Source organism: Marinilabilia salmonicolor JCM 21150, assembly GCF_000259075.1.
Lineage (GTDB): Bacteria > Bacteroidota > Bacteroidia > Bacteroidales > Marinilabiliaceae > Marinilabilia > Marinilabilia salmonicolor.
In genome coordinates, this window is record NZ_AJKI01000021.1 from 1 (window position 1) to 57,671 (window position 57,671).

At 42.5% G+C, this 57,671-nt stretch carries 43 protein-coding genes and 1 tRNA gene (1 of these 44 running past the window's edge); 6 read left to right on the top strand and 38 right to left on the bottom strand.

What is annotated here, in order from left to right; genetic code table 11:
- Nucleotides 1-56 precede the first annotated feature (56 nt).
- Both W7W_RS0111175 and W7W_RS0111180 read right to left on the bottom strand, forming a co-directional pair.
- The gene (locus W7W_RS0111175; protein WP_010663847.1) at nt 57-1,922 is read right to left on the bottom strand and encodes a [Fe-Fe] hydrogenase large subunit C-terminal domain-containing protein; all 1,866 of its coding nucleotides are present in this window, start codon (nt 1,920-1,922) and stop codon (nt 57-59) included.
- A 17-nt stretch (nt 1,923-1,939) separates the two neighbouring features.
- On the bottom strand, nt 1,940-2,200 hold the full coding sequence (locus tag W7W_RS0111180) for a (2Fe-2S) ferredoxin domain-containing protein (protein ID WP_010663848.1): 261 nt from the start codon (nt 2,198-2,200) through the stop codon (nt 1,940-1,942).
- A gap of 157 nt (nt 2,201-2,357) precedes the next feature.
- On the opposite strand from W7W_RS0111180, the gene W7W_RS0111185 reads away from it, so the two are divergent.
- On the top strand, nt 2,358-3,140 hold the full coding sequence (locus W7W_RS0111185) for a hypothetical protein (protein ID WP_010663849.1): 783 nt from the start codon (nt 2,358-2,360) through the stop codon (nt 3,138-3,140).
- A 4-nt stretch (nt 3,141-3,144) separates the two neighbouring features.
- Here the strand turns inward: W7W_RS0111185 and W7W_RS0111190 are convergent, their stop codons facing one another.
- From W7W_RS0111190 to W7W_RS0111200, 3 genes are all read right to left on the bottom strand, one after another.
- Complete coding sequence (locus W7W_RS0111190; RefSeq protein WP_010663850.1) at nt 3,145-4,935, bottom strand: NADH-dependent [FeFe] hydrogenase, group A6; 1,791 nt, start codon at nt 4,933-4,935, stop codon at nt 3,145-3,147.
- A 43-nt stretch (nt 4,936-4,978) separates the two neighbouring features.
- Nucleotides 4,979-6,157 (bottom strand): NADH-ubiquinone oxidoreductase-F iron-sulfur binding region domain-containing protein, encoded by a 1,179-nt coding sequence (locus W7W_RS0111195; RefSeq protein WP_010663851.1) that lies wholly within the window; start codon nt 6,155-6,157, stop codon nt 4,979-4,981.
- A 240-nt stretch (nt 6,158-6,397) separates the two neighbouring features.
- Nucleotides 6,398-6,880 carry an NADH-quinone oxidoreductase subunit NuoE family protein gene (locus W7W_RS0111200; RefSeq protein ID WP_010663852.1) on the bottom strand — a complete coding sequence of 161 codons (483 nt, stop codon included), beginning with the start codon at nt 6,878-6,880 and terminating at the stop codon, nt 6,398-6,400.
- 207 nt (nt 6,881-7,087) lie between these two features.
- Between W7W_RS0111200 and W7W_RS0111205 the strand changes: the two genes are divergently transcribed.
- Nucleotides 7,088-7,783 carry an AlbA family DNA-binding domain-containing protein gene (locus W7W_RS0111205; RefSeq protein WP_051536196.1) on the top strand — a complete coding sequence of 232 codons (696 nt, stop codon included), beginning with the start codon at nt 7,088-7,090 and terminating at the stop codon, nt 7,781-7,783.
- A 7-nt stretch (nt 7,784-7,790) separates the two neighbouring features.
- Here W7W_RS0111205 and W7W_RS0111210 read toward each other — a convergent pair whose 3' ends face one another.
- From W7W_RS0111210 to tamL, 18 genes are all read right to left on the bottom strand, one after another.
- Entirely contained in the window at nt 7,791-8,120 is a 330-nt protein-coding gene (locus W7W_RS0111210) for a DUF3467 domain-containing protein (protein ID WP_010663854.1), read from the bottom strand.
- A 154-nt stretch (nt 8,121-8,274) separates the two neighbouring features.
- A complete protein-coding gene (rpoC, locus tag W7W_RS0111215) occupies nt 8,275-12,549 on the bottom strand; it encodes a DNA-directed RNA polymerase subunit beta' (RefSeq protein ID WP_010663855.1) in 4,275 nt (1,424 codons plus the stop codon).
- 80 nt (nt 12,550-12,629) lie between these two features.
- On the bottom strand, nt 12,630-16,439 hold the full coding sequence (gene rpoB / locus W7W_RS0111220) for a DNA-directed RNA polymerase subunit beta (protein WP_010663856.1): 3,810 nt from the start codon (nt 16,437-16,439) through the stop codon (nt 12,630-12,632).
- Nucleotides 16,440-16,544: 105 nt separating this feature from the next.
- On the bottom strand, nt 16,545-16,922 hold the full coding sequence (gene rplL / locus W7W_RS0111225; RefSeq protein ID WP_010663857.1) for a 50S ribosomal protein L7/L12: 378 nt from the start codon (nt 16,920-16,922) through the stop codon (nt 16,545-16,547).
- Between the two features lie 42 nt (nt 16,923-16,964).
- Entirely contained in the window at nt 16,965-17,483 is a 519-nt protein-coding gene (rplJ, locus tag W7W_RS0111230) for a 50S ribosomal protein L10 (RefSeq protein ID WP_010663858.1), read from the bottom strand.
- A gap of 31 nt (nt 17,484-17,514) precedes the next feature.
- The gene (rplA, locus tag W7W_RS0111235; RefSeq protein WP_010663859.1) at nt 17,515-18,210 is read right to left on the bottom strand and encodes a 50S ribosomal protein L1; all 696 of its coding nucleotides are present in this window, start codon (nt 18,208-18,210) and stop codon (nt 17,515-17,517) included.
- A 15-nt stretch (nt 18,211-18,225) separates the two neighbouring features.
- Complete coding sequence (rplK, locus tag W7W_RS0111240; RefSeq protein WP_010663860.1) at nt 18,226-18,669, bottom strand: 50S ribosomal protein L11; 444 nt, start codon at nt 18,667-18,669, stop codon at nt 18,226-18,228.
- A gap of 111 nt (nt 18,670-18,780) precedes the next feature.
- Nucleotides 18,781-19,320, bottom strand: a complete 540-nt coding sequence (gene nusG / locus W7W_RS0111245) for a transcription termination/antitermination protein NusG (protein WP_010663861.1) — start codon at nt 19,318-19,320, stop codon at nt 18,781-18,783.
- A 24-nt stretch (nt 19,321-19,344) separates the two neighbouring features.
- Complete coding sequence (gene secE / locus W7W_RS0111250; protein ID WP_010663862.1) at nt 19,345-19,539, bottom strand: preprotein translocase subunit SecE; 195 nt, start codon at nt 19,537-19,539, stop codon at nt 19,345-19,347.
- 49 nt (nt 19,540-19,588) lie between these two features.
- Nucleotides 19,589-19,661: transfer RNA gene (locus W7W_RS0111255), tRNA-Trp, on the bottom strand.
- A 56-nt stretch (nt 19,662-19,717) separates the two neighbouring features.
- A complete protein-coding gene (tuf, locus tag W7W_RS0111260; RefSeq protein WP_010663863.1) occupies nt 19,718-20,905 on the bottom strand; it encodes an elongation factor Tu in 1,188 nt (395 codons plus the stop codon).
- A 356-nt stretch (nt 20,906-21,261) separates the two neighbouring features.
- Nucleotides 21,262-21,561 (bottom strand): ribosome hibernation-promoting factor, HPF/YfiA family, encoded by a 300-nt coding sequence (gene hpf, locus W7W_RS0111270; RefSeq protein WP_010663864.1) that lies wholly within the window; start codon nt 21,559-21,561, stop codon nt 21,262-21,264.
- A 19-nt stretch (nt 21,562-21,580) separates the two neighbouring features.
- The gene (locus tag W7W_RS0111275; protein ID WP_010663865.1) at nt 21,581-22,465 is read right to left on the bottom strand and encodes a tyrosine-type recombinase/integrase; all 885 of its coding nucleotides are present in this window, start codon (nt 22,463-22,465) and stop codon (nt 21,581-21,583) included.
- 89 nt (nt 22,466-22,554) lie between these two features.
- On the bottom strand, nt 22,555-22,746 hold the full coding sequence (gene rpsU, locus W7W_RS0111280) for a 30S ribosomal protein S21 (protein ID WP_010663866.1): 192 nt from the start codon (nt 22,744-22,746) through the stop codon (nt 22,555-22,557).
- Between the two features lie 226 nt (nt 22,747-22,972).
- On the bottom strand, nt 22,973-23,929 hold the full coding sequence (locus tag W7W_RS0111290; RefSeq protein ID WP_010663867.1) for a helix-hairpin-helix domain-containing protein: 957 nt from the start codon (nt 23,927-23,929) through the stop codon (nt 22,973-22,975).
- Nucleotides 23,930-24,002: 73 nt separating this feature from the next.
- Nucleotides 24,003-25,322, bottom strand: a complete 1,320-nt coding sequence (locus W7W_RS0111295; RefSeq protein WP_010663868.1) for a sodium-dependent transporter — start codon at nt 25,320-25,322, stop codon at nt 24,003-24,005.
- An 85-nt stretch (nt 25,323-25,407) separates the two neighbouring features.
- Nucleotides 25,408-26,487 carry a class II fructose-bisphosphate aldolase gene (fbaA, locus tag W7W_RS0111300; RefSeq protein ID WP_010663869.1) on the bottom strand — a complete coding sequence of 360 codons (1,080 nt, stop codon included), beginning with the start codon at nt 26,485-26,487 and terminating at the stop codon, nt 25,408-25,410.
- A 159-nt stretch (nt 26,488-26,646) separates the two neighbouring features.
- Complete coding sequence (gene tamL, locus W7W_RS0111305; RefSeq protein ID WP_238532134.1) at nt 26,647-28,959, bottom strand: translocation and assembly module lipoprotein TamL; 2,313 nt, start codon at nt 28,957-28,959, stop codon at nt 26,647-26,649.
- A 102-nt stretch (nt 28,960-29,061) separates the two neighbouring features.
- Here tamL and W7W_RS0111310 point away from each other — a divergent pair, with 102 nt between their 5' ends.
- Nucleotides 29,062-29,820: a TrmH family RNA methyltransferase gene (locus W7W_RS0111310; RefSeq protein WP_010663871.1), complete on the top strand. Its 759-nt coding sequence runs from the start codon at nt 29,062-29,064 to the stop codon at nt 29,818-29,820.
- Here W7W_RS0111310 and W7W_RS0111315 read toward each other — a convergent pair.
- The 4 genes from W7W_RS0111315 to purL all read right to left on the bottom strand — a co-directional run bounded on the left by W7W_RS0111315 (nt 29,807) and on the right by purL (nt 35,667).
- Complete coding sequence (locus W7W_RS0111315) at nt 29,807-31,372, bottom strand: NAD(P)/FAD-dependent oxidoreductase (RefSeq protein ID WP_010663872.1); 1,566 nt, start codon at nt 31,370-31,372, stop codon at nt 29,807-29,809. The two genes, W7W_RS0111310 and W7W_RS0111315, sit on opposite strands and share 14 nt — an antisense overlap.
- A 189-nt stretch (nt 31,373-31,561) precedes the next feature.
- On the bottom strand, nt 31,562-32,272 hold the full coding sequence (porT, locus tag W7W_RS0111320) for a type IX secretion/gliding motility protein PorT/SprT (RefSeq protein WP_234408737.1): 711 nt from the start codon (nt 32,270-32,272) through the stop codon (nt 31,562-31,564).
- Nucleotides 32,273-32,321: 49 nt separating this feature from the next.
- On the bottom strand, nt 32,322-33,044 hold the full coding sequence (gene ubiE / locus W7W_RS0111325) for a bifunctional demethylmenaquinone methyltransferase/2-methoxy-6-polyprenyl-1,4-benzoquinol methylase UbiE (protein WP_010663874.1): 723 nt from the start codon (nt 33,042-33,044) through the stop codon (nt 32,322-32,324).
- 391 nt (nt 33,045-33,435) lie between these two features.
- Entirely contained in the window at nt 33,436-35,667 is a 2,232-nt protein-coding gene (gene purL, locus W7W_RS0111330) for a phosphoribosylformylglycinamidine synthase subunit PurL (protein ID WP_010663875.1), read from the bottom strand.
- A gap of 443 nt (nt 35,668-36,110) precedes the next feature.
- Between purL and W7W_RS0111335 the strand changes: the two genes are divergently transcribed.
- Nucleotides 36,111-36,869 carry an SDR family NAD(P)-dependent oxidoreductase gene (locus W7W_RS0111335; RefSeq protein ID WP_010663876.1) on the top strand — a complete coding sequence of 253 codons (759 nt, stop codon included), beginning with the start codon at nt 36,111-36,113 and terminating at the stop codon, nt 36,867-36,869.
- A 57-nt stretch (nt 36,870-36,926) separates the two neighbouring features.
- On the opposite strand, the gene W7W_RS0111340 is transcribed toward W7W_RS0111335, so the two are convergent.
- From W7W_RS0111340 to W7W_RS0111390, 10 genes are all read right to left on the bottom strand, one after another.
- Nucleotides 36,927-38,144, bottom strand: coding sequence for a serpin family protein (locus W7W_RS0111340; protein WP_234408736.1), 1,218 nt, complete (start codon nt 38,142-38,144; stop codon nt 36,927-36,929).
- Between the two features lie 160 nt (nt 38,145-38,304).
- Entirely contained in the window at nt 38,305-38,613 is a 309-nt protein-coding gene (locus tag W7W_RS0111345) for a hypothetical protein (protein ID WP_010663878.1), read from the bottom strand.
- Nucleotides 38,614-38,734: 121 nt separating this feature from the next.
- The gene (locus tag W7W_RS0111350) at nt 38,735-41,980 is read right to left on the bottom strand and encodes an efflux RND transporter permease subunit (RefSeq protein ID WP_010663879.1); all 3,246 of its coding nucleotides are present in this window, start codon (nt 41,978-41,980) and stop codon (nt 38,735-38,737) included.
- 418 nt (nt 41,981-42,398) lie between these two features.
- Nucleotides 42,399-43,469: an efflux RND transporter periplasmic adaptor subunit gene (locus W7W_RS22080; RefSeq protein WP_010663880.1), complete on the bottom strand. Its 1,071-nt coding sequence runs from the start codon at nt 43,467-43,469 to the stop codon at nt 42,399-42,401.
- Between the two features lie 75 nt (nt 43,470-43,544).
- The gene (locus W7W_RS0111360) at nt 43,545-44,882 is read right to left on the bottom strand and encodes a TolC family protein (RefSeq protein ID WP_025006984.1); all 1,338 of its coding nucleotides are present in this window, start codon (nt 44,880-44,882) and stop codon (nt 43,545-43,547) included.
- Between the two features lie 416 nt (nt 44,883-45,298).
- Nucleotides 45,299-46,042 carry an NADPH-dependent oxidoreductase gene (locus W7W_RS0111365; RefSeq protein WP_010663882.1) on the bottom strand — a complete coding sequence of 248 codons (744 nt, stop codon included), beginning with the start codon at nt 46,040-46,042 and terminating at the stop codon, nt 45,299-45,301.
- Between the two features lie 49 nt (nt 46,043-46,091).
- Entirely contained in the window at nt 46,092-46,619 is a 528-nt protein-coding gene (locus W7W_RS0111370; protein ID WP_010663883.1) for a TlpA family protein disulfide reductase, read from the bottom strand.
- A gap of 245 nt (nt 46,620-46,864) precedes the next feature.
- On the bottom strand, nt 46,865-47,710 hold the full coding sequence (locus tag W7W_RS0111380; RefSeq protein ID WP_010663884.1) for a hypothetical protein: 846 nt from the start codon (nt 47,708-47,710) through the stop codon (nt 46,865-46,867).
- A gap of 301 nt (nt 47,711-48,011) precedes the next feature.
- Nucleotides 48,012-50,786 carry a putative glycoside hydrolase gene (locus W7W_RS0111385; RefSeq protein ID WP_010663885.1) on the bottom strand — a complete coding sequence of 925 codons (2,775 nt, stop codon included), beginning with the start codon at nt 50,784-50,786 and terminating at the stop codon, nt 48,012-48,014.
- 379 nt (nt 50,787-51,165) lie between these two features.
- A complete protein-coding gene (locus W7W_RS0111390) occupies nt 51,166-53,151 on the bottom strand; it encodes a glycoside hydrolase family 97 protein (protein ID WP_010663886.1) in 1,986 nt (661 codons plus the stop codon).
- A gap of 352 nt (nt 53,152-53,503) precedes the next feature.
- Between W7W_RS0111390 and W7W_RS0111395 the strand changes: the two genes are divergently transcribed.
- Nucleotides 53,504-53,878 carry a BlaI/MecI/CopY family transcriptional regulator gene (locus W7W_RS0111395; protein ID WP_010663887.1) on the top strand — a complete coding sequence of 125 codons (375 nt, stop codon included), beginning with the start codon at nt 53,504-53,506 and terminating at the stop codon, nt 53,876-53,878.
- Nucleotides 53,879-53,886: 8 nt separating this feature from the next.
- Nucleotides 53,887-55,809: a M56 family metallopeptidase gene (locus W7W_RS0111400; protein WP_162097979.1), complete on the top strand. Its 1,923-nt coding sequence runs from the start codon at nt 53,887-53,889 to the stop codon at nt 55,807-55,809.
- Between the two features lie 74 nt (nt 55,810-55,883).
- Here W7W_RS0111400 and W7W_RS0111405 read toward each other — a convergent pair whose 3' ends face one another.
- On the bottom strand, nt 55,884-57,671 hold the 3' portion of the coding sequence (locus tag W7W_RS0111405; protein ID WP_010663889.1) for a glycoside hydrolase family 3 C-terminal domain-containing protein. 426 nt of this gene lie beyond the right edge of the window; only the last 1,788 of its 2,214 coding nucleotides appear in the window; the start codon falls outside the window, past its right edge; its stop codon occupies nt 55,884-55,886.

Consider the following 57,671-nt stretch of genomic DNA (forward strand, 5'->3'; position numbering starts at 1 on the left):
TAAATGACTGTTTTGAAGGCAAGCCCAACGCAGCAATTGGCGTTTTCTTGCAAGCACTATTTATTGCTGATGCCTGAATCGTCAGGACTCCCCAATTTCTGAGCTTCGATAATGGAAGTCAGTATTTTTTCGGTTTTGGAAGCACTCTCTCCCAGCAGAAAGGCAATCTGCTGAACTGTTTCCAGATTTTCACGGATGACCTCCCGCGCACGTGTTACCACCTCCTCCTTTCTAACTTCAGGGGCCGTAAGGTCACGTATAATACCTCCCACAATCCGGTGTTTCTCAATGGTAAAAACAGAGACATTCACCACCGAATCGCCAATGGTAGTATCCCTGTTGAGAAGATCCTGCCCCGATTGCAAAACAGAGACAAACAATTTGGGGAACGGCACCAGTGCCGCCAGTTCAGCCCCTTTAAGTCCCGGAATCGTTTCATTAATTTGCCTGGCATCATCCCCAAGCATCTCCACAAAACTGTTGTTGGATTCAATAATCTTCATGTCTTCATCCACAATAACCACTCCGGCTCTGATTTTATTAAGCATTGCTGTAGTTGTTTCTGCAGCCAGTCGTGCCAGTTTTTCTTCCTCCCGGGCTTTTTCTTCACTCTGCTTAAGAGCTTCTTTCGTCTTTTTAAGTTTTTCATTGGTTGCGTTCAGCTTTCCAATGTATGTATGCATTTTATGAATGGTATAAGTATAACACATCTCATAATTGGTCAGTCCCTGGCAATAAGCGACCGCAAATTCCCGACAAGAAGGATATCCACAAGCTCCGCATCCCAATTGATCCTCCACTTTTTCCTTACCCATTTCATGCAAAACGCGCTGAATTTCACTTTCTGCCGGATAAGGAAGCCGCTGGTCATGCTCTTTAAACGAGCGACTCAGATCCAGGTCCCGGAATGACTCAATCTGCTTTTGCCAGGTTTCATAATCAAAGTCCTTCAGACGTTTATTGACATATTTAATGACCTGGGACCGTCGGTAAAACTTTTTCCCTCCGGGAGATGTTCCCGGCCCCATGATACACCCCTCGCAATAAAAAAGATCAAGATGTTGCTGAAGTCCTATTTCTGTTTTAAACTCCTGAAGAGATTGGAGAAAGTTGTTACGACCTTCCGTCATTATAATGCTTGCACTCAACAAATCCTGATTGATATCCACTGCCTGCAACAACCCCCTGTTAATAGGGAAAAGCCCGCCTTTTCGACCAATTGGAGGGTCAAAATCACTAAATTTAACCGAATTTTCAGTAATATGGTTCTCAACAAACATCTCACGCAACTCCAGAAAAGTAAGCACTGCATCGGTTTTACCATCTCCTTTAAAGAAACGTACATCATCTTTGGCTGCCGCACAGGCTGTTATGTAAACAACTTTTGTATCGGCTCCGTACATTCTGTGGGTGACTTTCGCCATCGCTACATAAGGAGGTACAATGGGGGCCAGATTCTCCACCAGCTCAGGATGGTACTTCTCCACGTGATAAGACACGGGCGGACAATTGGTACTGATGTAATATTTCCCCTGAAAATTGTAAAGAAGTTCCCGATAACGAAAGGAAACCAGGTCCACACCAAAAGCGCCCTCCATTACGTAAGAGAATCCAAGGGCACGAATCATCCCCACAAACTTTCGGTAATCTGAAATATCCACAAACTCAGCAGAAATGGTAGGATCACAAATGGCCGCAACGGGCGTGTCGCCATCAAGAATATTGCGGACACGTTGTTTCTCCTCCCTTATCTCTATGGCATCCTGAGCACACATGGTCACACAATTGCCACAACCAATACAACGTGCAGGCATTATTTCAGCATGTTTCTCCACAATGCGAATGGCCTTGGCGGGGCAAACCCTGATGCAGGTAAGGCTTAAATTACACTTTTCGGGATCCACATGAATTAACTGTCCCATAAACCTCAAATTACAAATTACTCAATATCCTCACGGGAAAAAAAATCACTCAAAATATCATAAACATTGTCCGAAGTAACATTCCGGAATATCTCCCCGTTAATTTTTAATATCGGCCCGTATTCACAGAGTCCGTCACAAAGGTCACCGTGAAAAAATACCCGATCCTGAAGATCATGTTCCTTGAGAAAGCTTTTTATCAAATCCATGGTATAGCGGTTCCCTCTCGAAAAACAAGAACTCCCCAGGCATATGGTCATATCTATTTCATTGCTCATGGCGGTATATTTTGCCTTGGTTACAGTCCGAACCTGAATAATTCATGAATTAATCAGGCCAAAATTGCCATCTCACTAAAATTACATATTTTTAACACATCCCAAACACCAATCCTCTATTTGTAGGGATTAAAAATTAGCAATAAACCAAGCAACCATGGCAAGCCTGTTACTCCCCATATCGCCCGATGATGACATCAACAAATTACTGCCGGCCGTCAAACAAATTGCCGGATATCCTGATTACAAAATAATTCCTTTTACCTACAAGAGTTCAGGAAAAAAGCACCGTCCAGAACTAAATACGGAAGGATGGGAGATACGGGACTCAGAAGATGATTTATTCAAAACCATATATTCCTTTCTCTTTCCCAACAATGAAGACATTGCACTGGTTGTAATCAGTCCGCAGCTGATAAATCTGAACCGCAGAAACAAAGCCACTCGCTTTTTCTCAAAGTTCAGGAGTTTACAGGTACCTTACCTTGTATTACCTGAAATCCCCGAAGAAACATGGCAATTGAATGAAATATTTTTCCCTGTCTGCCTGAAAGACGGCGAAAAAGAAGCCTCGGCCTGGGCAGGTTTTTGGAGCAGAACCTCTGAAGCAAATCTTCATCTTCTTTATCCCGAATTCAGGAATAAAACAACAAGACAATATTTACAAAGAAATATGGCCTTTATACGGAATCTTTTTCACCAGTCCAACGTTACTTTTGACACCATTTCTGCAGGACAAAAAAGAAAAGAGGCCAGACAAAAAGCGATGGAACTGGCCAAAAGTTCAGTGGACACCCTGCTTGTAATGCCCGCTACAAGACTCAATTCTCCGGAATATGTTTTTACGGGACCTCCGGAAATCCGGTTATTAAAAAACCGGGGCAATACCCCGGTTCTTTTTGTCAATCCCCGTCATGATATGTATGTACCCTGCGGGTAAAAATTTAATACCTGTTTCTCGGAGTATAGGTGGTATGAAGCAACTCATGGGATTTATGCCCCAGCGGTTCCACCAGAAACTCCTCATAAATCTGGATGATTTCCGGGTTTTCATGCGATTTACGAATTTTTTTCCCCGCATCTTCACGGTAAATAGCCTCTGCCCTTTTCTTTCGAATCTCAGGCGAAGTTGGCAACGGCTGACCTCCACCTCCCAGGCAACCTCCCGGACAAGCCATAATTTCTATAAAGTGATAATCAGCCTCTCCGTTTTTCACTTTCTCCATCACCTTCTTGGCATTCGACAATCCATGAGCTACGCAGGTTTTCACCTCCACCCCATCCAGAAAATCCCATTCAGGCAAAGGATTCTCAATTTTCAGCGAAGCCTCCCGAACTTCCTCCATTCCTCTGACAGGAAGAATATTCAACCCATCGAATGGCACTTCCCTTCCGGTCACTACTTCGTAAACAGTTCGGAGAGCTGCCTCCATGACTCCTCCCGTTGCTCCGAAAATAACACCGGCTCCAGTACTCTCTCCCATTATGCTGTCGTAATCATCATCGGGGAGGGATTTAAAATCAATACCTGCCTGCTTCACCATCATGGCCAGTTCGCGGGTTGTCACCACAAAGTCCACATCCTGATATCCGCTGGCCCGCATTTCCGGCCTGTTGGCCTCAAACTTTTTGGCAGTGCAGGGCATCACCGAAACACTGACCATATCGGAAGGATCAACCCCTATTTTATTGGCATAAAATGTCTTGGCCAAAGCTCCAAACATCTGCTGGGGAGATTTAGCCGTGGAAAGATGCTCCAGAAAGTCAGGGAACGTATGTTCAATAAACTTGATCCATCCAGGAGAGCAGGAAGTGGTCATTGGAATCTTCACGTCCGACTCTTTATCTTTCAGTACCCTTTTTAATCGTTGAAGCAATTCATTTCCTTCTTCAATAATGGTCAAGTCAGCCGACCAATCAGTATCCAGCACGGCATTAAAGCCAAGCCGTCGTAATGCAGCCACCATCTTTCCGGTAACAATTTCTCCGGGATCCATATCGAGTGCTTCTCCCAGTGCAATTCTCACAGCCGGAGCCGTCTGCACTACCACATATTTATCCGAATTATCAATGGCATTCCAAACCTCATTAATATATGTTTTCTCGGTAAGGGCTCCGGTAGGGCATCTGTTTACGCACTGGCCGCAATTGGTACACACCACTTCGTATATTGGTTTGTCAAAAAAGGTGGAAATCTTCATTTCGCCACCTTTATGAGCCACAGTCAGTGCCCCGATGCTTTGTATCTGGTCGCAGGTCCGCACACATCGCTGGCATCTGATACACTTGGAATCATCTTTTATAATTGAGGGCGAAAATTCGTCTATCGTATAACCTTTCAAAGGCACCAACGGCAGGAATCCACTCTCTCCCACAATATATTCATTGGATAAAGTCTGAAGCTCGCATTTCCCATTTTTATAGCAGGTAGTACACTCAGCGCGATGCTCGGAAATCAGTAATTCAATGATTTGCTTACGCGCATTGCGAACCTTCATGCTGTTGGTAAGAATTTCCATCCCCTCGCTAACCGGGATGGCACAAGAAGGCTGCAAACGATCCACGCCGACCTGCTCTACCACGCAAACCCTGCAGTTTCCTGCCACACATAAGTCCTCATGATGACACAACGTCGGAATCCGAACATTCACTTTACGGGCAGCTTCCAGGATGGTGGCCCCTGCATCAACAGAAACACTGAGATGGTCTATTTTAAGATTCACTTTCTCAACCATAACTATTAAAATTTTATTAACGCAAGCACCAAAACAGGCCTGATTAGTATATCATCTCTTCACGAAAATTTTCAACAATAGAACTAAATGAATTGGCCACCGATTGTCCCAATCCACATTTTGCTGTAACCCTCATTGTTTCGGCCAGTTCCAAAAGCTTTTCAAGATACTGCGATGACTTGTCACCTCTCTTAACAGCCTCTATTCCCAGCAGCAATTGTTGTGTGCCAACTCTGCAGGGCGTGCACTGACCGCAACTCTCCTCCACAAAAAAATCGAGATAATTGTGCAAAACATTGTACATGGAACGTGATGAGTTAAAAATCATCATAGAACCTCCGGTAGGCAAACTGATACCTGTAAGTTTCCCTTTATAGCCAATAACCGTTTTATCGAATTTTTTCCGGGGCACACAAAAGCCGGCAGCCCCTCCCACCTGTACTGCCTTGGCATCACCGTCGCCGAAATCGTCCACAAATTTCTGCAGGGTCATGCCAAATTCCAGTTCATAAATTCCGGGAATTGGTGTATCACCACTTACCGAAAATACCTTACTCCCCCGACTGTCCTTAACTCCCAAATCCCGGAACTTCTCAGGACCATACTTAAAAATAGAATAAGTATGAGCCAGGGTTTCCACATTATTAATTACAGTAGGCCCGTTTCGATAACCTGAATCTGTAGGAAAAGGAGGTTTATTTCGTGGTTCTCCCCGGTGCCCTTCCATGCTTTCAAAAAGCGCCGATTCTTCCCCGCAGATATAAGCACCACAACCCAGAAATATCTCAACCCTGAAAGGAAAACTGAGGCTGTCGGCAAGTTCATGAAACTCATCAATAGCCTTTTGAAGCTTAGGAATTAAAAACTTGTATTCCCCCCTAAGGTAAATAAAACCTTTTTGAGAACCGATAATTCGTCCGCACACAGCCATCCCCGTAAGCACTTTATGCGGAACACTGGAAAGAATCTCCCGATCCTTAAAAGTCCCCGGCTCCCCTTCATCGGCATTGCAGATAACATATTTTTCCTGACCGTTAGCGTCTGCAGTCAGCTTCCACTTCAATCCTGTTGGGAAACCTGCCCCGCCACGCCCCTTTAAACCGGAACTTATCAAATCTTCAATCAATTCCGCATTGGACCGGTTAAGGGATTTCTCAAGAATAGCAGCCGAATCATGCTCATTCTTAAATATTAAGTCGAGACGTTTAAGACCTTTTTTCATAATGCAGGATTTTCTGAAATAAAATTATTCCCATTGAAACGAACATGATATTTTTTAAGCATAAAAATCACAAACCGCGTGTCGCTAAAGCTACAGCGGAGGCACAAGAATATGGTTAAAAAATATTATGTGAGAGCGAAGCAGTTCCATTAGTTCTCAAATTTTTAATTAGTTTTTTATCAGACAATTACAAAGTTTTAAACGATTGAAAGCAATCAGTGCAATTTCAAGTGGAACAGATCAGGAGGCTGATTTTTGTGCATTCAACCTGTATTCGTTGATAATATCTCTTACCTTACCCGGAGTTAATTCTGTATAAGGCACATCATTAATAAGCATGGCCGGCCCTTTATGGCATTGTCCCAGACAATTTGTTTCTTTCAACGTAAAAAGGCCATCAGGAGTGGTTTCTCCCAGTTTTATTTTCAACAACTCTTCAAGTTCTTTTATTACCTGATTCTTCCCATGCATCATACACGTAATGGTTTTACAGACCCGTATCACATATTTCCCACATTTTTCTGTTTCCAGAAATGAGTAAAATGTTGCAGTACCGTAAACCTTAGCCGCGGAAACATCCAGTTCCCGGGCAATCTCAACCATGGCATCTTCAGGAATAATATGATTGTCCTCATAAACATTTTCCAAAATAGGAAGTAAACTTTCAAGTCCCCTGCCATGGCGGTCGGCAAGTTTTTTAATGTAATCAACTGAATGAGGCATAGCGCTGATTATTAAATAAATATCAGAATAAGGATTTTTTTCTTTAATAAATTTCAGTCAATAAAATAGCGATGTCCATGACTTTTGTCATGCACCCCCTCTGATTTGTTAATTTTTATTAATTCTAAACACCAATACCAAATAGCCACATTTTTTTCAGATTCCCCGTATTTTTCCCGAAATTTGTGCAACAAAACAAAAGCTGAAGTGAAGAATTACTTACATAAACTGATAGCCGAAGGAGAGCACGTTCAACAGGATTTCAAATATGCCATCAATGACAGCCGAAAAATAGCCCGGTCACTGGCAGCATTTGCCAATACAAAAGGAGGACGATTGCTTGTGGGAGTGAAAGACAATGGCAGAATTGCCGGTGTTTCTTCAGATGAGGAGTTTTATATGGTCGATGCAGCAGCCACACGATATTGCCGACCACCTGTTCATTTCGAATCACATGAACACGTAATTGATGGCAAAACGGTGGTTGAGATAATTGTTCCTAAAAGTGAAAGAAAACCCCACAAAGCCCCCACTAAAGATGGCAAATACAAGGTTTATGTGCGCGTAGAGGATCAAAACCTGCTCGCTAATCAGATATTATTGAAAGTCTGGCTGCGCCAAAGAAAAAACAAAGGAACCTTCTTTCAGTTGAAGGAGCCGGAACAATTACTGCTAACCCGCCTCAGCAACGAAGATCCATTTATTACCCACACAAAATTTGCCCGTATTGCAGGCATATCACGAAAAAAAGCAGAAAAAATACTGGTCAATCTTATTGTGATGGGAATTATCGATATTAAACTCACGGAAAATGGTGCTTTTTACTTCCTGAAAGAGACTCCTGACAAAAACGAAGAAAAGGAAACAGCTACCACATCACCGGTTTTTAAAACCATTCGCTAAAAGACTATTAAGCCTGTCCTGCAGGGCCAAAGTTCATTGGAGGAAAACCACTGCCATGATCGTTAGGGCCGGCAATATTCTTAATGGGCCCATGAATTTCCTCAAACCTGGAAATATTCTCCTTTAATGCCTGAAGCAACCTTTTGGCATGTTCTGGGGTCAGTATTACCCGGGATTTCACGGAAGCTTTGGGCACCCCCGGCATTACCCTGGCAAAATCAACCACAAACTCCGACGGAGAGTGACTGATAATGGCAAGATTGGAATAAATGCCCTGCGCAACTTCCTGGTTTAACTCAATTTTAACTTGTCCTTTTTTATTGTTCTGTTCTTCCATTTTCTCATTTTTTAATGAAGCATAAAGGTATAAAAACAAGATGATTTTATACCAAAATCACAAGCGAAACACAAACAAAAAAGCGCAACCCCTATAAAAGAGTTGCGCTTTTGTTTATAGATATTTCCTCTTAATCAGGAAATAATTTGCACTATTAGTCCCTGACAGTCTCTGATTCGCGCTTATTGACCAGTTTATCATATTCTTCCTGAGAACCAACGATAATCTTGTCATACTCACGCAATCCGGTACCGGCAGGAATCAGGTGTCCGCAAATAACGTTCTCTTTAAGACCGTCTAGCTTATCTATCTTACCCTGAATTGCAGCTTCATTCAATACTTTGGTTGTTTCCTGGAAAGAAGCAGCCGACATAAAGCTCTTAGTCTGCAACGCAGCACGGGTAATACCCTGAAGTACCTGCCCCGACGTAGCAGGAACAGCATCCCTGGTCTGTACAAGTTTCAAGTCCTTCCGTTTCAGTTGCGAATTTTCGTCTCTCAAACGACGGGCATTCACAATCTGTCCAGCACGCAAGGTATTAGAATCACCGGCATCCACAACTACTTTCTTACCCCAGATCTCATCATTCTCTCCCATGAATTCGATCTTATCAACAATCTGACGCTCCAGGAATCTGGTATCACCGGCATCGGCAATCTCCACCTTACGCATCATTTGACGCACGATAATTTCAAAGTGCTTGTCATTAATTTTCACACCCTGCAAACGATATACATCCTGAACTTCGTTCACAATGTACTCCTGTACAGCAGTAGGTCCTTTAATGGCAAGGATATCAGAAGGCGTTGTAGCACCATCAGAAAGAGGTGTACCGGCACGAACATAATCGTTTTCCTGCACAAGAATCTGTTTGGAAAGAGATACCAGATATTTCTTAACCTCACCATTCTTAGAAGTAACGATAATTTCACGGTTACCCCGCTTAATTTTTCCAAATGCAACCTCACCGTCAATCTCGGAAACAACCGCAGGATTGGATGGGTTACGCGCTTCGAACAACTCGGTAACACGCGGCAGACCACCGGTGATGTCACCGGAACGTCCCATGGCACGAGGAATCTTAGCCAATGTCTCACCCTGCTTAATGTCATCACCTTCATCCACGGAGATGTGAGCACCTACAGGAAGGTTGTATGTTTTAAGCACCTCACCTTTGGAATCAAGTACCCGCAATCCGGGGTTCTTAGTCTTATCACGGGTTTCGATGATTACCTTTTCACGATATCCGGTTTGTTCATCAGACTCTTCTTTGAAGGTAATACCGTCAATCATATTCTCGAAAGAAACCTTACCGGTTTTCTCCGTAATAATCAAGGCATTAAACGGATCCCATTCACAAATCAAATCCCCTTTCTTCAAATCGGTACCATTCTTAATATAAAGTTTGGCACCGTAAGGAATTGGTTGTGTAGTAAGAGAGATATTGGTGTTCTTATCTACAATACGCAACTCAGCCAAACGGCCAATTACCACATCAACATCAGTTCCTTCTTCAGTAGTGAAAGGAACAGTGCGCAACTCATCGAATTCAGCTTTACCCTCATATTTGGCAAGCATACTGTTCTCTGAAGTTACGTTTGAAGCAGTACCACCCACGTGGAACGTACGCAGTGTCAACTGAGTACCAGGCTCACCAATGGACTGGGCAGCGATAACACCGACAGCCTCTCCTTTGTGAACCAGCTTACCGGTAGAAAGGTTACGACCATAACACTTGGTACAGACACCTTTCTTCGACTCACAAGTCAATACTGAACGAATCTCAACCCTTTCAATGGGTGAATCCTCAATAGTGCGTGCTTCAGTCTCGGTAATCTCGTCACCACTCTTCACAATAATCTCGCCGGTATTGGGATGATAAACATCGTGCACCGATACACGTCCAAGAATACGTTCATAAAGAGAAGCAACAACTTCTTCATTGCTCTTAATAGCCATTGCCGTAAGACCCCGAAGCGTTCCACAATCTTCCTCATTGATAATCACATCCTGAGAAACATCAACCAGACGACGGGTCAGATAACCTGCATCCGCAGTCTTAAGTGCGGTATCCGCAAGACCCTTACGGGCACCGTGTGTAGAGATAAAGTACTCAAGTACCGAAAGTCCTTCCTTAAAGTTAGACAAAATCGGGTTCTCGATAATTTGACCACCTTCAGCGCCGGACTTCTGCGGCTTGGCCATCAAACCACGCATACCGGACAACTGACGAATCTGCTCTTTCGACCCCCTCGCTCCCGAGTCAAGCATCATATAAACGGAGTTAAATCCATCTTTATCAGAGCTCAACTGGTTCATTAACGTTTGTGTCAAACGGGCATTAACGTGTGTCCAGATATCGATGATCTGATTATATCGTTCATTGTTGGTAATGAATCCCATATTATAGTTATTCATTACCTCTTCAACTTCAGCATAACCTTCATCAACCAAAGTAACTTTCTCCGCAGGAATAATCACATCCTGAAGGTTAAACGACAGACCACCTTCGAAGGCAAGCCGGTAACCCAGTGACTTGATATCATCCAGGAAGTTAGCAGTTTTTGGAGTACCACAAACTTTATGAACTTTACCAATGATATCACGCAGAGATTTCTTGGTCAATAAGGTATTGATGTATCCCACCTCTTCAGGAACAAACTCGTTAAAGAGAATTCGTCCTACAGTGGTCTCAATCATTGTTTCAACAAGTTCGCCCTGCTCATTAAGATCATTGGTCTTAACGGTCACCTTAGTGTGCAGTTCAACCTGTTTCTCGTTGTAAGCAATTTTAGCCTCTTCGGGAGAATAGAAAACAAGCCCTTCATTTTTAGCTCCGGGTCTTGCTTTTGTCATATAGTACAATCCCAAAACCATATCCTGCGAAGGAACGGTAATAGGAGCTCCGTTAGCAGGGTTCAGAATGTTCTGACTTGCAAGCATCAGCATCTGAGCCTCCAGAATTGCAGCATTGCCCAATGGAAGGTGCACCGCCATCTGGTCACCGTCGAAGTCGGCGTTAAAAGCCGAACAAGCCAACGGGTGCAACTGAATAGCCTTACCTTCGATAAGCTTTGGCTGGAAAGCCTGAATACCAAGTCGGTGAAGCGTTGGAGCACGGTTCAGCATCACCGGATGCCCTTTCAAAACATTCTCCAGAATATCCCAAACAACCGGATCCTTGCGATCCACAATTTTCTTGGCAGATTTAACAGTTTTTACAATACCTCTCTCAATCAATTTACGAATGACGAAAGGTTTGTAAAGTTCAGCAGCCATATCTTTCGGAAGACCACATTCGTGCATCTTCAGTTCCGGTCCAACAACAATTACCGAACGAGCTGAATAATCAACACGTTTACCAAGCAGGTTCTGACGGAAACGTCCCTGCTTACCTTTCAAACTGTCGCTCAAAGATTTCAGTGGACGGTTGGCATCCGTTTTAACTGCGTTTGATTTACGTGAGTTATCAAACAAAGAATCCACAGACTCCTGCAGCATCCTCTTCTCATTACGCAAAATAACCTCAGGAGCTTTGATCTCAATCAGACGCTTGAGTCGGTTGTTCCGGATAATTACCCTGCGGTAAAGATCGTTAAGATCGGAAGTGGCAAAACGACCACCATCCAAGGGAACAAGAGGTCGCAATTCCGGAGGAATTACAGGAACCACCTTAACAACCATCCATTCAGGACGGTTAACCCCTTTGGATTCACGGAACGATTCCACCACCTGCAAACGTTTCAAAGCCTCGTTTTTACGCTGCTGAGAAGTTTCTGTGTTGGCTTTGTGACGCAAATCATAAGACAGTTCGTCCAGATTCAGCCGCGACAAAATCATATGCAAAGCATCCGCTCCCATCTTGGCGATAAACTTATTAGGGTCATCGTCATCAAGGTGCTGATTGTCTTTTGGCAGACTGTCAAGAATATCCAGATATTCCTCTTCAGTGAGGAAATCCATATATTTCACACCGTCAGCTCCGGTAACTCCGGCTTGAACCACCACATAGCGCTCGTAATAAATAATTGAATCCAACTTCTTGGTTGGAAGACCAAGAAGATACCCGATTTTGTTGGGTAACGAACGGAAATACCAGATGTGCGCAACCGGAACCACCAGCGAAATGTGGCCCATACGTTCGCGACGGACTTTCTTCTCTGTCACTTCAACACCACATCGGTCGCAAACGATACCCCGGTAACGAATCCGTTTATATTTTCCGCAATGACATTCATAATCCTTTACAGGACCAAAAATGCGCTCGCAGAACAAACCATCCCGTTCAGGTTTGTAAGTACGATAATTTATAGTTTCAGGTTTAAGCACCTCACCGCTGGAACGTTCCAGGATTTCCTCCGGTGAAGACAACCCGATGGTAATACGGGAAAAATTACTCTTGACTTTCTGATCTCTTCTGAATGCCATATATAGCCGAGTATTAGAAGTTTTTAACTAAAAGAGGCATATTGTGCTCTCCCAATAAAGGAAAGCACATAGCCAGAGTACTATTCAAGATTCACACTCAAACCAAGACCGCGCATTTCATGCAGCAATACATTGAGTGATTCGGGGATGCCCGGCATTGGAAGCGGGTCACCTTTCACAATGGTCTCGTAAGCCTTGGCACGACCAAGTACATCATCCGATTTCACTGTGAGAATCTCCTGCAATATGTGAGAAGCACCAAATGCCTCGAGAGCCCAAACCTCCATCTCACCAAAACGCTGACCACCAAACTGAGCTTTACCACCTAGTGGCTGCTGGGTGATGAGAGAATAAGGCCCGATAGAACGTGCGTGCATCTTGTCCTCAACCATATGGCCAAGTTTCAGCATATAAATGATACCTACTGTAGCGGGCTGGTGGAATCGTTCTCCGGTACCACCATCATACAGATAACTCTTACCAAAATCAGGCACACTGGCTTTGCGCGTCCAGTCTGTCAGATCCTCATTTGAGGCACCGTCAAAGATCGGAGTAGCAAACTTAACTCCAAGAACATCCCCTGCCCAGGCAAGAACGGTCTCGTATATCTGACCAAGGTTCATCCTTGAAGGTACACCCAACGGGTTCAATACAATATCCACAGGCGTTCCATCCTCAAGGAATGGCATATCCTCCTGACGAACAATACGGGAAACAATACCTTTGTTACCATGTCGTCCGGCCATCTTATCACCCACTGTAATTTTACGCTTCTTAGCAATGTAAACTTTTGCCAGCTGCACAATTCCTGCAGGTAACTCGTCACCAATGGTAAGATTGTATTTTTGTCTCTTCTCTTTGGCTTCAAGCTGTTTATATTTCATCCGGTAATTGTGAATTACCTTGGAAATAAGCTCATTTTTATCTTTGTCGGTTGTCCACTTATTGGGATTAACTGACAAATAATCAAGATCCTGAAGAATTTTCTGAGTAAACTTGGTTCCTTTGGAAATAAGATCAGCTCCGAGATAATCTTTAACGCCCTGGCTGGTTTTGCCATTAATAAGAGAGAAAAGCTTATCAACAAGACGGCCCTTGATTTCGTCAATAGAACGATCGAACTCCTGATCAATCTTAGCCAGTGCAGGTTTATCGCTTGTTCTGTTTTTGCGGTCTTTTACCACACGTGAGAACAATTTCTTATCGATAACCACACCAGATAATGATGGAGAAGCTTTCAAAGAAGCATCCTTCACATCGCCTGCCTTTTCACCAAAGATAGCCCTCAGCAGTTTCTCTTCCGGAGTCGGGTCACTCTCCCCTTTAGGGGTAATTTTACCAATGAGAATATCACCGGGCTTCACATGCGCACCAACACGAATAAGACCATTTTCATCCAATTCTCTGGTCGCTTCTTCACTTACGTTGGGAATATCAGAGGTCAGTTCTTCCAATCCGCGTTTTGTGTCCCGCACTTCAAGTGAATACTCATCAATATGCACCGACGTAAACACATCCTCACGGACAAGTTTTTCGGAGATAACAATAGCATCCTCAAAGTTGTAACCTTTCCAGGGCATAAAAGCCACTTTCAGGTTACGTCCCAGTGCGAGTTCACCTTTCTCGGTAGAGTAACCTTCGGTCATAATCTGACCCGGCTCAATACGATCACCTTTCTTAACGAGCGGTTTCATATCTACCGTAGTGCTCTGGTTGGTTTTCTTATATTTAGTAAGTTTATACCTTTTTGTTTCAGGTTCAAAACTCACAAATTTCTCTTCATCAGTAAGATCATATCGTACCACGATCTCCTGGGCATCAACAAACTCAACAACACCATAACCTTCGGCAACAATCTGAGTACGTGAATCACGAATCAGTTTACCCTCCAGTCCGGTACCCACAATAGGTGCCTGAGGCCGCAACAAAGGAACAGCCTGACGCATCATGTTAGATCCCATCAAAGCGCGGTTGGCATCATCATGCTCAAGGAAAGGAATCAACGAAGCAGCAACAGAAGCAATCTGGTTAGGAGCAACGTCCATCAGGTCTATTTCCTCTCTGTCAATGAGCGGGAAGTCACCATCGTGACGAGCCTTAACCTTACTATTAGCAAAAACACCACCTTCGTCAAGAGGAGCATTTGCCTGCGCAATAATTTTTGACTCTTCCTCTTCTGCAGTAAGATAATAAACACCCTCATTGGTAAGATCCACCTTACTGGTTTCAACTCTACGATAAGGAGTTTCAATAAATCCAAGATTATTGATTTTCGCAAACACACAAAGAGATGAGATAAGTCCAATGTTTGGTCCTTCAGGCGTTTCAATAGGACACAAGCGACCATAGTGCGTATAGTGAACATCACGAACCTCAAATCCGGCACGTTCACGAGACAAACCACCAGGTCCGAGAGCTGACATCCGTCGTTTATGAGTAATCTCAGCCAACGGGTTGGTCTGATCCATAAACTGCGACAACGCATTGGTACCAAAGAAACTATTAATAACCGAAGAAAGGGTTTTACTGTTGATCAGATCAATAGGCGTAAACACCTCATTGTCACGAACATTCATTCGCTCACGAATGGTTCGGGCCATACGAGCCAGACCAACACCAAACTGATTGGCCATCTGTTCACCAACGGTACGAACGCGACGGTTACTCAGGTGGTCAATATCATCAACCTCAGTCTTAGAATTGATCAGTTCAATCAGATATTTAATAATCGCGATCATATCATCACGAGTTAATACCTTCGTATCCAGATCAATATTAAGATTCAGTTTTTTATTCAGTCGGTAACGCCCAACATCCCCCAAATCGTAACGTTTATCAGAAAAGAACAACTTGTCGATAACGTCACGGGCAGTAGCCTCATCCGGTGGTTCGGCATTCCGTAATTGTCGATAGATGTGAACAACAGCTTCTTTCTCTGAGTTACAGGGGTCTTTTTGAAGCGTGTTATAAATAATAGCAAAATCAGAAAGGTTCTGATCTTCCTTATGGAGTAAAATAGTCTTGGTCCCGGAATCGATGATTTCCTCAATGTGTTCATCTTCCAACACAGTTTCCCGGTCAATAACCACTTCATTTCTTTCAATAGAAACTACCTCCCCTGTATCTTCATCCACGAAGTCTTCGATCCAGGTTTTTAGGACACGGGCAGCAAGCTTTCGGCCAACTACCTTTTTCAAAGCAGTTTTGGAAACTTTAATTTCATCAGCAAGATCAAAAATTTCCAGGACCTCTTTATCACTTTCGTATCCAATAGCTCTTAACAATGTGGTAACAGGCAATTTCTTTTTCCTGTCGATGTAAGCATACATCACATTATTAATATCGGTAGCAAATTCAATCCAGGAACCTTTAAAAGGAATAATTCTGGCAGAATACAATTTAGTTCCATTGGCATGCACGCTCTGACCGAAGAAAACACCAGGAGACCTGTGCAACTGCGATACGATGACCCTTTCGGCACCATTAATAATAAAGCTACCTTTATCGGTCATGTACGGAACAGTACCCAGATAAACATCCTGAACAACGGTATCAAAATCCTCATGTTCCGGGTCGGTACAATAAAGTTTAAGTTTGGCTTTCAGGGGGACACAATAGGTCAGTCCTCTTTCGATGCATTCTTCAATGGTATAACGGGATGGATCGATTCCAAAATCCAGAAACTCGAGCACAAAATTGTTTCGGGTATCCGTAATCGGGAAGTTCTCCATAAAAACCTGCCATAACCCCTCCTGTTTCCTTTCCTCGGGGGTAGTCCCCATCTGGAAAAATTCACGGAAAGATTTCAGCTGAATTTCCAGGAAGTCAGGATAGTCCAGCTGGTTTTTGATGGTAGCAAAGCTAATCCTTTCGGTAGTAATTGGAGTCATCTATCAACAAATTATTTGAACTTAAACATATAAGCATAAAAAGGTTTAGGATCCCATAATCATGGGTTCCTAAACCGTCACCATATTTCAGGTATATTGTCCTGTTTACTTAAGTTCAACTTCTGCTCCTGCTTCTTCTAATTGAGATTTAAGGCTTTCAGCTTCTTCTTTAGATACTTTTTCCTTGATCGGAGCGGGAGCTTTATCCACAACTTCTTTGGCTTCTTTCAGGCCAACACCGGTCATTTCCTTAACCAGTTTTACGATGGCAAGTTTAGAACCACCTGCTGATTTCAGGATAACATCAAATTCAGTTTGCTCAGCAGCGCCTTCAGCTTCACCGGCAGCAGCACCACCAGCAACAGCAACGGCTGCAGCAGCAGGTTCGATGCCATATTCTTCTTTCAGGATTTCAGCAAGCTCGTTAACGTCTTTCACAGTCAAATTCACTAATTCTTCTGCAAGTTTTTTAATATCTGCCATTGTTCTAGGTATTAAATAATTTCAATTTCAGTTTGTAAAAATTTATTCTTTTTCACTAAGGGTCTGGAGAATTCCATGAATTTTGGTTCCTCCGGATTGCAGCGCGGAAATAACGTTCTTCGCAGGTGACTGCAGAAGACCGATAACATCACCAAGCAATTCTTCCTTAGATTTGATGGTACTAAGTGTCTCTAATTGTTCACTACCCATATAAACGGATTCCTCAACATAAGCACCTTTCAAAACAGGTAAACTTGTAGTTTTTTGGAATTCCTTAATCAATTTGGCAGGAACATTTCCTGTATTACAGAAAAGAACAGCAGAAGTACCTTTAAAGGCTTCCTCCATGCCTTCCACCTGCTTTTCGCTTTGCTCAAGGGCCAGTTGGAAGAGGGTGTTTTTAACCACCATCATCTTAACGTCCTTATTAAAACAAGCACGACGCAAATCGCTGGTTTGAGAGGCATTCAACCCAAGGGTATCAGCCACATAAAAATGACTGTACTCATTGATTTTTTCTGAAAGCTCTTTAATCAGTGCGCTTTTATCTGTTTTTTTCATGATTCCTAATACTCTTCAGTTAACATTAATATTAAACCTCAACCGACTTGGGTTCAATGCGAATACCGGGACTCATGGTACTAGAAAGCGCGATGCTCTTAATATAGGTACCTTTAGCAGCTGAAGGTTTCAGCTTGATAATGTTACCTACAAATTCACGCACATTCTCTGTAAGCTTATCGGGCGAAAAAGAGACTTTTCCAACGGTAGAATGGATAATTCCATACTTGTCCACTTTAAAGTCAATTTTACCAGCCTTCACTTCGCTAACAGCTTTAGCAATATCCATGGTTACAGTACCACTTTTGGGGTTAGGCATCAGACCGCGAGGTCCGAGAATCCGGCCCAAAGCACCGACTTTAGCCATAACACTGGGCATAGTAATGATAACATCAACATCGGTCCAGCCTTCTTTGATTTTATCGATATACTCATCCAGTCCAACGTAATCGGCACCTGCTGCTTTAGCCTCCTCTTCCTTATCGGGAGTACAAAGAACCAAAACTTTGGTTTCTTTACCTGTACCATGAGGAAGCGTAACAACTCCGCGCACCATTTGATTGGCTTTCCGGGGATCAACTCCCAAACGGACGTCAATATCAACAGATGCATCGAATTTAGTTTTGGTGATATCCTTCACCAACTGAGCAGCTTCTTCAATGGGATATTGCTTTCCGGCATCGATTTTTTCTAACGCTAACTTCTTATTTTTTGTTAGTTTTGTCATTGTTGCAAACGGATTTTAATTGTTAACCGGAAAATCACCATCAACTGTGATTCCCATACTTCTGGCAGTACCAGCAACCATCCTCATTGCAGATTCGACTGTGAAGCAATTCAAGTCACTCATTTTGTCTTCAGCAATAGCTTTCACCTGATCCCAGGTAACTGAAGCAACCTTTTTACGGTTGGGTTCAGCAGAACCGGATTTTAGTTTAGCTGACTCCAGCAACTGCACAGCAGCAGGAGGAGTTTTAACTACAAAATCAAAAGATTTGTCTTTGTAAACTGATATGACAACAGGTAAAACCTTACCGGCTTTTTCCTGTGTACGAGCATTGAATTGCTTACAGAATTCCATAATGTTCACCCCTTTGGCTCCCAATGCGGGACCTACCGGAGGTGATGGATTTGCTGCGCCACCCCTAATCTGAAGTTTAATTAAATTTTCTACTTCTTTAGCCATCGTAGCAATTCGTGTTGGTTATTAATAATCAGGATTATTGAGAATAATATCTTTTCCACCTGCAGAGGCAAGAAACTTGCCCTGGAAGCTCCGCTGCTCGATGAACGAACACTATTCTTTTTCTACCTGTAAAAAGCTTAATTCTAGAGGTGTTTTGCGTCCGAAGATCTTCACCATAACTTTGAGTTTGCGCTTCTCTTCGTTTACCTCTTCAATCACCCCGTTAAATCCGTTAAACGGACCGTCAACAACTTTTACGGTCTCTCCCACATAAAACGGGATGCTGATTTCTTCTTCATTTTCGGTCAACTCATCTACTTTACCAAGCATACGGTTCACCTCTGATTCACGCATCGGAACAGGGTTGTCATCACCCAGAAATCCTATAACGTGTGTAATACCTTTGATAATATGAGGAATTTCTCCGACCAATGAAGCTTCAATAAACACATAACCAGGATAAAAAGTACGTTCTTTATTAATCTTTTTCCCGTTACGGATCTGATATACTTTTTCGGTTGGTATCAATACCTGGCTGACATAATCCTGAAGGTCACGGCTGGCGATTTCACTTTCTATGAATTCTTTGGCCTTTTTTTCCTTCCCGGTAACAGCCCTTACCACATACCATTTCTTTTGAATATCACTCATCGGAATAATTCCTTCTTCCAGTTTTTAATACAATTGTTGATAAATCCACTGCAAGACATTGTCAAACGAATAGTCCATCGCATAAACAATACCTGCAATAATCACAGACGCCACCATTACAACAATAGCACTGTTCTGAAGCTCAGGCCATGTTGGCCATGAGGTTTTGTTTATCAGTTCATGATGAACATCCTGAAAATAGGCTTTTATCTTTTTCATATTCTATCTTGTACTTTGCTCTTTACCTTTGGGCAATCAAACATTTTCGCACGGGAGGAGAGACTCGAACTCCCGACACCTGGTTTTGGAGACCAGTGCTCTACCAACTGAGCTACACCCGTATTCATAAAGATGGAGAAGCACATAGCCTCTCCATCTTCTATATGTTTTGGAATGCTTATTCCAGAATTTCAGTTACCTGACCGGCACCAACAGTACGACCACCTTCGCGGATAGCGAAACGCAGACCTACGTTAAGAGCTACGGGATAAATCAGGCTAACAGTAATCGTTACGTTATCACCAGGCATAACCATTTCTGATCCTTCAGGAAGAGTAATCTCTCCGGTTACGTCCAGGGTACGCAAGTAGAACTGGGGACGATATTTGTTATGGAATGGAGTATGACGTCCACCCTCTTCTTTTTTCAACACATAAATCTCAGCCTTAAACTTGGTGTGAGGAGTGATTGAACCTGGCTTAGCCAAAACCATACCACGCTTAATCTCTTTTTTATCTACACCACGAAGAAGAAGACCTACGTTATCACCAGCCTGTCCGTCGTCCAAAATCTTACGGAACATTTCAACACCGGTACAAACGGTTTTCTTAGCTTGAGCACCAAGACCAATCATTTCCATTTCATCACCAGTGTGGATTACTCCGGTTTCGATACGTCCGGTAGCAACGGTACCACGACCTGTAATAGAGAATACATCCTCAACAGGCATCAGGAAAGGCTTCTCGTTGTCACGCTCAGGAGTAGGAATCCAGGCGTCAACAGCGTCCATCAGTTCCATGATTTTTTCTTCCCACTTCTCTTCACCTTCCAGTGCGCCAAGAGCAGAACCTTTGATGATAGGAGCATCATCGCCGCCAAACTCGTAAAAGTTCAACAGATCACGTACTTCCATTTCAACAAGCTCGAGAAGCTCTTCATCGTCAACCATGTCCACTTTATTCAGGAACACAACGATTTTAGGTACGTTTACCTGACGTGCAAGCAGGATGTGCTCGCGGGTCTGAGGCATAGGACCATCAGTACCGGCAACAACCAGAATCGCTCCGTCCATCTGGGCAGCACCAGTTACCATGTTCTTCACATAGTCGGCGTGACCAGGACAGTCAACGTGTGCATAGTGACGTGCTTCAGTCTGATACTCAACGTGAGCAGTGTTAATAGTAATACCCCTTTCTTTTTCCTCAGGAGCATTATCAATAGAATCAAATTCTTTGATTTCGGACCAACCTTTCTTTGCCAACACTTTTGTGATAGCAGCAGTCAGAGTAGTTTTACCATGGTCAACGTGACCGATGGTACCGATATTAACGTGAGGCTTCGTCCTTTGAAATGTTTCTTTAGCCATAACTCGAAATTATTAGACAATTAGATATAAATTGAAACCACTTATTTACTAAAAATAAACATCTTAGCGTCTGTTTTTAAGCAAAAACGCCTGATTTTCGGGCCATAAAGATAAACATTTTCAATGCAATAATCCATAATTAAGGTTCTTTTTTCCAAAAAATCAGCACAATAACCTCTGCTGACCTGGAAACAAAAAAGCTATTTATCCTTTTGCCCATTCATTTTAATAGGCTGATTATTAACTATAATCAGCCTATTAAAATGATATTTGGAAGGTTATTCACCTACCAAAAACGGTGTGCAAATGTATAATATTTTTCAAACAGCACAAAATAATCAGGCACTCTTTTTTGACTATTTGGCTTTTAACTTTTCTTTGCGTTTAATCAATTGTTTACGCAAGGCTTCGCATGTCTGATCAACAGACTCTTCAAATGTTTTACTTTGTTTTTTAGCAAATAAATTACTACCCGGAATATCCAACTCAATTTCCGCAACTTTATTTTCCGAAGTCTCAGCCTTATCGAGGCGAAGCGTTACCTCTGCTCCAATGATGCTGTCGGAAAACTGATCGAGTTTCCCAACTTTCTGATTGATGAAATCTTCAAGTCTTTCTGCGGTATCAAAATGTACCGATTCAATAGTAATGTTCATAGACACTCCTCCAACTTATTTAGGCCCTGGGATGGGCCTGATTATAAATAGATGATAATTTCTCAAATGTATTATGGGTGTATATCTGGGTAGCATTAAGGTTGGCATGCCCAAGCAATTCTTTAATTGCATTAATATCTGCCCCCCTGTTAAGCAAAATGGTAGCAAAAGTATGTCTCAACACATGCGGACTTTTTTTGGCCATGGTCGTAACAGCTCTCAGATGCTTATTTACAATCCGGTAAACCAATTTATGGTAAACGGGATCTCCCTTATCGGTAAGAAAAAACCCAATTTTGTTCCGATCAGGGAAAGAGGAATTCCGCACCTCCACATATTTTAAAACATTGCTCTTAGTGCTTTGGTTCATCGGCACAAGCCGCTCTTTATTGCGTTTCCCAAGCACCTTGACAAGCCCGGAAGAAAAATCAAAACTATCGTCCCTTAAGGCAATCATCTCTGAAAGACGAATTCCGGTTCCGTAAAACAAATCGATAATCGTTTTATCGCGCACTCCGGTAAAATCATTTCCAAAAGGAAACTGATCAAGCAATAAGTCCATTTCCTTCTCTTTGACAAAGTCAGGAAGATTTTTCGAAAGTTTAGGCAAAATTACTCCTTCTGCAGGAGACGTTTCCATAACCCTCTCCCGTAAAAGAAATTTAAAATAAGCTCTAAGAGAAGCAACTTTCCGATGTATTGACCTCGGCTTTAGATTATTGTAATGAAGCGCCACTACCCAGTTTCTGATAAACCTCGTTTTTACTTTACGTTCATCCTCCACACCCATCTCTTCCATATACGAGGCAAATTGTTTAAGGTCTGCTTCATATGCAACCAATGTATGATTGGAACAACGCTTTTCGAATTTAAGATATTTTAGAAACGGGTCGATATATAGCATAAAAAAACGCCTGACTTTTCAACTAATGGTTTAAACGAATATACGAAAAAACCGCTGAAAAGTCAGGCGTTTTGAAAAAGAAATTTTGTCTATTCCGTATCTTCCTGAAGCTTCTGAATATAGGCTGCTTTTTTAAGCTCTTCCCTGCGCTGAACAGACGGCTTAGTAAAAGCCTGGCGACTGCGGATTTCACGCATTGCACCAGTTTTTTCAAATTTACGTTTGAATTTCTTCAGTGCTCTTTCAATATTTTCTCCTTCTTTAATAGGAACTACGATCATGATATTCGTCTTTAATATTTTTAAACTTCAATTTTTTAAAACTAAAATAAGCTTCCACTTCTCACAAAGTGCAGAAACCTAATTGGGAATATTTGTAAAATCAGTTCTTTTTCTTAAAAAATAAACAACCAACCTCCAATCTTTTAGACGGTTATAAAAAAGAAAACAATGTTTCCAAAATCAGGTGCAAAGAAAATGAAGATTATTGATTGAAACAAGTTAATTTTCATTTTTCTGCTCTTTTCAGGCTATTTTTCTCATTAAAACAAAGATAGGGAAGTACCCTTTCCAAAGATTCCTTATCAAATGATTTGAATGTTTCCAAAACACTCTTATTGGCAACAACCCCATTTTTCTTTTGATATTCAACAATTTCCCTCGCCTGATAGAAGTTAACATAAGGATGAGCTTTAAGTTTTCTAAGCGCAAAGGTGTTGACATCCATTTTTACAACATCATCTGGTGAGACCACAAAACAGTCGCTTACTTCATCTACCAGCCCGGAGGGCAACCCATAAACCTCCCTGAGTTGTTCCACACTGTAAAAACCACCCAACAGATTTCTAAAGTCAACAATACGACGGGAAAAAACAGGACCAATCCCCTTAATTCTTTGCAATTCGAGTGTATCAGCTTTATTCAGGTCTATAATTAAAAGAGGCTCATCATTAAAGCGTTCTGTCCCGAAATCAACCGTCATTTCTCCACCAGCATTTCCCTTTTCCGGTTTGTCATATTTATCCGGTTTTATCCCGGAAGGGTCTTCAATTTTCACAAATGGCAGCATTTGGGTCAGCATTATAGAATCCAGACCATAAATTTTCCCAATTTCCTCACCTTTGTAAAAAACGCCACCGGCTTCCCGAAATTTTATCCAGTTTATTATTACATAGGAAGGGATTCCCATGCGGGAAAGTTTTGTGACAGAAACCGTGTTCGGATTGAATGTGGAAAAGTTAAATTGCCTCCTATTCCGGAGCACCGAAGATTCAGTTTCTGATTTCATTTTGGAGGACTGTTCCAACTCTGAAAGAATTTCAACTTCAGAAATCACTTTTATTTCAGGAGGTTCAGAAACAACTGGTAAAAGGAATCTAATGACGACCAGAAGAACAATCAAAAAACTCAGTAAAACCAGGCCATATTGTTCTCTTCGGGAAAAGGCAAGCCAATCTTTCCACATGTTTTTTTGAGGCAAGATAAATCATAACTCACATTAAATCAAGCATCAAAAAAATTCATTTTTTATCAGACGATCAAATCCATCCCAGTCCGTTGAGGAAAACCAAAGCAATAGCGATGGGTGCCAGAAACTTTATGATAAACCTGAATCCTCTGTAATAACGAGCCTTTCTTCCGTCTGCCTCTATTTCAAGACGTGGCAGATTTTTTTCCATTACCCATCCCACAAAAATAACCACGAGAAGTCCTCCGATGGGTAGCAATATGTTTGAAGAAACATAATCGAATGCCCCGAAGGCGTTGTCACTAAAGGCACACAGAGCAGCCAGCAAAGACATTATTCCGGCTGCAATCCAGGTAGCTTGCTTGCGGCGTAACTTGAGTTCTTCGGTAAAATAGGCGACCACCACTTCGAGCAAAGAAATGGAGGACGTAAATGCAGCAATGCTAAGCAGAACAAAAAACAGTAATCCAAAAAGATAACCTCCCGCCATCTGATTAAAGATATTTGGCAAGGTAACAAAAACCAATCCCGGCCCCTGGTTGGGAGCCATCCCAAAGGCAAAAGCTGCAGGAAAAATAGCAACACCGGCAAGAACAGCAATCAGTGTATCGGCCAGGGATACGGAAAGAGCAGTTCCGCCAAGACTCTCGTTTTTCTTAATATAAGATCCGTAAGTAACAATGACTCCCATCCCAATACTCAGGGAGAAGAATGCCTGTCCCAACGCTTCCAGAATTACATCGGAATTAAGTTTTGAAAAATCGGGATTGAAGAGAAAATCAAGTCCGGCCATTGCCCCATCCAGTGTAACCGCCCGCACATTCAAAACTAAAATAATAAGTACCAACAGAGGCATCAATATTTTAGTGTATTTTTCTATTCCCTTTTCAATTCCTGAACTAACAATGTAAGCTGTTCCGGTCATAAAAAGTAATGTCCAGAACAACGACCATCCCTTTGTGGCCTGAACTCCCTCAAAAACCTGAATCATCTGATCCGGAGTGTTACCGGCCAAAGCATTGGTCAGAGAATAATAGACATATTGCAAGGTCCATCCTGCCACCACAGCATAAAAACCAAGAATAAGAAATGCAGCACCCACCCCCATCACACCAATCATAAACCACGGTTTTCCCGGAGCCAGTTTTCTGAAAGCCCCGAAAACATTCAGTTGTGCCTTTCGACCAATCAACAATTCAGATATCATAACCGGAACACCTATCATAATAACAAACAACAGGTAAACCAACAGGAAAGCACCACCTCCGTTCTCGCCCAAAACGTAAGGAAAACGCCAGATATTTCCTAGTCCGATTGCAGAACCGGCTGCAGCAGCAATAATGCCGAATTTTCCTGAAAAAGTATCTCTGGAAGGTGTATTGGATTGCATAGCTGAAAAGAATAAAAGGGTACCACTAAAAAAACCCCCACACAATAGTGGGGGCTTGAAAATTTATCCTATTTAAGAATGTATTTTACAATACATCTACGCAATTAAGCGCTTTAAAAGCAAGTTCGAGACGCTTAACCATAGCCTCTTCACCGGCACGAAGCCATTTTCGGGGATCATAGAACTTCTTGTTTGGTTTATCCTCTCCTTCGGGATTACCAATCTGCGTCTGGAGGAAATCATGATGTTTAGCTTCATACTCACGAACCCCATCCCAGCAAGCCCACTGTGTATCTGTATCGATGTTCATTTTGATAACACCATAACTGACAGCCTCCTGAATCTCAGCATCAGAAGAACCTGATCCACCGTGAAATACAAAGTTAACAGGCTTCTCTTCGGTACCGAATTTCTTTGAAATAAAATCCTGAGACTTTTTGAGAATATCGGGACGCAACACAACATTACCAGGCTTATAAACACCATGAACGTTACCAAAAGAGGCAGCAATGGTAAAATTGGGAGAGATCTTCTTCAGTTCTTCATAAGCAAAAGCAACCTCTTCAGGCTGAGTATAAAGAAGTGCATTGTCAACGTTAGAATTGTCAACGCCGTCTTCCTCACCACCGGTAATTCCAAGCTCAATCTCAAGAGTCATATCAATTTTGCTCATTCTCTCGAGGTATTTTTTACAGATGTCGATATTCTCCTGCAAAGGCTCCTCTGAAAGGTCAAGCATATGAGAGCTGAACAAAGGCTTTCCGGTTTCTTTATAGAATTTCTCCCCCTCATCGAGGAGTCCGTCAATCCAGGGCAGCAATTTCTTGGCAGCATGGTCGGTATGAAGAATTACAGGTACACCATAAGACTCGGCCAAAAGATGAACATGCTTGGCAGCAGCAACTGCACCTTTGATAGCAGTTTCCTGTCCTTCTCCGTTGGCTGCTTTACCAGCATAAAATGCGGCACCACCATTAGAGAGCTGAACAATCACGGGAGCCTTGGCCACTTTAGCAGCTTCCATCACAGCATTCACAGAGTTGGAACCAACAACGTTTACAGCAGGAAGAGCAAATTGGTTTTCGCGGGCTACACGGAAAATTTCCTGAAGATCTTTACCTGCAGCAACACCTGGTTTTACAACATCCAAAATTTTTTCTTTCATAATTACAATTATTTGATGAGATGTAAAATTAATAACTTGTTAAAAGCAATAAAGATTTGCAACAAAACGTAATTATATAACACAAAATCAATTACAAATCCGTGCAAATTTAAAAATAAAATAGGAAAAAAAGCAACCATTGGTGAATTTCCACCGGAACTAAAAAGGATAACCAATTGCAAAGTTAAAGCCAACATCGTCCCATGTCCAGGGTCTGTTCAGCGGAATCCAACGTTCGCCCTCAGGAAGCGAAGGATCATGAGTCTTAAGACCGGCATCGAACCGGAAGATAAAATAATTGAAATCAAAACGTGTTCCAAGCCCTGTACCTACTGCCAACTGTCCGGCAAATGTTCCAAAATCAAACAAGCCTCCTTCCGGACTGGCATCTTCGCGGATACTCCAGATATTTCCAACATCCATAAATAAAGCTCCTTCAAGAATCCAAAACAGTTTAAACCGGTATTCCAGATTAAACTCCAGTTTAATATCGGCAGTTTGATTGTAAAAACGAGCACCCTCTTCGTTATAGCTTCCGGGCCCCAGGCCCCTGACAGGCCAGGCCCTTATGCTGTTGGCTCCTCCCGAAAAATAACGCTTCTCAAACGGCAGCACATCCAGATTTCCATAGGGATATCCCACTCCTGCAAAAAATCGCCAAACCAACGAAGTATATCTGTCAAGACGATTATTAAACCGAACATCCACATCAGATTTCACATACTGGGCATACCGAATTCCAAGCAGCTCATCATAATCCTGCCCTGAATCCTCGTTCCAAAGGCCGGAGACAGAAGACAAAAGGTTACCTGCTGATTCCACATTGGCTCTCAGATACCAAAAATCACGTCGTTGCCCCAACACCTGCTGATTCAGTAAAAATGAATAGTTCATATTCATAATCAAGTGATCTTCATAAGTATATCTCAAAAAAGTATTGCTGATTCTATCCCAAAACTCATCATTCACCTCGGGAATATTTACGAGATTAAACTCAATGGGATAAAAAGAGTGAGAAATATACCTGGAAGATCTCCAGTTATATCCCAGACGTGCATTAGCAATGGTTCGTGTGTAGTCAGGCCTGCGTTGATAATTGTATGCCAAACCGATGTTTGTCTTGGGGTTGTACCTTTGTCTGAATTGTTCTATACGAAGCGGAAGCAAAAACCGTGGCAGAACCAGAGAAGCCTCTGCGCCCAGTTCCAGTGTATTAAACTCTTCGGCTGAGGAGCGCACAAATTGGTTCTGACGTGCCAGTCTGGTATTAAAAGTAAAAAATTCACCCCCCTTCATCAGATTCTTATGCTGATAGGTAAGATTTCCGGCGGCTCCAAGGTTTCCTGAAGAGTTAGTACCTTCAATATCGAAGGATACAGACTGTGGTTTACCCGGTGAGAGACGAATTACACAATCCAGTAACGGTTTGCCTTCAGAATCAAAAGATTCGGTTTCTCTGAAACGAATATTAATGTACTTAAACAACCTCAATCCACTAAGAAGCTGATGTGTACGACTAACCATCCTGGCGTTGTATATATCACCCGGATGAATATAACTTGAACTAAACAACAATTCAGGCTTAAAAGACAATTTATCGTTGTAAACAACAATAATATCCTTATAATTTAAGGTGTCTGTTGCAACAGCAGTATTACTACTGTCGGCTTCAACTGCATCGGCGGCTCCCATTCCAATATGAAAAAGAACCTTATCAATTTTGAATCTGCGGTGGTGTTTATACCCCAGAACATCCTCCGGACTAACAACCACCATAGAATCAACGACCTGATGGTTGCCTGCTGTAGTATCTGACCTGAAATAGATAAACTCTTCAGAAAACTTATAAAACCCTTTACTTCTGAGATTCTCGGCAATCCGTTCCCTTTCACGTTCATGCAAATTAACTGTAAACGGTCGTCCTGGACGCAGAAAAGTAGATAACGTATCATTCAGAATTTCCTTACGGATCGAATCATCTTCGATCCGGTAAAACAGATTTTTTAAATGATACCGATTTCCGGGATTGATATCATAGGTCACTTTAACTTTCTTTTTCCCCGAATAGATGGCAGTGTCGGTAACAGAAGACTGAAAGTACCCCTGATTCTTAAGAAACAGGGAGATCTGGCGTGAAGACTGGGTGGATAAAAACGGGTCATAAATAACCGGTTCTTCACCTATACTCCTCAACCATTTATTAATGCCCTTATCACCATCACGCCCGGAAAGGTTGTATAGTCCGAGATAGAATTTCCAAACGCCAAGAAGTTTGGTATTTTCCTGCTGCCGGATATAGGGCTTAAGCTGTTCCTTTCGCACATCGGCCCCCCTGTTTCTCACTTTCACATTGGCAAGCAGGTGTTCATCTTCCGGAACAAATTTGGTAGATGAACAGCCGGTCCCGCACAAAACCATCAGGCCGAAAAGAAAAGGAATACAATTCCTAAAAGAAGTAATATTTTTAGACATCAATAAAATCAAAGTATAATTGGGATTCAATATTCCTGATAATACAAAGAAACCAAATATATCGGTTATAATTATAATTTTGCAAACAAAGAAAAAGCCAAAATGATAGGACAAGCGAAAAAAAAGTTGATTTCCTCACTTTCACAGAAAAAATATCGTGACAAGCATGGATTGTTTGTTGCTGAAGGGCCCAAACTTCTACACGACCTTTTGGAAGCAGGCATTCAAGCCGAAATGATCCTGACCACTGAAAATGTTCCACTACCTGAAACAAGGTCATCCGCAGTCACGGAAATTGTCACCGCTCAGGAACTAAAAAAAATCAGTTTCTTAAAGACGCCCCAAAATACTTTGGCAGTCTTTCGGATGCCATCCGTAAAATTTCACCCGGAGCAACTCAACAACCAGCTTTCTCTGGCACTCGATGGCATTCAGGATCCCGGAAATATGGGCACCATCATCCGCATGGCCGACTGGTTTGGGATTTCCACAATTGTCTGCAGCAAAGACACGGTGGATTGTTACAATCCGAAAGTCGTTCAGGCCTCCATGGGTGCCCTTGCCCGTGTTAGGGTAATTTACACAGACTTGCCCGCTTTTTGTCAGCAAGTTTCGTCCAACTCCGACCTGAAAACTTTTGGCACTTTCATGGATGGCGAGAACATATACGCCCTTGATTTGCCGTCATCGGGGATCATTGTAATGGGCAACGAAGGAAGTGGTATACGTCCGGAAACCGCAAAATATGTAACCCGAAAAATTGCCGTTCCATCATTCTCCAAAGGTGGGATGGAGTCATTGAATGTAGGTATTGCCGCAGCCATTGTTTGTTCTGAATTCAGACGGACTACCTTACTTTAATAAGTCGGGCAACAGCCATAGCACACTGTTCTCCGTCAAGAGCTGAGGAGGCGATGCCCCCTGCATATCCCGCTCCCTCGCCACATGGAAATAGTTTTTTAATACGCACATGCTCTAAAGTTTCCCGGTCACGCGGGATTCTTACCGGTGAAGAAGTCCTGGATTCAGTACCCAACACCACTGCCTCCTCATCCAGAAAGCCACGGGCTCTTTTACCAAAAAATTTAAAACCTTCCTGCAAACGGCCGGAAATATGCTCAGGCAAAATAAAATGCAAAGGAGCAGAAATTGTACCCGGGACATAGGAACAATCGGGTAAGTCGTAAGAAAGTCTCTTTCCGACAAAATCGACCAATCGCTGTGCCGGAGCAATGACTCCCTGCCCACCGTTTACTGCACAAAGCCTTTCTACATCCTGCTGATGCTTCAGACCGGCCAAAGCACCATATTGCTGATGACCAGGAATATCTTCAGGTCTGATTTCCACCACCATACCACTATTGGCAAAAGGTGAATTCCTTCCCGAAGGAGACATTCCGTTGACAACCATTTCATCGGCTCCGGTCATTGCAGGAACAATAAATCCTCCCGGACACATACAAAAAGAATAGACGCCTCTTCCCTCTACCTGATGAGAAAAGCTATAAGATGCAGCAGGCAAATAACTTCCACGGCCCTCGGGTGTATGATACTGGATTTGATCAATCAGCTCCTGTGGATGTTCCACCCGCACTCCCATAGCCCATGTTTTAGCTTCCAATTCAATGCCTTTTTCATCAAGCAACCAATAAATATCCTTTGCTGAGTGACCAGTGGCGAGTATCACTGCCTTTGCGGTGATCTTTTTCCCATCAGCAATCTGCACTCCCACTATTTCATCTCCCTGAAGAATAAAATCGATAACCCGCTCATTGAAAAGAAATTCACCCCCCGAAGAAATAATAGTTTCCCGGATATTCCGGATTACACGGGGCAACCGATCGGTTCCGATATGAGGATGTGCCTCAATCAGGATATCATCTGCAGCCCCATGAAAATGCATAATCTCCAGAAATTCGCGAAAATTTCCCCTTTTTTTACTTCGGGTATATAGCTTACCATCAGAAAATGTGCCGGCGCCACCTTCTCCAAAAGCATAATTTGAATCTTCGTTAAGTTCCTCATTCCTGTTGAGAAGCGCAATATCTTTTTTCCTTTCAGACACCTCTTTACCGCGTTCTATAACGATGGGTTTAAAACCAAGTTCTATCAGCTTCAGCGCAGCAAACAAACCTCCGGGACCAGCTCCTACGACAATTACCTCAGGAGCATTGGTTGCATTGGGCCAGTGAAAAGAGCGGGGCTGATGGGCAGGCATGGGTTCTCCGGTCCATACTTCCACGTGCACCTGCACCATCACCTGCTTCTGCCGTGCATCTATGGATCTGCGAATTACCCTCAAACCGGTTATTTTGCCGGGAGAAATTTTCATCTTCCGGGCAGCAATATTCTTAAAGGATTCCTCCTGGGACGCCTGTTCGGGCGTAAGTCGTAAAGCTACTTCCTGCTTCATTATATCTGAGTTCTGAGTTTTGTGTTTTGTGTCCAGGGTTCTGAGTTTTGTGGTCAGGCTTCTGAGTCGGAGGCTTTAAATCATTGGTGTACGGCTATAACGTTGAGATTGATTTGCTGGGTTACCAATAACAGATTTTTGCAACAAACAGAAATTCAAATCATCTGCAAAGATATGGAGATCCAATAATCATTCAAAGTAAAAAGAAAATACAAAAAGACGTGAAGAGAGTCTGTCGAGGACATCAGTGAAATAAACATCTTCGGGTTCTCCTGTTCCCTCAGGATTCAGCACATTTCGCAAACCAACCGAAAGTTTTACTTCTGTAGATAGTCTGAAGTAGTTAAGATACATATCTACACCGGCTCCAACTTCCAGATACAAATCATTGGATCTTAAGCTGAGGCCATCATTTTCCGTTTTGGCCAAATCGATGCGGGGATTGATACCACCGATGACATAAGGCTTAAAGTTGGTCATCCGGTCGCCACTAAACTTCAGCAAAAGGGGAAACTCCAGAAAAGTAGATTTGATTTCCAGTGGCACCTCCTCTGCTTCTCCATCCTGAATGTATAAGAGATCGCGCTGTCCGAAACTAATTCCGGGCAGAAAACGCAAATTCAGATTTTTATTGATACGCAAACTGGTAACAATACCAATATTCACCCCCGGATTGAGACTAACCACTTCGGCATACCGATTCTCAAAGCCTTCAGGACGATCAGCCGGCATCTTATGGCGAACTTTAAAATCCATAGCATTAAGTCCGATAAGAAAGCCAAAATGAAGTGGCTTATAGTCAAAGGCAGGCAGGTTCGGAACCTTTTTCTTGTTCTCGACTTGAGAAAAAGCAGGTATTTGGAGAACCAAAAAACAAATAAAAAATGCAAACAGTCTCAATGGCCAATGATTTTTCAGCCTAACGAAAAAAACCATCAGATTATTGCGTTTACTTTTTAACAGACACATAAATGGTGGCAATTCCAAAAGTTTGGGGAATTGATTTTTCGGGTTCCAGTCCGGCAGCCCGAAGTTCATTTTCAAACTCCATTCCTTCAGGAAACTGAAGTACAGACGCCGGGAGGTACCTGTAGGCATCTTTATCCTTAGATATTAGCCCTCCCCACCAGGGTAAAATACGGGTAAAATAAAAATGATACAACTGCTTAAACGGGAAAGAGGCAGGTTTGGAAAACTCCAATACAATGAGTTTCCCGCCGGGACGAAGCACTCTTTGCATTTCGGAAAGTCCTTTGCTCAGATTTTCGAAATTGCGCACCCCAAAAGCGACCGTTACCGCATCAAAGAAATTACTCTCGAAAGGGAGATTTTCGGAGTCTGCTTCCTTAAGAGTTATGGTCATATGAAGTCTTTTTTGCTGAATTTTCTTTTGTGCAAACTCCAGCATCTGGGGTGAAAGATCGACACCATAGACTTCAACAGGATCAATTTTACATATTTCTATTGCCAGATCTCCGGTTCCGGTGGCCACATCCAAAATAATGGGAGCCTGCAGTCCTTTCAATAATTTCACCACATTTTTTCGCCAGATGCGGTCAATTCCAAAGGAAAGTAACCTGTTGAGCAGGTCGTAACGAGGCGCTATACGGTCAAACATGGAACGAACCTGTTCCTTTTTGCTGCCATCAATATTTTGATATGGTTTTATCATTTGTGAAAATTATATTGGTCAAAAATACAAACCTTTTTGATACATCAATACAAAAGAACAGGAAGACTGCCCAAGATGTTTTTCAATCGGCAATCTTCCTGAAGATTTTTTATGGTATCTGCTATTGCAATCTAATACAATTTCCTGAATACACTACTTAGTGCCCGTCTATAAAGTCGGGAAAGTTTGTAAAAAGCCATGTGTCTGGTCAGAAAGTGCCAGTTGCAAAGCATGCCCCGATTTTTTTTCGGGGGCTTGTGAAGCCGCCAAAAACGGAGTTTACTTTGGTAAATGAGTATTTTGGTGGCAAGCGTAACGCAGCAAGTGGTACTTTATGGACAGACTCTACGTAGATTCTGACAGATACAAATATTGCAATACATCCATGGAATTACACTTTCCCTTCAGCCCACCATTTCAGTCTGTTTTCAAATTTGGCTTTAATTTCTTCCACAAAACCATAAGATTCATCATCCACCCTTATTTCTCCCTTTGTAACATGCCCCAAAATAGAGAATGGCATATCCCTTTCCATCATGAAATCCACAAAGTCATCCTGTTTTTCCGGAGAAATAGAGACGATGACACGCCCCTGAGATTCACCAAACAGAAATGCATCACGCCGCACTTCAGCATCAGAAGTGATATCAAAACCATAATTGAGCGGAATTCCTGATTCCAAAAGGGTAAAAAAGAGTCCTCCATTGGAAACATCATGAATAGATCGGGCCAGCTTGTGATCCACTATATCACTGATAACAATCTGAAGTTTTTTCTCCTCTTCAAGATTAAAGTAGGGAGGCAATGAAACATCCACCCCATGCACAGTCCGAAGGTACTCCGATCCATTAACATCATCACGTGAACGGCCCACAAGGAAAATCATATCCCCCTTATGCTTAAAAGACAAAGTCGTATGTTTATCCACATCTTTAAGTACTCCTACCATTCCAATTACAGGAGATGGAATAACAGGAATAATCTGACCTTCAACCGAACGTTGATTGTAAAAACTTACGTTACCACTGACCACCGGGATATCAAAAAATCTGCACGCATCAGCCAATCCTTTAACAGAATCCACAAAATCGGCATAGGCTTCGGGATCATATGGATTTCCAAAGTTTAAGCAGTCAGAAACAGCCAATGGGACACCGCCTCCGCAAACAATATTCCGCATAGCTTCGGCAAGTGATATCCGGGCACCATTAAAGGGGTCTGAGGTAAAATAAGAAGGATTGCTATCGACGGTTGCAAGGAGTGCTTTATTGTTGGTACCCAATTCAATAATTCCCGCATCGGAAGGGAACTTGGTACTTGCAGATTCTTTGCGCAAAGTTTTTGAAAACTTACGGGTCAACCACTTTTTGGAGACAACATTGAGTGATTTAAGCATTGTTTCGACTACAGCCGGATAATGATCAGGCTCGGTCAGGTCATCCACTCTTATCGATTGGGGAAGTTTCCTTTCTGCAGCAGTTTCCCGTTCATAAACAGGTGCCAATTCGGCAAGACCAAGATATTTAACCGGGAATTCTATTTCCGGAGATCCGTTGATGCCACACTTGAGCATCTGTGAGTCATTTACGGTTCCTATAATGCCCAAGGTAAGTTCTCCCTCCTCAACAAATTGGCGAACTTTAGTTTCATTTTCAGGAGTAATACAAACAAGCATTCTACCCCAGGTTTCAGAAATCAGGATTTCACGAAGGGTCATATCTTTATCCCGTAACGGCACCTGATCGGCATTGAATTCAACCCCGCTATTTCCTCTGGCAGCCATTTCGGTAAGAGCACCCACAATACCCTGCGCTCCGATTGTCTGCACGCCTACCACCAGTTTTCCGGCAATAAGCTTTTTCAACACTTTATAGAGATGCTTTTCAGACTCTATATCCCGCATCTGTTCAAGGGAAAGGCTTTTGGTTTCACCATCAGAAATTTTATCAGCGACAAAAGCGTCATTGTCAATACCATCGCGACCGGTTGGAACACCAATTACCGCCACAAGATTTCCGGCACCACGGGCAACTGCGGAAACCAGTTCATCTTTCTCCGCAATGCCAATAGACATGGTATTGACAATAGGGTTTGTATTAAAAGCTTCACAAAAGAACACTTCACCTCCTATAACCGGTGTCCCAAACCCTTTCTCAAAATCAGCAATCCCGTTAACCACTTCATCAAAGAGCCATCGAGCGGTATCTCTGTCTGACTTACCAAAGCGCAAAGAGTTGAGCAAAGCCACAGGTTTTGCTCCCATGGAAAAAATATCGCGATTGACGACACGCATACCCGTTGAAGCTCCCAGGCGAGGCTGAACGGCACATGGATGATTGTGTGATTCAAGCTTAAACACAGCAACCTGTCCGTCGCCAATATCAACAACACCAGCACTTTCCTGTCCTGCCTCCACCAAAACATTCCGATTTTTTGTAGGCAATAATTCCAGCCACTTCCGGGAGTTTTTATAACTGGCATGTTCCGACCAAAGGATGGAGAAAAGCTCCAATTCCAGTTTATTGGGAACACGTCCAAGAATTGACTCAATTTTTTCGAATTCCTCAGAAGTCATATTCAACAACTCCGCATCGGCAATTGTAGATAGATCTTTATGGTTCATAGAATACAGATTTTTCAGATTTTTGAAGGTTGGGCTTGTTAAAGTTAGCAAAACATTCAGAAATTTTATAATGACGGTGCGATTTAATTCTTAAAATTTCACACCAACAAAGCAGCCGATGGACACAGTCTTTACACCAAAAGGGATACTTTGTTGTATCAATCGGGGGATCAAACTATTAACGACCAGTCCTATCCATAAATCGATTCATATTCTTTACCCCATGCCCTTCAAGGAATAAAAACTTTTTAAAAATTGGTATCTTTGATACTTAACCGACCTTACACATAAGTCTGGTAAGGTGTAAACAGGCTGAAAGCCTGAGAACAATACCCCAGGGCAACGTCCCGGGCTATTGCTCAAATACTTTCCGCCTGTTAAAAGCACAACCTCCCATTTGAAAGGACTGATTAATCCACAAATAATTTTAAACTATTACCAATATGAAAAAAATTGCTTTAGTAACAGGTGCTTCTTCAGGAATAGGAAAAGCCTGCGCTGCAATGCTGGCGCGGAACGGATACAACCTCATCATCACCGGAAGGCGAGGAAACCGACTGAACGAACTGGCCCAAAAGCTAAACAACAATAACATAGAAGTTAAGACGCTGGTTTTTGACGTTCGCAATAAAGATGAAGTGGAGCGTGCTATAAAGTCTTTACCGGAAGAATGGAACACTCCTGAAATTCTCATCAACAATGCAGGTCTGGCAGCGGGGGCTGATCCTATTCAGGATGGAGATTGGAACGACTGGGAGCAGATGATTGACACCAATGTAAAAGGCCTGCTTGCTGTCAGCAAAGCCATTATGCCTGAAATGATCAAAAGAAAACATGGGCACATCATAAACGTCAGTTCCATTGCCGGATCAGAAGTATATGCCAATGGCAATGTATATTGTGCCTCGAAACATGCAGTACACGCCATTACCAAAGGTATGCGGATTGATCTGTTACCACATAATATTAAAGTATCCTCCATTTCACCAGGGATGGTAGAAACAGAATTCTCGATTGTACGATATCATGGCGACAAAGAAAAAGCCGACAAAGTTTATAAAGGACTGACCCCGCTTTACGCTGAAGATGTGGCCGATGCCGTAGAATTTATGATTTCCCGTCCGGCGCACGTCAATGTGAACGATATGCTGCTCATGCCAACCGCGCAGGCAAGTGCAGTTTACAATCACAGAGAGGGGTAAAAGGGCTGAGGAATGAGGGTTGAGGGTTGAGGCTTGATAAAAGGCTCTGCCCAAGTATTACAAGGGATTCTCAATTTTTCCGGAAAAGAGAATGGCCCCGCTTTGTTCTTCAGCAATGGCAAAGAAGAATGGTCGATCTACTCTGAACACCGGCAATTCAGGCCCAACAGAGGTAACAACCATTCCCACACTGGTTGCAGCAGCTGCTTCTGTTCCCTCCTCGTCCACCTTGATATATGTTTTATGATTGACTTTATCAATGCAAGCAGGAGCATCAATCATATTGGAAAAATCGGCCAGAGAGGGAGAGAAAGGAAGCTCCATTCCCATATTTACAAGACTTGTATTCAGGAGATACTTACATTCAACCTCGAAACGAGGCAGAAAAACCTTAAGGTTTCGTTCAGTCATACTCCCTAATACGGAGTTCCATTTTTCGGAAGTCATATTCTCTATCAATTGGTCAACAGTCCTATCCTCCTCAGGAAGTGCAATAACCATATAAAAAGAACCGTTGCCATAAGGAAGTTTCAGTGCCTGCAGGTCATCATTTTTATGATACTGCAGGTCATTTTCCTGGCTCATCATAGACACCTGAGCTACAGAACCATCAGACAAAAAGAAGTCTTCATCCCTGGTATCTGATTTGTCAAATTGATATTGCCATTTTCCAAGAAAATAGACAGCATTTACCAGGAACATATATTGCTGGTCACTAATCTCATCGATAATAGTGGGGATTTTACCATGGGTTTTATCATTTACCCAGTTATTGATTCGCTCCTTAGCAGCCTCTTTATCTGAAAAATCCACACCACTGAAAGCTGCATTATAAAACTCTTTAACAGTCTCACTAAACTCGTGCTTTGCCGGCAGGTCCTTCTTATACCACACAGAGTTGGCAATTTCCAACTCCACTTTGGAATCAGTCGATTGCAATACTTCGCGGATATTTTTAAAGGATTGGTTCATTGTTTCCACATCTCCAAAATCCATAACCCCAACCATCTGGTCGAGTGTTTGACCGGCAGCACCGTTGGTGGTCATCCCCAAAGCCTGAGCAACGCTTAGTGACGAAATCACCACATTCTCGCCTTCATTAGCCTCAGAATTAACAGTCTCCAAAAGTTCCCAGCCAAACCGATCAGTTGCCTCCAGAACTTCCAGCGACTTGAGATCAAAATCCTTTTTAACCGGTTCTTCGTCGTTATTGAACAAACTGCAACCAAACAAACCTGCAAGCAATAACACAGCAATGGATTTAGCTATCATCATAATAATGGCTATTAAATTAGAAATTGAGTAAGAAGAATATCATTCATTAGATGCAAGAAAAAGCATAAGGTTGCTTTTGTCAACCTTATGCCCATCTAAGCCCAGGCCTAAAAAGCTCTTAATGCCAACAAATTAACAGAACTTCGTACTCAAAACTAATTTATACAGATTCCTCTACATTCACGGAAAAGGCATTAAGAATATTGCCATGTTCGTCATCAAATTCCTTGAGGGCCTGCATCAACTGAGAAGCTTTTTGGTTTTCGATAAAGGCAAAAACCCCGAGAGAGTTTGTGGGCCGTTGGCGCGGCCCTGAAACAAACCAGTTTTCCTGGAAATTCTCATTTTCTTCGAAGACTTTAAAACCCTGAACATCCATTTCGAAATAGGCCAGGACTTTCTTTTCACGAAGGAAGCGCTCTATCTCCTTTGTGAATTCATAAAGACTGGTAATTACTATTAGTTTCATAATAACTTAGATTTAATTCCTTAAGAGATTCTTAATTTATTAACCTCTTTTTTTATTTCAATAGATCGTTAGACTTTTCGACACCTGCCAATATCGGCCACAAAATACTCCCTTTAACCACTTAAACTTGTTTGGTTTTAGATTCATCATCCCTTTCAACTTCCTCTGATTTCGATGGCTTTTCATACCTTTTTCTCTCAGTCATGTAAAAGATAAGCGGAACCAATATTAGTGTCAGGAAGGTGGATGCGATGGTTCCTCCCATCAGAGAAATGGCCAGCCCCTGAAAAATGGGATCGAACAGAATCACAAAGGCACCTATGACCACAGTTCCGGCTGTGAGCAATATAGGGATAGTACGCACGGCACCTGCTTCAATAACCGCCTGCTTTAATGGCACATTATCGGCCAGACGAAGGTTTACGAAATCGATCAGTAAAATGGAATTTCGCACCATTATACCCGCCAGGGCAATCATACCAATCATGGAGGTGGCTGTAAAGAATGCTCCCAGAATCATATGTCCCAGAATAATTCCCACCAATGACAGCGGAATTGCCACCATCATCACAAATGGCACTCTGGTATTCTGAAACCAACCCACAATCAGCATATAAATTATCACAAGCACTACAGCAAAGGCAGTTCCCAAATCACGAAAAACTTCATAAGTGATTTGCCATTCTCCGTCCCACTTCAATCCGTAATTGTCCTCTTTCTGAGGTTGTCCCTTGTAATATTCACCGAGCGAATATCCTTCAGGAAGGTCAATGTTTTTAAGTCTTTCAGAAACATCAAGCATGGCATACACCGGACTCTCCAATTCTCCGGCAACATCGGCAGTAACATACACCACCCGCTTCTGATTCTTGCGATAGATGCTCTTTCCTTTTACCTTCTCTTCAATGTTTACTATATCGCCAACAGGCACCATAGTACCATTTTCCGACATCAGCTTAAGCTTTTCCAAATCACGAATACTACTGCGCTGCTGCTCATCCAATCGCAAAGAGATGCCTACCTGTTTGTACTCATCCTCATCGTAAAGTGTAGATACTTCGCGTCCGTGCAATCCCATGTTCAATGCGCCCACCAGCTGCTCAGTGGAAATCCCGGCAAGTGCAGCTTTTTCCTTGTCCACATTGAAAAAGAACTCTTTCTGATCATCTTCCATCTGCCAATCCACATCAACCACGTTTTCGGTATTGTTAAGTAGCGTTTTGACTTTTTCAGCAATCCGGATCTGTGTTTTACGGTCGGGACCATATATTTCAGCCACCAGGGTTGACAATACCGGAGGTCCGGGAGGGACTTCCACCACTTTTACATTGGCATTGTAACGGGAAGCAATACGGTGAATCTCAGGCCGCAGAGCCTTTGCAATATCGTGACTCTGAAGATCACGTTCCCCTTTGGGCAACAAATTAACCTGAATATCGGCCACATTATCACTTCTTCTTAAATCGTAATGACGCACCAGCCCGTTAAAATTGATAGGCGCGGCTGTTCCCACGTAAGTCTGATAATCAGAAACCAGTTTATCCTGCTTCAGATAAGTGGCAATCTCCTTTGTAACCATGGCCGTACGCTCAAGGGTAGTTCCCTCAGGCATATCCACTACTACCTGAAACTCATTCTTATTATCGAAAGGCAGAATCTTCACCGTCACCACCTTCAGGGCAAACAACAGCATAGAGCCCATTAGCAGCACTGTGACACCCCCAATAAACCCCCACCGTTTCCATTTAGAATCAATCAAAGGAATCATGGAACGCTTGTAAAGACGATAGATGCGTGTCTCTTCAAGCTTATAGGGTTTATCTTCTTTTTTATCCTGATGGCGAAGCAACCTGAATCCCAGCCATGGTGTTACAACCAAGGCAATAATGAGCGAAAGCATCATAGCAATGGAAGCCCCGATAGGCATAGGACTCATGTAAGGTCCCATCAGACCACTTACAAATACCATGGGAATAACCGCTGCAATTACCGTAAAAGTGGCCAGGATGGTTGGGTTACCCACCTCATCGATCGATCGTATAGCAGCCTGCCATGGCGGCATCCGGTTTATCTTAAAGTGCCGGTGCATATTCTCGGCAATAATGATGGAATCGTCAACCACGATTCCTGTCACAAATACCAGAGCAAAAAGTGTAATCCGATTAAGTGTATAATCGAGGAAATAATAACTAAAGAGCGTAAGTGCAAATGTAATGGGCACTGATATGAAGACCACCAGACCACCGCGCCAGCCCATAGCCAGCATCACTACAAAAGTCACTGCCACAATGGCACCCAGAAGGTGCATCAACAACTCTCCTACTTTGTGTGAAGCCGTGGCACCATAATTCCGCGAAATGTCCACATTCACATCGGCTGGTATCAATTCACTGCGCAGATGGTCAATTTTATCCAAAATCTGATCGGAAACACGCATGGCATCCGCTCCACGGCGTTTAGCTACTGATATGGTTACAGCAGGATAATCACCGGGGGCTTTCTCCAGCTTCTCCTTTTTTCCCATTCCGTAACCAAAAGACACATACGTTTCGGGCAGTTCTGGCCCATCCGTCACCTCAGCAACCTGTTTCAGGAAAACCGGATGTCCGTTCTGAATGCCCACCACCAGATTTTTCAACTCGCGAGCCGATTCAAAGAAACTGCCCGCTTTCACACTGATGGCTTCATCGTTCTTGTTGAAGTCACCTGATGTCAACTGTTTGTTGGACTGATTGATTTGCCGGCTGATCATCAAAGGATCAATATGGTAAGCCTCCATCTTCTCCCTGTTGAGAACCACACGCACACTGCGACTTCGGCCACCAATCACTTTGGTTTCGGCCACTTCATTCACCTTTTCAATCTCGGAGTTCAGTTCCTGAGCCAGCCTCCTGAGTTGATAATCAGAATAATTCTCACTCCACAAAGTCAATCCCAGTACGGGGACATCATCGATAGAGCGAGTCTTTATCAAAGGCATGGAAATACCCTGAGGCATTTTATCCATGTTTTTGATGATTTCGTTGTACATCTTCACGAGACTTCGCTCTATGTCTTCACCCACATAAAACTGCACAATCATCATGGCACCGCCTGGCGATGAAGTTGAATACACATATTCGATTCCTGTAACGTTGGAAATCACCTTTTCCAGTGGCTTGGTGATTCTGGCCTCCACTTCCTCCGGACCGGCCCCCGGATACCTTACAAAGATATCTGCAATGGGGACGTCAATCTGAGGCTCCTCTTCTCGTGGGGTCAAATAGGAACTGTAAGCACCTATCAACAGGAATACCACCATGAGCAGAGGGGTAAGCTTGGAGTTTATGAATAGTTTGGCTATCGTACCGGCTATACCTGTCTTCATTATATAAAATTTTCTTAGTTACGGTCTTTTGACAGACTGTTAGATTATTAGAAGTTAGAGAATTAGAGGTTAGAGATTGAACCATATCAGGCCTATAAGGGCATTTTAGTGATGCTTTCTATTGATACATTTTGAGATTTTCAGATATGAGATGGTTGAAATAACATCAGACATCTAACCTGAACTATTCATAAATTATCTATTACAATGTTCAACTACCGGCTAAATAAAGGCGTCCTCAATAAAATTGACTTGAAAATAAATTATTATTCCCTACATCAATTTTCTTTGCGGTTACCCGTATTTATTGGCATTTAACCATCTCATGACGAAAACTTATGAAACGAAGTTCGACGAAGTCAATAGACCAGGCTAAATCATGCACATAGCCACAAAAGTCCCTCTACCTCAAAATTATCTAGTTTATCTCAACCAAAATTCCATCATATAATCTGGCATCGTGTTCGGTAATGTACCTTTCACCAGATTTTACCCCTGATAGAATTTCTGTTTTACCATTAAGTTCCCTTCCGGGACGAATCCAGCGCACGAGGGCTTTATCCTGTGGGTTAACCATCCAGATTCCTGTCAGCTGGCCTCTTTCCACAATCAGCTCCGAAGGCACCTCAACCACTTCCTCCGTACCATGATGTAATTTCACATTAGCAAACATTCCCGATCTGACAATTGAAGTCTGATCATCATCAGGAATTAAACCGATAAGAATTTCATACTGAGGACCCGAAAATTTACTGGAGGGACTGATATTGGTAATAACTCCTTTGACGGTTTCATTAACAGATGATATCTCAACCACGGCAGTATCTCCGGCAGACCAAAGATTCATTTCACTTTCCGGAATTCGTGACAACACTTCAAAAGCACCTGGCGCTTCAATGGCCAGCAAAGGCATGCCCGGAGAAGCCATATCGCCTGTATTCACAAATTTGTTAATCACAGTGCCATCATACGGAGACCGGATATTGGCATATTGCAGCATCTCATCCACTTCCCTGCGACGCTGTTTGGCTGCCTCAAGACGGGCTTCCGCCATTTTAAACTGAGTTTTGATATCGTCGAACTCTTTCTGAGTTGCGCTCTCTTTATCATAAAGGGTTTTAATACGCTTGAAATTGTTTTCCACATTTTCGAAAGCAGCGGTGGCTTCAGTTATACCAGCTTCCACCTGCTGTTCTTTAGCTACAATCGCATTGCTGCGAATAGATACCAGAAGGTCACCTTTTTTTACGCGATCTCCCTTTTCTACCAATATTTGCTCAACCTGTCCCATCAGACGGGTGGCAACGGTAGATTGCTTTTGTGCCTGAACTATCCCGGTGTAATCGTAAGCTTTAGGATTACTGGATATTTCAATGGTAGCAGCTTTCACTTTTAGACCAGCTTGAGTTGTTTTATCTTTCTCAGATTCAGAGCAGGAGGATGCCAGAATTCCTGTAAAAATCATCATTATCAGGGATATATTCTTCATAACTTATGTTTATTTTGAGGTTTAAGGATAGCTCCTTCAATAAATGTAAAATTTGTTTATTGTCATTTACCTTTTCTATTCTGCTTCCATTAGATACTCCAGGTAAAAAACGGCTTTATTGTAATTGTAAAGTGCATTCAGTCTTTCCAATTGCTTTTGGGAATATGCAGCCTCGGCCGCCAGCAGATCAGAAGTTCGCTCAAGTCCCTCTTTGTAACGATCCATCCTGATGCGAAGGGCTTCTTCCATGTGCTGCTCAGCCAACTGACTTGCACTTAGGGAATTCTCCGCCACATTTAACTTTCTTCTGGCGTTATCAAGTTCCATGCGGCCCTTGTCCACATACTCACTTTTGCGGATTTCGGCCAACTGAGCATTGGCTTTGGCTTTCTTTACAGATGCCAGATTTTTGTTTCCGGAAAAAAGTGTCCATTGCAACCTGGCCCCAACGACCCAACTGTCAGCATCAAAACCGGTAAGTTCATCACCATGAAAATTATACCCGCCAAACGCATTGAGACGAGGCACAAACTTCATTTTTTGCATGGTAACCATCTTATTACGGGCATTCACTCCGCTTGACATAGCCATTACGTCGCTCCGGTTTTGCAAATCAAATTCGGAAGCGTCGGTAGTCAGAAAAACTTTTGACAATTCCTCTTCCGGAACAATCTCTTCGTCAATATCCATTCCCAGAAGAAATGCCAGCATCTGTCCGGCTGAAACCACGTCATTATGAGCTTCTTCAATTTTGGTCTGCAGGTCAAGCACCCTTACATTGGCTGCCATTACATCTGCCTTATTCACATAACCCTGATCCTGATTATCACGGGCAATGCGATGATTCTCTTTGGCATGCTTTAATGCTTCCTCCAAAACCTGTTGCTTAGACTGAGCCAATTGGATGGCATAATAAGACTGCTTTACAGCATATCTGATGTAATATTTCAAATGAGCAGCTTTGTGTTTAGAAGCCTCCAGCTTATGAGACACCGCCTTTCTTCCGGCAAAAGCATCCGGATTAATTAAAGGTTGTTCCACCAAGACACCCAGATTGAAATCGGTAATCTCTTCGGGATCATTCAGCCACTCCGGATTAAAATCCGATTGGTTAACAATCTCTTGCTGCAACTTAATACCAAATGCAGCCAATGGATCGTTGGTATGCGTAACGGTTTCTGACAGATTAATCCTCGGCAGAAAACTGGCCAATGTTGACCGGTACTCAGCTTTCTGGCTCAACACTTCCTGAGTCGACTTTTGAATTTGCCAGTTGTTGGCTTCAGCTACCTCAAGCACTTCATTCAGCGTCCAGGTTTTTGAAACTCCCTTCTGGGCCTTCACCAAGGCAGGCAACAACATTAATGCTGCAAGTAGTAATCTGATTTTTGTACCTGAAAATCTTTTTCTCATAAATATTGGATATTTGCCATTTCACTTTTAATTGATCTTTCATTCAATTATATCCAGGTTCCCTCGAAATGAATACCCGGGTTTTAATTGAGGGTGCAAAGTAAATGGATGAAAATTACCATTCCAATATTTACATATTTAAAAATATAGATTTGTTGTTAAAATAGTAAAACAAAGGGTTAGGAGTAAAACACAGTCAAGTAGTTATCAAAAAGATTATAATGAATAACTCTAATCAACAGGCATACACGGAGAGAAACAACCAATTATAAAAACACATAACTCCACATTAAGGCGTAAACCATATCAGGAAAATAAGTTTATGGAGAATGATCCTAATGAAAAGTAAAAAAAATCACAAAAAAACACCCGAAGGAAATCCAACGGGTGTTTCAAAATCGTTATTAAAATGGTTTCTAATCTATAAAGCCCTGCTTCTTCAATACCGCGAGGTAAACTTTACTGAAATGCTCATTATTGGCTTTGGTATAACGAACATCGGTAAAGACCTGCGCCAGGGTTTCTTTATTATTTTCAGCTGTAAACTGCTTATTGGCGTCAAGTTCTTCCTTCTCTTTGTACAAGCGGTCGATGTCCTCCTCAGTATAATCCTTGTAAGTCTCCTTATGCACAACAGCTTCCAGCGGTAAGCGCTCGGCTTGTGCAGGATTTTCATCAGGCCAGCCAAGAGTTACAGTGGCTACAGGTACCACTCCTTTGGGCAGGTTGAGAATATCTATGATTTTATCTGCATTGTAAGTAACGGTGCCAAGGTAACAAATGCCCAGACCTTTATATTCTGCGGCAACACATACATTTTGAGCAACCAAAAGGGCATCAATAGCGGCAGCAACAAACGACTGGAAGTTATCATATCCAGGTTCCGCATTTCGCTGTCGGCACCACTTATTAAACCGGTTGAAATCTGCGCAGAAAGTCAGTGATACCGGAGCATTTTTAAACACAGGCTGACCAAAATGTGTAGGAGCCAGCTTCTCTTTCATTGCGTCGTCGCGGGTAACCACAATGCTGTAAACCTGCATATTTCCGGTAGTTGAAGCACGGGTTCCTGCAATGAGAATATCATTTAGAAGGGTCTCATCAACGGGTTGGTCGGTGTATTTTCTGATTGTGCGATGATTAAGTAGTACGTCCATCATAGTAGTTTACTTTTCGGCAAAGCTAAAAAAAAGATTATCGATAAAACAATTAGTCATTCCCACCTTTAGTAATCAACTGCTCCAGCAAACCCACCATTTTTTCAAATTCCTCTTCCGAAAAACCTACAGAAGCATAAACTATTTTACCCTCCTCATTCACAATATAATTACGTGGAATAAACCCGGTTGCAAACTTATTGTAAATGCTTTTATCTTCATCACCGTACACCGGAAAACCAAGATTCCGACTCTCTTTAAAAGCAGCAACTTCATCAAATGAATGCTCCCGCCCAATGGCCAGCATTTTAAAGTTATTGTTGTCCTTATATTTCTCCCACACATCCTTTTGCAGAAATGGCATCTCTTTAAGGCAGGGGCCACACCAGGTGGCGAAGAAATTTATCAAAACAACCTTCCCTTCATTGTCAGTAATATTAAAGAAATAACCGTTCTGATCTATCGTAAATTCTGGAACAGGCTGCCCTTTCTTAACTACATCATAATCCTGAGAATATGCTGACAAAGAAAAAAAGAGGGTTACTAAAAAAATAATCAGGTGATTAAATGTTTTATTCATCAGTATATAATTTATCTAAGTTATTGGTCTGATGGAACTCGCATGAAAGGAATTTATACATTGTCTTTTGTGGCATCCCTTGCCATGCACGTTTCATTCGTTTAAATTTTGTTTATTAAAGTCGGATGGAACTCGCATGCAAGAATTTATACATATTCTTTTGGGGAAATGATTGCCATGCCCGTTTCATCTGTACATTCAACAATCTTTATATCCCCGGATGATGCCCATGTATCCCAATTCAGTTAGAAAGCAAATAGATCAAAAAAACCATTCACATCCTCAATATCATGCAAACCCAGGATCCAGCAAACTTCTGAAAAATCTGAGAAATCCAATCCTCCGGCAGCGATGGCTTCATTATTGTAACGCCCCTCTTCCCCATTGTATTGCATGGCTATATCTATTGCCAGCTGCCATATTTCGAGCAATTTGGGATTCTTAATTCTTTTTTTTAGCTGGATATATACCGGAGAACGGAATCCCGGAGTTCCGTTTCCTACGGCATTTCCATCGGGTATTTTGTGATAATCGGCATTTTCTTTTACAAATTGAAGACACTCAGGTGTGGTTACCTCCTCATTCCAGTCACTATGTTGCACCAGGTGAAAACGCTGCTTCGTATCTATTTCAGGCAAATCTTCATGAATAGCCTTTATCAAAGCGGCTGAAAAATCGGACTGGCCTGCTTCTGCAATCCAGACTTCTCCATCGTTGGCAAGAATCGGTTTTACAATTGTTTTGACTTTCTCCACTGCCTGTTCAAAATCTGCATGAGCGTCGGTCCAATTGTCGCCGAAGGCAGCCTGAAAAAGCGGATTGGGTGGCACATACAAGCCATTCTGCATACCATAAGCACCTGCAATTGCATGATAATTAATTTTTGCAAAAGAGGAATCAGACAATAAAGTAACCAGCGCAGCTACTGAATGAAGATCATCTACGTCAGTTTTACAATCAAACTGTGCTAACAACAAATCCTTTTGGGAATTGAACCCTCCGGCTTTTGAAGGCTCGTTTCCCAATGAAACATTAATAAAAAATAACCACAATATTGACGTTACAAACAACACCCGTGTTTTTGATTTCATTTCCTTGTACACTTTAATTTTTTATACGTTTCGAACAAAATGCATTCTTTCTCTTCAAATATACAGATTCTTAGCTGAGAAATATACTAATAGTGCGATCACAAAATACTATTTCATATTTCACATCCCTTTTTCCTTCCTGCATCGTTGAAGTTTTGTCTTGCAGAAATCAAAATATTTGAAACACAATTTAGCCACCCCACTCCCAGACTCAAAGCAAAAAGAAACCAAAGCCGAACAAAAAAAGTGAGAACTTCCCTTTTGCGAAACCCTCACTCTTCGGTTTGAATAACTCTATTTCTTATGGTTTCACATAAACCCTTGAGACATAATCTTTTCCGGAAATGGATTTAGTTTTAAGAAAATACCATCCTTCCTCCCATCCGGAGCAATTGACCCGGAAGGCTCCAATGCTTTGGGTTTCTTTTGATGATTGTATCTTTTGACCGGCAAGATTAAAAATATCTACGATCTCCAGTTCTTCCGGAATATCCAAAACAAAAAAAGTCGTTGCCGGATTGGGAAAAACACTCACCGTTTCAGCTGAAACAGAACTCAAAAAAGTAGGCTTTGTAACAGAATAGAAGACATCGTCAAAGATGAAACCATGAGACCGGGTTCCCGAACTCACCGCAAAAACATTCCCTACGATGGAAAGATCTAAAGCAGCAGTCTGATTGAGGAGGTCTGATATAGGAACCGAAATAAAATGCCACTCTCCGTTACGCTGCACACCATAAGGATCGGCACCCGGATCAAAGAACAATTCTCCTTTTCCTCCCTCTTTATCCTCTACCAGTACAGTAAAAGAGTCATTGGAGTCCTCAGGAATTTTTATACTGAAATTAAGAAATCCACCTTGGTAATGAGACAAATCCAACGGGGTTTCTGAAAAGATACCAAAGCCGGACCACCCATCTTCAGCAGACTCAAAAGCCAGCAATTCCTCTCCTTCATAAGGTGTTTGAGCACTCAATTCGGTAAGGTTATTCCAGATATGCAAAAAACCATTCTCCTGATCAATAGCAAAATTCTCAGTCACATCAGTTCTTTCGGTGAAAATACCATATTCATCGGAAGTAATCCCAGGCTCCGGTTCGCTGCCACCTGAATTCACATTCGGATTTTCGGGCTGATTAGCACCTACCGTATAAATTACATCGTCGAAAGCAATATTGGATATAGCTCCTCCACTGGCAGCAAAAGGAATACCAACTGCTGATAAATCCAGCCCCTGGGCGGTTAATTCGCTGACCGGCACAGACACCCGATGCCACTCACCATCACGAGCAAAGCCTTCAGGATCCTGACCGGCAATAAAATGATAAAGAGCCGCTGTCCCCCCGGCTCCCTTAATTTCCAGCTTAAAATCCTGTTGGGAAGCTGTTTTCACAGAAAAAGAGAGATACCCGTTGGCAAAGTGTGTTAAATCATGGGCATTGTCATCATGAATACCAAACCCCCACCATCCGGCACTTCCCGTGGAACTGAAAGAAAGAAACTCCTCCCCGTCATAAGGATTCGTGGTAGTAGTATTCAAGGTGTTTTCCCAAATGAAAATATGCCCGTCCACGTCATCAATCAAAAGTTGTTTCGATACATTGGGATTTTCGGTAAAAATGCCGTAAAAATCAGCCTCTACTGTGTATTCAGGAAGCTGTACAGGACCGTTTCTGTCAGCATTTAAATCATTATTAATCAATGGAGTCTCCGACAAAGAAAAATAAACATCATCGACCAGAATATCAGATAAAACGCCTTCACCACCCAACATAAAAACATTTCCAACAGATGATAAGTCCAGTCCCTGGGCAGTCAGATCAGAAACAGAAATAGAAACCGTATGCCACTGGTCATCACGAACAAAACCATAAGGATCACTACCGGCATTAAAATTTATTTTAGCTTCAGCCTGATTGGTATCGCCCATCCCCACCCAGAAGCTCTGGTCTGAAGAAGTACGCATATTGAAATGCAGATAACCATCGGCATAATGAGAAAGATCCACACCTGCAGATGAGTTCAGTCCAAAACCAAACCAAGTTGAGGAAGGGTTGGTGTAAAACGCAATCACTTCAGAACCATCGTAAGAAGGAGCTCCATCAATAGCAACCATGGTTTCCTCCCAAATCTGAAGAGAGTTACCCACATCATCAATAACAAACTTTTCAGCAATATCTGAATTCTCTGTGAAGATGCCAAAAGCATCAGTTTCAGGAGCTGCCGGAGGAGTTACCACCAATTGTCCACCATCGGATTCCTGCTGATACACCCGAACATAATCGACATACATCTTTGCCGGCATTGGGGCCGAAACAGCATTGGGATCGGTAATACCGGGGAAAGAGCCTCCCACGGCAAGGTTGAGAATGAAAAAGTGGGGCCAGTCGCGAAATTCCTCCGCATCTTCGCCATCAATGTTCATGGCAAAATAAGGTTCTGTATCCTCATTAAAATACATCTCGATTCGGGAGGATGTCCATTGAAGTGTAAAAGTATTGTATTCATACAGGTTGACCCCATCGGCAGCAGTATATTGAGGACCGTAACCGGCATAATTTCCACCACTTTCCCAGTGCAAAGCTCCGTTAAAAGTACGTTCCTGAGTTCCGGCAGCGATTCCCCCGGCATGTCCACCCTCAACAATGTCTATTTCGCCGTTGGCAGGCCAGGTTCCTCCATGAGTTCCGAGCATCCAGAAGGCAGGCCACAAACCATCGGCCAACTGAGGAAGTTTGATGCGTGCTTCAATCTTTCCGTATTTGGCAGCAACTTTTCCTTCTGACTTAATCTTCCCTGAGGTAAATTGATATCCATTGTAGCTTTCACTTTTAGCTGTGAGGATCAACGCATTGCCACCCTCACCATCAGGACCCACTTCCACATTTTCGGATCTGTAATGCTGCAGTTCCTGATTGGCTCCCGTATTCCAGATACCGACTTTATTTTCAGTGGTCCAGTAATCGGTGTTCAACTGGGTGCCATCGAAGTTCTCTTCCCAAACCAGCTCGTACTGGGCATGGACTGTGGTCATAGTGACCAGCAAAGCTGAAATAAACAAGTAAATTTTTTTCATGAAAAAAGGTTTTTGGATTTTATATCTAAGCTGTGATTTTTATATCAGGGGAATAAAGCAGGCTAACTTATTCATTATCGGTCTTTAGGAAGTAAACGTATTAAGAAATGTTAACAACCCAAAAATTCCGGAGTCATAAAAAACTCATATTCGGCAAAATACAACCTCACCAAAAACTCACACCGGGAAGACTTGAAAATGCATGTACCCATCAATAAACTTGAAATTGTTTTTTCAGCAGGGGAGGTAAAAAGAAAATTGTTTTCCTAAAACAAAGCAAAAAAAATGGAGTGAAGTGATTCAAAGTAAGTTCTTGAATCATTCCACTCCACTTTATATGTAAGACAGGATTATTGTATAAAAACCCGAATTCCCAATATTACTTTACAGGCTGAATAACAGCAGCCCATCCACCACCACTTTTCATTTCAATTTTCAGTTTTTCGCCACTGTTAATGGTAATTTCTTCTTTGGTATAGTCGCGTGCGGCGCGGTCAGCGTTAATGCCATCGGCAAAAACTATTGCATTGTACTCCCCCTCATTCAGAAAGGAGAAATCAAGTTCCAGCTCCCGGCCGTTCCAGTCGGTCATGGCTCCCACATACCAGGCATCACCTTTACGGCGGGCCACAGCCACATAATCGCCAATTTCACCTGCCAAAGGCACCGTCTCATCGAATACCGTAGGCACCGAAGCAATAAACTCCACACTCTCCGCCTCACGAAGATAGTTGGTGGGATTATCGCACAACATGGAAAACGGAGAGTCAAAAACCACATACATAGCCAACTGGTGAACCCTGGTTCCCTGACTCATGGGGTCGCTGTGCACAGCCCGCCAGTTGAAACGATTGGCATTCTCCATCGCTCCCGGAGTATAATCCATGGGGCCGGCAAGCATGCGAATATATGGCACCGTAACATCATATTCGGGGAAATTATCATATTCAGTCCACTTCACCTGCTCCAGTCCAAAAACCCCTTCATACGTCAAAACATTGGGGTAAGTCCGGTGCAGCCCGGTAGGTTTGTAAGCACCATGAAACAACACGAATTGCTCATATTGAGCAGCTTTCGCAGCAGTTTCATAATAAAAATTGACCATTTTTTGATCGTCCCGGTTCATAAAGTCAATTTTGTACCCTTTAACGCCCATCTCCGAGTATTTCTCAAACACCTCGTCCATTTTCTGATTCAATGGCAACCATCCGGCCCAGAGCACAATATCCACACCCTTTGACTTCGCATGATCAACAATTTCCTGCAAGTCAATTTCAGGAACCACGCTCAGGAGATTGGTGCTTTCAGACCAGCCCTCATCCAGTATGACATATTCGATTCCTTTCTCTGCAGCAAAATCGATGTAATATTTGTAAGTCTCTGTATTAATCCCGGCTTTAAAATCCACATTGTAAATATTCCAGTCGTTCCACCAGTCCCAGGCCACTTTACCCGGCTTAATCCATGAAGTATCTTCAATTCGTGAGGGAGAAGCAAGTTTATAGACCAGGTCATTATCCAACAGTTCAGCATCATTCTTACCCACTGCAATCATTCGCCAGGGATAAGCACGATTTCCGTTAGTTTTGGCAATATAATCGGCTCTTTTGGTTACGTAAGACTGAAGATTATTGTGCCCCCCTTGCTCTTCTTCCATGGGGTAACGTGCATATTCTGCCTTAAACCCTGTTGCATCATCATTCAACGACAAAAACATTCCGGGATAATCTTCCAAATCAGCTTCACTCACTACCAGAGAAGTCCCATCATTGTTCTTCACCAAAAGCGGAGTTATAATTAATGAATCGGCATCAATTTCGTCCAGCTCTAAAACATCATAAGTACTTTCAAAAGAGACCTGATAGCGTCCAACCGGTTCACGCACGTATGGAACATAAAATTCCCCGGCATCCGGGAATACAAAGGAAGTTTTCTCACTCTTTATTTTAATTTCTTTCTTTATGGATGTAACAAACCGATAGGCTACCCCATCATTATAAGCCCTGAAAATCAAACCATAACCACCTCTGAAAATCATATTCAACTCATTATATTGGTTGCTGATTTTCGATTTCTTATAGAAGGAAGTTTCAATAATTTCGTTTCGGGAACCGGGAAATGAATTTCTCAAAACAGGTTCTTCTCCAAAAACACTGTAGTCTTCCACTTCCAGTGCAATAGCAGAAGGTCCGGCAACCAAATTATCATTAACCTCCAGACTCCATGCTATCTCATCGGTAACAGCAATTTTAACTTTTAAACTGCCGTCAGGAGAACTTATTTCCAACATTTCATTCCTTTCCCCAAAAGCCGACAGCGAAGTTAAAAACATCACCAACAGTAAATTAACTACAATTTTCTTCATAATAAAGCAGATTTTCTTAATGTTTTCTCAAAAATAGGTCTATTTTATTAAATATTCTATCAAAGTACAAAATACACTTATTGTTTGATAGAATTCGTAAATTGATGTTTAATAAAAGACATTTCTAGCAATCAATAAAACCACAGACAACACCTTCAGCGTCGATATTTTGTTAATTGAGAACAAATATAAACTTAAGCCAAAGGCTTTAACAAGCAAACACTGTTAAAAAGCTAATTTTAACCACCTTACAAAAAACAACTAAAACTTTAGTCAATTATTTGTCACAAAACTTGACTGACTAAAATTTTAGTCGTACGTTTGTCATGAAGGATTGACAAAAAGAAAAGATATGCAACTGACGAAAGCAGAAGAACAAGTGATGCAAATATTGTGGGAACTGGGCGAAGGCGCTGTTCGCGACATCCGCGAAAAATTTCCGGAGCCAAAGCCTGCGCGCAATACGGTATCAACAATAGTTCGGATTCTTGAAAAGAAAGGATATGCAACCCATAAAACATTCGGCAATGTGCACGTATTTCATCCGATTGTAAAAAAAGAAGAGTACTCGAAAAGCCAACTCTTCGGGGTAATGAAAAAGTACTTCAACAATTCGTTCCCGACTATGGCTTCCTTTTTTGCCAGGGAAAAAGACCTCTCCATTGAAGAGTTGGAACAACTCATGGAAGAGACCAAAAAAGAACTAAACAGAAAAAAGATAAAATGATGCTTATTATGGAAGCTTTTCTGTCGTATTTAATAAGATCGTCCATTTGGCTCACTGTCTTTGGTCTGATTTACTTGCTGGTTTTGCGCAACGAACGTTTCTTCGTGCTTAATCGACTGTTTCTGCTTGCCGGACTGCTGTCTGCTATTATATTCCCGTTGATTACCATCCGGTATTCTGTAACCATTCCTTTAATGCCTGTACCTTTGACTGCCGAAAGCGTGTCAGCACAGACGGCACAGACAATCCAGAATCAATCATTATCATGGGATTTCATACTGGCAGCCAGCATCGTCACGGGAGCATTGTTTTTTCTTTTGAAAAGTGCGACCCAAACGCTGATGGTTTTCAAAGTCATCAGCCTCTCTGAAGTCAAACATCATAACAACCTGAAAGTGGTTAAATCCGGAAGATTCCGGCATTCTTTCTCTTTTTTCTCATACATTATTGTCAATCCTTCATCCACAGAGAAAGAATTTCGGGAGATCGTAGCCCACGAATCGGCACATATACGGCAATATCACTGGATTGATTTGATTTTGACTGAACTGTTACGAACCCTTCAGTGGTTCAATCCCATGGCCTGGATTTATGGTCATTTTATAAGGCAAAACCATGAATATCTTGCCGATCGCGCGGCGTTGAAAAACACGTCGGATCCGGCAGTTTACAAAGCCATTCTCATCAACCAGTTACTGGGTGGTGAGGCCATCAGACTGGGCCATTCATTCAGTTATTCACTCAACAAAAAACGATTTATCATGATGAAAAATACATCCATCCCTGTCATCCGGAAAATGAAATTACTCATTATTCTTCCTGTAATCGCCTGCATTTTTTATGCATTCTCTGAACCGGAGTATATCTATGAAACAATTTCCACCAACTCTACAGAAGATGTTGATAACACGGAAGAATCTCCGAGCACCGGGATTATTGACAATGTCATTGCTGAATTAGAAAATACAAATTCATCAAAAACGGAAGCAACAATGTCGGATCAAACTTCCGCGACTGATGTTAACAACAATCCCACCCACCGGAATGAATTACCCAAACTGAAAAGGCTGGAAAACAATCTCCGGGTACAACAATCCGGAGAAAAAACCATCGAAGGAAAGGTGGTACAGGAAAACGGGGATCCACTTCCCGGAACATCCGTGGTCATTGTCAATACCACCACCGGATCCGTTACCGACAAAAACGGGAGGTTTAAAATTGAAGATGTTGCCAATAACGCTGAGGTTGCTTTCTCTTTTGTAGGCTTCAAAACTGTAAAAAAACAACCAGAATTCAATAAAGAGATGGTTGTTCTACTCAAAAGAGATACGGTGCAGAAAGATCTGAGCATATCCATTCGTTCAAACGGTAAAACAACCCCTGAGAACAATCCCATCATCTTTTTGGATGGTAAAAAAGTTCCCTTTGAAACTTTAAGTGAAATTTCACCTGAAAGTATTGAAGCTATTGAGGTATTGAAGGACAAATCTGCCACTGAAAAGTATGGAGATGAAGGGAAAAACGGGGTGATTCTGATAACTTCGAAAGAGAAAAAGATTCAAGCAAACGATAAAACCACCCAAAATAAAACAAACCAGGCACCTACGTACAACGGGGACCCCATCTTCTTCATTGTCGAAGAAATGCCTCAATTTCCAGGAGGTGATTTGGCTCTTCATAATTACATCGCCAACAATTTGAAATATCCGGATGAAGCCAAAGAAAAAAGTGTTGAAGGAAGAGTTTATGTCAATTACATCATTGCCCCATCAGGCAAGGTTGATAATGTCAGGGTTGTGAGAGGTGTAGATCCGATGCTTGATGCAGAGGCCAAGCGGATTATTGAGGGAATGCCCGAATGGAAACCCGGTAAGCAACGAGGTAAAAGTGTGGCAGTTAGCTTTACCTCTCCGGTGGACTTTAAACTATAAACAAATAAAAGTGGGGCAGACAGAGAACTTTATCTCTTCTGCCCCCTATCGTCAAAAAAACGGCAACACGGCAGTCACTCTTCAATGACAAACTGACCTTTCAATTGAATATCAGCCGATGAAGCACCGGCCAGAACTTTTACCGTTCCGGGTTCTATCACAAAACGTTCTTTTTCTGTGTCATAATAAGCCAAATCATCCAGTTTTACCGGAATTTGCACATTTTTCGATTCTCCCGGCTCCAAAGTTACCCGTTTAAAACCCTTCAATGCCTTATCAGGGCGTCTGGAAGAAGTCTCAGGAAAAGAAGCATAAAGCTGAATCACCTCATCTCCTTTAACCTGTCCGACATTTTTTAGTTTAACTGTTACAATTACCTCTTCCTCATTTGATTTTACTGAAGACCCGGTTATTTCCATGTCCACCCACTCAAAAGAAGTATAACTCAATCCAAAACCAAAGGGATACAAGGGTTCCCCATTGAAATACATATAAGTATGTCCTTTTCGGATGTCATATTCCATCATATCCGGAAGCTGCTCCTCAGATTTAGGCCATGTTTGAGTAAGTTTTCCTCCGGGATTGTAATCGCCAAACAGTACATCCGCCAACGCAGTACCGGTGGATTGTCCGTTGTGGGTGATATGTACAATGGCAGGTAAATTTTCCTGCGACCAGTTGATGCCATAGGGAAAACTACTTTGCAAAACCAGAATGGTATTGGGATTGGCTTCAAAGACCCGTTGTGCCAGCCACTCGTCGGTAAGACGAAGTGTCTTACGATCCACAGCTTCACGCCCCATACCGGGATCAGGACAATCTCCCCAACGCTCACTGTCGCAATACGGATGGTTGCCCAGAACGACAATCGCCACATCGGCCTGTGAAGCGGCCTCGACAGCAGCATTGTAATCGTTATCGGGTGCAAACAGAACCTTATCAGCACCCATCTTTTCTTTGATCCCATCGAGTGGGGTGCTCATAAACGGAGGCATTCCGCTGTACCAATCGAGCAAAATAGTGTCGGCCAAATGACCGATTACGGCTACTTTTCCCAATTCATCTCCGGCGAGCGGAAGCGTCTGTTTTTCGTTTTTCAATAAAACGACAGATTCCCGGGCCATTTGCAAGGCAGCCTCCTGATGCTCCGGAGAAGTCCACGGAGCTGGTTTGCCATCGCGACCAATTGATGCATAAGGCACCTTATCCTGAGGATCGAGCTGCCCCAGCTTAATCATCACCCGATAAACACCTTTGAGTACTTCATCCAGGTCTTCCTCAGCAAGATATCCATGTGCCAATGCACCCCAAACACCTTCGCGATAGTTGTCAAGAAACTGATTCAATCCGGCTTTGATCACACCCTCTGCTGCCCTGTAATAGTCATCATACGCTTTATGGGCTCTTACCAGCAACGTATATCCTCCCCCATCAGTACAAATAATTCCGTTGACACCCCACCTGGCCATGGAAATCTCTTTGTGCATGGGATGGATGTGAGCAGGCACACCATTCACAGCATTATAGGCGGTCATATAAGCATTGGATCCACCTTCCAAAATTGCACGACGGAAAGTAGCACCATAGTATTCGTAAAATAGCTGCGTATCAAAGTTGGACGAAGAACTATCGCGTGTATTTTCATTGCTGTTAGCAAGGAAGTGTTTCAGCAAAGAAGCAGTACGCCAGTATTTTTCATCATCGCCCTGAAGCCCTTTGGTAAAAGCCGTGGACAGGGTTCCAACTAAAAACGGATCTTCCCCAAGAACCTCTTCAGTGCGTCCCCAACGCGGGTCACGTCCCAAATCTGCATTCGGAGCCCTAACAACCAATCCACCTTTACTGATTTCAGGATTTTGAAA

Coding starts and splice junctions, on each gene's coding strand:
- secE (WP_010663862.1), bottom strand. CDS start 19,539: ATGAAAAAGATAAAAGCCTATTTTCAGGATGTTCATCATGAACTGATA.
- W7W_RS0111210 (WP_010663854.1), bottom strand. CDS start 8,120: ATGGAAGAACAGAACAATAAAAAAGGACAAGTTAAAATTGAGTTAAAC.
- W7W_RS0111335 (WP_010663876.1), top strand. CDS start 36,111: ATGAAAAAAATTGCTTTAGTAACAGGTGCTTCTTCAGGAATAGGAAAA.
- W7W_RS0111295 (WP_010663868.1), bottom strand. CDS start 25,322: ATGCAATCCAATACACCTTCCAGAGATACTTTTTCAGGAAAATTCGGC.
- W7W_RS0111190 (WP_010663850.1), bottom strand. CDS start 4,935: ATGGTTGAGAAAGTGAATCTTAAAATAGACCATCTCAGTGTTTCTGTT.
- hpf (WP_010663864.1), bottom strand. CDS start 21,561: ATGAACATTACTATTGAATCGGTACATTTTGATACCGCAGAAAGACTT.
- rpoB (WP_010663856.1), bottom strand. CDS start 16,439: ATGACTCCAATTACTACCGAAAGGATTAGCTTTGCTACCATCAAAAAC.
- W7W_RS0111360 (WP_025006984.1), bottom strand. CDS start 44,882: ATGAGAAAAAGATTTTCAGGTACAAAAATCAGATTACTACTTGCAGCA.
- W7W_RS0111370 (WP_010663883.1), bottom strand. CDS start 46,619: ATGAATAAAACATTTAATCACCTGATTATTTTTTTAGTAACCCTCTTT.
- tamL (WP_238532134.1), bottom strand. CDS start 28,959: ATGTCTAAAAATATTACTTCTTTTAGGAATTGTATTCCTTTTCTTTTC.
- purL (WP_010663875.1), bottom strand. CDS start 35,667: ATGAACCATAAAGATCTATCTACAATTGCCGATGCGGAGTTGTTGAAT.
- W7W_RS0111180 (WP_010663848.1), bottom strand. CDS start 2,200: ATGAGCAATGAAATAGATATGACCATATGCCTGGGGAGTTCTTGTTTT.
- W7W_RS0111365 (WP_010663882.1), bottom strand. CDS start 46,042: ATGATGGACGTACTACTTAATCATCGCACAATCAGAAAATACACCGAC.
- W7W_RS0111310 (WP_010663871.1), top strand. CDS start 29,062: ATGATAGGACAAGCGAAAAAAAAGTTGATTTCCTCACTTTCACAGAAA.
- W7W_RS0111200 (WP_010663852.1), bottom strand. CDS start 6,880: ATGCCTCATTCAGTTGATTACATTAAAAAACTTGCCGACCGCCATGGC.
- rplJ (WP_010663858.1), bottom strand. CDS start 17,483: ATGAAAAAAACAGATAAAAGCGCACTGATTAAAGAGCTTTCAGAAAAA.
- fbaA (WP_010663869.1), bottom strand. CDS start 26,487: ATGAAAGAAAAAATTTTGGATGTTGTAAAACCAGGTGTTGCTGCAGGT.
- W7W_RS0111400 (WP_162097979.1), top strand. CDS start 53,887: ATGGAAGCTTTTCTGTCGTATTTAATAAGATCGTCCATTTGGCTCACT.
- W7W_RS0111185 (WP_010663849.1), top strand. CDS start 2,358: ATGGCAAGCCTGTTACTCCCCATATCGCCCGATGATGACATCAACAAA.
- W7W_RS0111390 (WP_010663886.1), bottom strand. CDS start 53,151: ATGAAGAAAATTGTAGTTAATTTACTGTTGGTGATGTTTTTAACTTCG.
- W7W_RS0111380 (WP_010663884.1), bottom strand. CDS start 47,710: ATGAAATCAAAAACACGGGTGTTGTTTGTAACGTCAATATTGTGGTTA.
- rplK (WP_010663860.1), bottom strand. CDS start 18,669: ATGGCTAAAGAAGTAGAAAATTTAATTAAACTTCAGATTAGGGGTGGC.
- rplA (WP_010663859.1), bottom strand. CDS start 18,210: ATGACAAAACTAACAAAAAATAAGAAGTTAGCGTTAGAAAAAATCGAT.
- W7W_RS0111275 (WP_010663865.1), bottom strand. CDS start 22,465: ATGCTATATATCGACCCGTTTCTAAAATATCTTAAATTCGAAAAGCGT.
- W7W_RS0111340 (WP_234408736.1), bottom strand. CDS start 38,144: ATGATGATAGCTAAATCCATTGCTGTGTTATTGCTTGCAGGTTTGTTT.
- rpsU (WP_010663866.1), bottom strand. CDS start 22,746: ATGATCGTAGTTCCTATTAAAGAAGGAGAAAATATTGAAAGAGCACTG.
- W7W_RS0111395 (WP_010663887.1), top strand. CDS start 53,504: ATGCAACTGACGAAAGCAGAAGAACAAGTGATGCAAATATTGTGGGAA.
- ubiE (WP_010663874.1), bottom strand. CDS start 33,044: ATGATAAAACCATATCAAAATATTGATGGCAGCAAAAAGGAACAGGTT.
- W7W_RS0111195 (WP_010663851.1), bottom strand. CDS start 6,157: ATGAAAAAAGGTCTTAAACGTCTCGACTTAATATTTAAGAATGAGCAT.
- rpoC (WP_010663855.1), bottom strand. CDS start 12,549: ATGGCATTCAGAAGAGATCAGAAAGTCAAGAGTAATTTTTCCCGTATT.
- W7W_RS0111290 (WP_010663867.1), bottom strand. CDS start 23,929: ATGTGGAAAGATTGGCTTGCCTTTTCCCGAAGAGAACAATATGGCCTG.
- W7W_RS22080 (WP_010663880.1), bottom strand. CDS start 43,469: ATGAAGAATATATCCCTGATAATGATGATTTTTACAGGAATTCTGGCA.
- W7W_RS0111350 (WP_010663879.1), bottom strand. CDS start 41,980: ATGAAGACAGGTATAGCCGGTACGATAGCCAAACTATTCATAAACTCC.
- nusG (WP_010663861.1), bottom strand. CDS start 19,320: ATGAGTGATATTCAAAAGAAATGGTATGTGGTAAGGGCTGTTACCGGG.
- W7W_RS0111345 (WP_010663878.1), bottom strand. CDS start 38,613: ATGAAACTAATAGTAATTACCAGTCTTTATGAATTCACAAAGGAGATA.
- tuf (WP_010663863.1), bottom strand. CDS start 20,905: ATGGCTAAAGAAACATTTCAAAGGACGAAGCCTCACGTTAATATCGGT.
- W7W_RS0111385 (WP_010663885.1), bottom strand. CDS start 50,786: ATGAAAAAAATTTACTTGTTTATTTCAGCTTTGCTGGTCACTATGACC.
- W7W_RS0111315 (WP_010663872.1), bottom strand. CDS start 31,372: ATGAAGCAGGAAGTAGCTTTACGACTTACGCCCGAACAGGCGTCCCAG.
- W7W_RS0111175 (WP_010663847.1), bottom strand. CDS start 1,922: ATGGGACAGTTAATTCATGTGGATCCCGAAAAGTGTAATTTAAGCCTT.
- rplL (WP_010663857.1), bottom strand. CDS start 16,922: ATGGCAGATATTAAAAAACTTGCAGAAGAATTAGTGAATTTGACTGTG.